Annotated in this window: 60 protein-coding genes (1 of these 60 cut by a window edge); 27 read left to right on the forward strand and 33 right to left on the reverse strand. The window is 71.1% G+C overall.

What is annotated here, in order from left to right:
- Positions 1–176 precede the first annotated feature (176 nt).
- The 4 genes from ABGB01_RS31495 to ABGB01_RS31510 form a co-directional block, all read right to left on the reverse strand.
- A complete protein-coding gene (locus tag ABGB01_RS31495) occupies positions 177–623 on the reverse strand; it encodes a hypothetical protein (RefSeq protein WP_347777134.1) in 447 nt (148 codons plus the stop codon).
- A 90-nt stretch (positions 624–713) separates the two neighbouring features.
- Entirely contained in the window at positions 714–1136 is a 423-nt protein-coding gene (locus ABGB01_RS31500; RefSeq protein ID WP_347777135.1) for an SRPBCC family protein, read from the reverse strand.
- Between the two features lie 142 nt (positions 1137–1278).
- Entirely contained in the window at positions 1279–1878 is a 600-nt protein-coding gene (locus ABGB01_RS31505; protein ID WP_347777136.1) for a TetR/AcrR family transcriptional regulator, read from the reverse strand.
- Complete coding sequence (locus ABGB01_RS31510; RefSeq protein WP_347777137.1) at positions 1871–2419, reverse strand: helix-turn-helix domain-containing protein; 549 nt, start codon at positions 2417–2419, stop codon at positions 1871–1873. The genes ABGB01_RS31505 and ABGB01_RS31510 overlap by 8 nt, the downstream gene beginning before the upstream one ends.
- Before the next feature lie 94 nt (positions 2420–2513).
- Between ABGB01_RS31510 and ABGB01_RS31515 the strand changes: the two genes are divergently transcribed.
- Positions 2514–3410 carry a TIGR03620 family F420-dependent LLM class oxidoreductase gene (locus ABGB01_RS31515; protein WP_347777138.1) on the forward strand — a complete coding sequence of 299 codons (897 nt, stop codon included), beginning with the start codon at positions 2514–2516 and terminating at the stop codon, positions 3408–3410.
- Positions 3411–3435: 25 nt separating this feature from the next.
- Here the strand turns inward: ABGB01_RS31515 and ABGB01_RS31520 are convergent, their stop codons facing one another.
- Both ABGB01_RS31520 and ABGB01_RS31525 read right to left on the reverse strand, forming a co-directional pair.
- Positions 3436–4332: an RNA polymerase sigma-70 factor gene (locus tag ABGB01_RS31520; RefSeq protein ID WP_347777139.1), complete on the reverse strand. Its 897-nt coding sequence runs from the start codon at positions 4330–4332 to the stop codon at positions 3436–3438.
- Positions 4333–4537: 205 nt separating this feature from the next.
- Positions 4538–5869 carry a serine hydrolase domain-containing protein gene (locus ABGB01_RS31525; RefSeq protein ID WP_347777140.1) on the reverse strand — a complete coding sequence of 444 codons (1332 nt, stop codon included), beginning with the start codon at positions 5867–5869 and terminating at the stop codon, positions 4538–4540.
- Positions 5870–6119: 250 nt separating this feature from the next.
- Here ABGB01_RS31525 and ABGB01_RS31530 point away from each other — a divergent pair, with 250 nt between their 5' ends.
- The 6 genes from ABGB01_RS31530 to ABGB01_RS31555 all read left to right on the forward strand — a co-directional run bounded on the left by ABGB01_RS31530 (position 6120) and on the right by ABGB01_RS31555 (position 12131).
- On the forward strand, positions 6120–6902 hold the full coding sequence (locus tag ABGB01_RS31530; protein ID WP_347777141.1) for a BTAD domain-containing putative transcriptional regulator: 783 nt from the start codon (positions 6120–6122) through the stop codon (positions 6900–6902).
- 92 nt (positions 6903–6994) lie between these two features.
- Complete coding sequence (locus ABGB01_RS31535) at positions 6995–7402, forward strand: hypothetical protein (RefSeq protein ID WP_347777142.1); 408 nt, start codon at positions 6995–6997, stop codon at positions 7400–7402.
- Between the two features lie 256 nt (positions 7403–7658).
- Positions 7659–9872, forward strand: coding sequence for an ATP-dependent RecD-like DNA helicase (locus tag ABGB01_RS31540; RefSeq protein WP_347777143.1), 2214 nt, complete (start codon positions 7659–7661; stop codon positions 9870–9872).
- A 129-nt stretch (positions 9873–10001) separates the two neighbouring features.
- Positions 10002–11192 carry an Ig-like domain-containing protein gene (locus tag ABGB01_RS31545; protein WP_347777144.1) on the forward strand — a complete coding sequence of 397 codons (1191 nt, stop codon included), beginning with the start codon at positions 10002–10004 and terminating at the stop codon, positions 11190–11192.
- Between the two features lie 5 nt (positions 11193–11197).
- The gene (locus ABGB01_RS31550) at positions 11198–11698 is read left to right on the forward strand and encodes an N-acetyltransferase (RefSeq protein WP_347777145.1); all 501 of its coding nucleotides are present in this window, start codon (positions 11198–11200) and stop codon (positions 11696–11698) included.
- 28 nt (positions 11699–11726) lie between these two features.
- Entirely contained in the window at positions 11727–12131 is a 405-nt protein-coding gene (locus tag ABGB01_RS31555) for a sugar phosphate nucleotidyltransferase (RefSeq protein WP_347777146.1), read from the forward strand.
- Here ABGB01_RS31555 and ABGB01_RS31560 read toward each other — a convergent pair.
- Positions 12046–12774, reverse strand: a complete 729-nt coding sequence (locus ABGB01_RS31560) for a phytanoyl-CoA dioxygenase (RefSeq protein WP_347777147.1) — start codon at positions 12772–12774, stop codon at positions 12046–12048. The two genes, ABGB01_RS31555 and ABGB01_RS31560, sit on opposite strands and share 86 nt — an antisense overlap.
- A gap of 55 nt (positions 12775–12829) precedes the next feature.
- Positions 12830–13783: a radical SAM protein gene (locus tag ABGB01_RS31565; protein ID WP_347777148.1), complete on the reverse strand. Its 954-nt coding sequence runs from the start codon at positions 13781–13783 to the stop codon at positions 12830–12832.
- Positions 13784–13988: 205 nt separating this feature from the next.
- Here ABGB01_RS31565 and ABGB01_RS31570 point away from each other — a divergent pair, with 205 nt between their 5' ends.
- From ABGB01_RS31570 to ABGB01_RS31585, 4 genes are all read left to right on the forward strand, one after another.
- On the forward strand, positions 13989–14312 hold the full coding sequence (locus tag ABGB01_RS31570) for a multidrug efflux SMR transporter (RefSeq protein WP_347777149.1): 324 nt from the start codon (positions 13989–13991) through the stop codon (positions 14310–14312).
- Positions 14313–14374: 62 nt separating this feature from the next.
- Positions 14375–14929 carry a GNAT family N-acetyltransferase gene (locus ABGB01_RS31575; protein WP_347777150.1) on the forward strand — a complete coding sequence of 185 codons (555 nt, stop codon included), beginning with the start codon at positions 14375–14377 and terminating at the stop codon, positions 14927–14929.
- Positions 14926–15222, forward strand: a complete 297-nt coding sequence (locus tag ABGB01_RS31580; RefSeq protein WP_347777151.1) for a DUF952 domain-containing protein — start codon at positions 14926–14928, stop codon at positions 15220–15222. The genes ABGB01_RS31575 and ABGB01_RS31580 overlap by 4 nt, the downstream gene beginning before the upstream one ends.
- Positions 15223–15333: 111 nt before the next feature.
- A complete protein-coding gene (locus ABGB01_RS31585) occupies positions 15334–17277 on the forward strand; it encodes a S9 family peptidase (protein ID WP_347777152.1) in 1944 nt (647 codons plus the stop codon).
- Positions 17278–17423: 146 nt separating this feature from the next.
- On the opposite strand, the gene ABGB01_RS31590 is transcribed toward ABGB01_RS31585, so the two are convergent.
- From ABGB01_RS31590 to ABGB01_RS31615, 6 genes are all read right to left on the reverse strand, one after another.
- On the reverse strand, positions 17424–17675 hold the full coding sequence (locus ABGB01_RS31590) for a helix-turn-helix transcriptional regulator (protein ID WP_347624403.1): 252 nt from the start codon (positions 17673–17675) through the stop codon (positions 17424–17426).
- Between the two features lie 50 nt (positions 17676–17725).
- On the reverse strand, positions 17726–18778 hold the full coding sequence (locus ABGB01_RS31595; RefSeq protein ID WP_347777153.1) for a tyrosine-type recombinase/integrase: 1053 nt from the start codon (positions 18776–18778) through the stop codon (positions 17726–17728).
- Positions 18779–18848: 70 nt separating this feature from the next.
- Positions 18849–20378, reverse strand: coding sequence for a UDP-N-acetylglucosamine 1-carboxyvinyltransferase (locus ABGB01_RS31600; protein WP_347624399.1), 1530 nt, complete (start codon positions 20376–20378; stop codon positions 18849–18851).
- Between the two features lie 14 nt (positions 20379–20392).
- Positions 20393–22099, reverse strand: a complete 1707-nt coding sequence (locus tag ABGB01_RS31605; RefSeq protein ID WP_347777154.1) for an enoyl-CoA hydratase-related protein — start codon at positions 22097–22099, stop codon at positions 20393–20395.
- 540 nt (positions 22100–22639) lie between these two features.
- A complete protein-coding gene (locus tag ABGB01_RS31610; RefSeq protein WP_347777155.1) occupies positions 22640–22894 on the reverse strand; it encodes a hypothetical protein in 255 nt (84 codons plus the stop codon).
- A 471-nt stretch (positions 22895–23365) separates the two neighbouring features.
- A complete protein-coding gene (locus ABGB01_RS31615) occupies positions 23366–23770 on the reverse strand; it encodes a nuclear transport factor 2 family protein (protein ID WP_347777156.1) in 405 nt (134 codons plus the stop codon).
- Between the two features lie 148 nt (positions 23771–23918).
- On the opposite strand from ABGB01_RS31615, the gene ABGB01_RS31620 reads away from it, so the two are divergent.
- Positions 23919–24386 (forward strand): hypothetical protein, encoded by a 468-nt coding sequence (locus ABGB01_RS31620; protein WP_347777157.1) that lies wholly within the window; start codon positions 23919–23921, stop codon positions 24384–24386.
- A gap of 23 nt (positions 24387–24409) precedes the next feature.
- Here the strand turns inward: ABGB01_RS31620 and ABGB01_RS31625 are convergent, their stop codons facing one another.
- The 5 genes from ABGB01_RS31625 to ABGB01_RS31645 all read right to left on the reverse strand — a co-directional run bounded on the left by ABGB01_RS31625 (position 24410) and on the right by ABGB01_RS31645 (position 29982).
- Complete coding sequence (locus ABGB01_RS31625) at positions 24410–26770, reverse strand: LuxR C-terminal-related transcriptional regulator (RefSeq protein WP_347777158.1); 2361 nt, start codon at positions 26768–26770, stop codon at positions 24410–24412.
- 143 nt (positions 26771–26913) lie between these two features.
- Positions 26914–27888 carry an FkbM family methyltransferase gene (locus ABGB01_RS31630; protein ID WP_347777159.1) on the reverse strand — a complete coding sequence of 325 codons (975 nt, stop codon included), beginning with the start codon at positions 27886–27888 and terminating at the stop codon, positions 26914–26916.
- A 70-nt stretch (positions 27889–27958) separates the two neighbouring features.
- Positions 27959–28378, reverse strand: coding sequence for an ATP-binding protein (locus ABGB01_RS31635; RefSeq protein WP_347777160.1), 420 nt, complete (start codon positions 28376–28378; stop codon positions 27959–27961).
- Positions 28375–28572 carry a DUF5999 family protein gene (locus ABGB01_RS31640; protein ID WP_347777161.1) on the reverse strand — a complete coding sequence of 66 codons (198 nt, stop codon included), beginning with the start codon at positions 28570–28572 and terminating at the stop codon, positions 28375–28377. The genes ABGB01_RS31635 and ABGB01_RS31640 overlap by 4 nt, the downstream gene beginning before the upstream one ends.
- Positions 28573–28785: 213 nt before the next feature.
- Positions 28786–29982, reverse strand: a complete 1197-nt coding sequence (locus ABGB01_RS31645) for an OmpA family protein (protein ID WP_347777162.1) — start codon at positions 29980–29982, stop codon at positions 28786–28788.
- Between the two features lie 99 nt (positions 29983–30081).
- Between ABGB01_RS31645 and ABGB01_RS31650 the strand changes: the two genes are divergently transcribed.
- From ABGB01_RS31650 to ABGB01_RS31660, 3 genes are read left to right on the forward strand one after another with little or no spacing between them, the layout of a single operon-like run.
- Positions 30082–30837: a MerR family transcriptional regulator gene (locus ABGB01_RS31650; RefSeq protein ID WP_347777163.1), complete on the forward strand. Its 756-nt coding sequence runs from the start codon at positions 30082–30084 to the stop codon at positions 30835–30837.
- 50 nt (positions 30838–30887) lie between these two features.
- A complete protein-coding gene (locus ABGB01_RS31655; RefSeq protein ID WP_347624388.1) occupies positions 30888–31193 on the forward strand; it encodes a metalloregulator ArsR/SmtB family transcription factor in 306 nt (101 codons plus the stop codon).
- Positions 31190–31969 carry an SRPBCC domain-containing protein gene (locus ABGB01_RS31660; protein ID WP_347777164.1) on the forward strand — a complete coding sequence of 260 codons (780 nt, stop codon included), beginning with the start codon at positions 31190–31192 and terminating at the stop codon, positions 31967–31969. The genes ABGB01_RS31655 and ABGB01_RS31660 overlap by 4 nt, the downstream gene beginning before the upstream one ends.
- A gap of 22 nt (positions 31970–31991) precedes the next feature.
- Here the strand turns inward: ABGB01_RS31660 and ABGB01_RS31665 are convergent, their stop codons facing one another.
- The 3 genes from ABGB01_RS31665 to ABGB01_RS31675 form a co-directional block, all read right to left on the reverse strand.
- On the reverse strand, positions 31992–33035 hold the full coding sequence (locus tag ABGB01_RS31665; RefSeq protein WP_347777165.1) for a DUF4037 domain-containing protein: 1044 nt from the start codon (positions 33033–33035) through the stop codon (positions 31992–31994).
- 137 nt (positions 33036–33172) lie between these two features.
- Positions 33173–33589, reverse strand: coding sequence for a PPOX class F420-dependent oxidoreductase (locus tag ABGB01_RS31670; protein ID WP_347777166.1), 417 nt, complete (start codon positions 33587–33589; stop codon positions 33173–33175).
- 108 nt (positions 33590–33697) lie between these two features.
- Positions 33698–34597 carry a LysR family transcriptional regulator gene (locus ABGB01_RS31675; protein ID WP_347777167.1) on the reverse strand — a complete coding sequence of 300 codons (900 nt, stop codon included), beginning with the start codon at positions 34595–34597 and terminating at the stop codon, positions 33698–33700.
- Positions 34598–34677: 80 nt separating this feature from the next.
- Between ABGB01_RS31675 and ABGB01_RS31680 the strand changes: the two genes are divergently transcribed.
- The 6 genes from ABGB01_RS31680 to ABGB01_RS31705 all read left to right on the forward strand — a co-directional run bounded on the left by ABGB01_RS31680 (position 34678) and on the right by ABGB01_RS31705 (position 39188).
- Positions 34678–35931 carry an MFS transporter gene (locus ABGB01_RS31680; RefSeq protein ID WP_347777168.1) on the forward strand — a complete coding sequence of 418 codons (1254 nt, stop codon included), beginning with the start codon at positions 34678–34680 and terminating at the stop codon, positions 35929–35931.
- Between the two features lie 2 nt (positions 35932–35933).
- Positions 35934–36827: an SDR family oxidoreductase gene (locus ABGB01_RS31685; protein WP_347777169.1), complete on the forward strand. Its 894-nt coding sequence runs from the start codon at positions 35934–35936 to the stop codon at positions 36825–36827.
- Between the two features lie 77 nt (positions 36828–36904).
- On the forward strand, positions 36905–37504 hold the full coding sequence (locus ABGB01_RS31690) for a TetR/AcrR family transcriptional regulator (RefSeq protein ID WP_347777170.1): 600 nt from the start codon (positions 36905–36907) through the stop codon (positions 37502–37504).
- A 115-nt stretch (positions 37505–37619) separates the two neighbouring features.
- On the forward strand, positions 37620–37988 hold the full coding sequence (locus tag ABGB01_RS31695; RefSeq protein WP_347777171.1) for a metalloregulator ArsR/SmtB family transcription factor: 369 nt from the start codon (positions 37620–37622) through the stop codon (positions 37986–37988).
- Position 37989: 1 nt separating this feature from the next.
- A complete protein-coding gene (locus ABGB01_RS31700; protein WP_347777172.1) occupies positions 37990–38640 on the forward strand; it encodes an SRPBCC family protein in 651 nt (216 codons plus the stop codon).
- Positions 38637–39188, forward strand: a complete 552-nt coding sequence (locus tag ABGB01_RS31705) for an SRPBCC family protein (RefSeq protein ID WP_347777173.1) — start codon at positions 38637–38639, stop codon at positions 39186–39188. The genes ABGB01_RS31700 and ABGB01_RS31705 overlap by 4 nt, the downstream gene beginning before the upstream one ends.
- Positions 39189–39273: 85 nt before the next feature.
- Here ABGB01_RS31705 and ABGB01_RS31710 read toward each other — a convergent pair whose 3' ends face one another.
- From ABGB01_RS31710 to ABGB01_RS31740, 7 genes are all read right to left on the reverse strand, one after another.
- Complete coding sequence (locus ABGB01_RS31710; RefSeq protein ID WP_347777174.1) at positions 39274–39414, reverse strand: hypothetical protein; 141 nt, start codon at positions 39412–39414, stop codon at positions 39274–39276.
- A gap of 107 nt (positions 39415–39521) precedes the next feature.
- Complete coding sequence (locus ABGB01_RS31715) at positions 39522–40271, reverse strand: GNAT family N-acetyltransferase (RefSeq protein ID WP_347777175.1); 750 nt, start codon at positions 40269–40271, stop codon at positions 39522–39524.
- Positions 40268–41698, reverse strand: a complete 1431-nt coding sequence (gene purB, locus ABGB01_RS31720) for an adenylosuccinate lyase (RefSeq protein ID WP_347777176.1) — start codon at positions 41696–41698, stop codon at positions 40268–40270. The genes ABGB01_RS31715 and purB overlap by 4 nt, the downstream gene beginning before the upstream one ends.
- Positions 41699–41791: 93 nt before the next feature.
- Positions 41792–41914, reverse strand: a complete 123-nt coding sequence (locus tag ABGB01_RS31725; RefSeq protein ID WP_347777177.1) for a hypothetical protein — start codon at positions 41912–41914, stop codon at positions 41792–41794.
- A 38-nt stretch (positions 41915–41952) separates the two neighbouring features.
- Entirely contained in the window at positions 41953–43605 is a 1653-nt protein-coding gene (locus ABGB01_RS31730) for a potassium/proton antiporter (protein ID WP_347777178.1), read from the reverse strand.
- A 33-nt stretch (positions 43606–43638) separates the two neighbouring features.
- Complete coding sequence (locus tag ABGB01_RS31735; RefSeq protein ID WP_347777179.1) at positions 43639–44241, reverse strand: SPFH domain-containing protein; 603 nt, start codon at positions 44239–44241, stop codon at positions 43639–43641.
- A 229-nt stretch (positions 44242–44470) separates the two neighbouring features.
- Positions 44471–47734 carry an efflux RND transporter permease subunit gene (locus tag ABGB01_RS31740; RefSeq protein WP_347777180.1) on the reverse strand — a complete coding sequence of 1088 codons (3264 nt, stop codon included), beginning with the start codon at positions 47732–47734 and terminating at the stop codon, positions 44471–44473.
- 105 nt (positions 47735–47839) lie between these two features.
- Between ABGB01_RS31740 and ABGB01_RS31745 the strand changes: the two genes are divergently transcribed.
- Positions 47840–48304 (forward strand): MarR family transcriptional regulator, encoded by a 465-nt coding sequence (locus ABGB01_RS31745; RefSeq protein ID WP_347777181.1) that lies wholly within the window; start codon positions 47840–47842, stop codon positions 48302–48304.
- Positions 48305–48370: 66 nt separating this feature from the next.
- On the opposite strand, the gene ABGB01_RS31750 is transcribed toward ABGB01_RS31745, so the two are convergent.
- Complete coding sequence (locus ABGB01_RS31750; protein ID WP_347777182.1) at positions 48371–50677, reverse strand: ATP-binding domain-containing protein; 2307 nt, start codon at positions 50675–50677, stop codon at positions 48371–48373.
- A gap of 145 nt (positions 50678–50822) precedes the next feature.
- Between ABGB01_RS31750 and ABGB01_RS31755 the strand changes: the two genes are divergently transcribed.
- A complete protein-coding gene (locus ABGB01_RS31755; protein WP_347777183.1) occupies positions 50823–51185 on the forward strand; it encodes a DUF488 family protein in 363 nt (120 codons plus the stop codon).
- Positions 51186–51246: 61 nt separating this feature from the next.
- Here the strand turns inward: ABGB01_RS31755 and ABGB01_RS31760 are convergent, their stop codons facing one another.
- Entirely contained in the window at positions 51247–51900 is a 654-nt protein-coding gene (locus ABGB01_RS31760; protein ID WP_347777184.1) for a methyltransferase domain-containing protein, read from the reverse strand.
- A 38-nt stretch (positions 51901–51938) separates the two neighbouring features.
- On the opposite strand from ABGB01_RS31760, the gene ABGB01_RS31765 reads away from it, so the two are divergent.
- The 4 genes from ABGB01_RS31765 to ABGB01_RS31780 all read left to right on the forward strand — a co-directional run bounded on the left by ABGB01_RS31765 (position 51939) and on the right by ABGB01_RS31780 (position 55036).
- Positions 51939–52472 carry a MerR family transcriptional regulator gene (locus ABGB01_RS31765; protein WP_347777185.1) on the forward strand — a complete coding sequence of 178 codons (534 nt, stop codon included), beginning with the start codon at positions 51939–51941 and terminating at the stop codon, positions 52470–52472.
- Between the two features lie 149 nt (positions 52473–52621).
- Positions 52622–52864, forward strand: a complete 243-nt coding sequence (locus ABGB01_RS31770; RefSeq protein ID WP_347777186.1) for a hypothetical protein — start codon at positions 52622–52624, stop codon at positions 52862–52864.
- Between the two features lie 256 nt (positions 52865–53120).
- Positions 53121–54119, forward strand: coding sequence for a maleylpyruvate isomerase family mycothiol-dependent enzyme (locus ABGB01_RS31775; protein WP_347777187.1), 999 nt, complete (start codon positions 53121–53123; stop codon positions 54117–54119).
- A 155-nt stretch (positions 54120–54274) separates the two neighbouring features.
- Positions 54275–55036 (forward strand): SDR family oxidoreductase, encoded by a 762-nt coding sequence (locus tag ABGB01_RS31780; protein WP_347777188.1) that lies wholly within the window; start codon positions 54275–54277, stop codon positions 55034–55036.
- Positions 55037–55076: 40 nt separating this feature from the next.
- Here ABGB01_RS31780 and ABGB01_RS31785 read toward each other — a convergent pair whose 3' ends face one another.
- Both ABGB01_RS31785 and ABGB01_RS31790 read right to left on the reverse strand, forming a co-directional pair.
- Positions 55077–55268: a hypothetical protein gene (locus ABGB01_RS31785; RefSeq protein WP_347777189.1), complete on the reverse strand. Its 192-nt coding sequence runs from the start codon at positions 55266–55268 to the stop codon at positions 55077–55079.
- Position 55269: 1 nt separating this feature from the next.
- Positions 55270–55499 carry the 3' portion of a hypothetical protein gene (locus ABGB01_RS31790; protein WP_347777190.1) on the reverse strand. It continues 97 nt past the right edge of the window, so the window shows 230 of its 327 coding nt (coding positions 98–327); its start codon lies off the right edge, out of view — the gene reads right to left on this strand; it ends in the stop codon at positions 55270–55272.

The following is a 55499-nucleotide window of genomic DNA, read 5'->3' on the forward strand; positions in this document are numbered from 1 at the left end:
CCCTCGGCTATAGGGAACCTTCCCCGGCCCCATCAAGATGCCCCGCCGGCAAAGCCTGCGGGGCGGTGGTGTTCGAGTTGCCGCGTTGGTGTTCAGCTGGTCGGGTGCTCATTCCGCGGTGACTTCGGTGACGCCGGCCCGTGCGCTGGACTCGTCGACGATGAGGACTTGTCTGATCACAGCGTCGCGGGCAGGCCCAGCCATGGTTTGTCGGTGGCATCGAATCCGGTGAGTTCGGCGATCTTCCCGTCGACGATGTGCAGGACCGCGATGGTGAACAAATGGTATTCCGGGTCGTCGGGGGCGCGGAGGTACAGCACGGCGGCAGGCATGCGGTTGACCGTCGTGGCGATGCAGCACCAGCCGTCGTAGCCGTGTTGGAAGAGCCCGCTGGAGACCCAGCCGTCCACCGCGTCCTTGGCCGTCATGATCAAGGTGCCCGGATCGGGCAGCATCACGAAGCGCAGGTCGTCGCGCAGCAGGGCCATCAGCCCGTCGAGGTCGTTGCGCTCATGGGCGTCGATATACGACTTCACCACGCTGCGCTCGTCATTCGACAGCTCGTGGGTGGCGGGGCTCCGCCAGTCGAGGCGGCGGTCGGGCAGTTGCTCGCGCATCGTCACACGGGCCCGACGGATACCGATCACTCGATCAACGACTCCTGCCAGTCTCAACCACGCGTACGGCGCCGATCTTGCGGGCCGTCGGCGGGATCAGCGGCTCAGCAGCGAGCCCAGCTTGCGCAGGGAGTGGCGGGCGAGGGCGCGGACGAGCGGGCGGGCCAGCGGCCACAGGGCCCGGCCGAGCGGCCCGAACGGCATGCGCAGTTCCTCGGCCCAGACGACCCGGCTGCCGCCGTCGTGCGGCCGTACCCGGATCGCGCCGCGGCCGCGCACCACGCGCCCGGTGTGGTTCATGATCACCAGCGTGGGAGGCTCCCAGCGGGTGATCGTCATCGTGTCGAGGAAGCCGAGCGGCCGCAGACCGGTGTAGGCCTCGACGGCGTGCTCGCCCACCTGGCGGGCGGTGGTCATGAACATCCAGTCCCGGTGCCTGGGCCAGTCGGTGATCAGCGCGAACACGTGTTCCGGCGGCGCGGGCACGTGGACGGCGACGGCCGTGTACACGAGTTTCATCCGGCTCCCTCGACGCGTGACCACGTGGTCTCCTCCCGCTCGGACCCTACCCGCGCCGGCCGGCACGACGCGGCGGCGGGCGGCGGGCGGGCGGCGGCGGGCGGGCGGCGGCGCGGCCTCGGCGACCGGTCGGTCGCGCGGGTCAGTCGCGCAGGTCGGGGAGGGAGTCGAGCCAGTCGGTCAGCCGCCGGCCTTCGCGGGTCATGACGCCGGGCTCGCGCAGCGCGTTGGCCAGCAGCGACATGCCCTGGTAGGCGCTGACCAGCGTCAGGGCGAGCCCGTCGGGGTCGGGCAGTGCGAGCTGGCGGAACTGGCGTCCGGCCCAGTCGAGCAGCAGCCGGATGACCTTGCCGGTTTCGTCGTGGAGGCCGCCTTCTTCGCGTTTGCCCAGCTCGGCGGCGAGGGTGCCGGTGGGGCAGCCGTAGCGGGCGGCGAGCTCGCGCTCGCCGACCCAGGCCTCGACGAGGCCTTTGAGCCGCTGCCTGGGGTCGGGGAGGCGGTCGAGACGGGTGGTGAGGGTCTGCAGCCCGTGGGCGTGCTCGGTGAGTGCGGCCGCGACGAGGTCGTCCTTGGTCTTGAAGTAGTAGTAGACGTTGCCCACGGGAACGTCGGCGGCCCGGGCGATGTCGGCGATGGTGGTGCGCTCGACGCCCTGCTGGTGTACGACCCGGGCGGCGGCGGCCGTCAGCCGCTGCCGTTTGGCGGTCGCCGTCCTGGCCCGCGAACCCTTCGAGTCAGCCATCTGACTCACTATAGGCGGCGGCCGAGGGGATCAGCCCGCCGAGAGCGAGCCCGAGCAGCCGCGCCGCGCGGCCTGCCGGCGCGGCCGTCGAGATGCCGGTGAGGAGTTGGAACAGGTCGTCGACCTCGACACCGGCCGCGGCCTGCCCGGCTCGCTGTGCGCGGGCCAGCAGGTCGGCCGCGGCCGAGCGCATCATGGCGTGGCAGTCGATGCCGAGCTCGGGTTCCGACACCATCGCGGCGGACAGGCCGCCGTCGGTCTGCGCGTGCACGAGCACGGCCTGCAGCCAACGCACCAGCGCCCGCCCGGGGCAGGGGTGTGCGGCCAGGTCCACGGCCTGGGCGCACAGCCTCTCGACCCGGTCCCTGAAGACGGCCTGCAGCAGCGCCTGCCGGGTCGGGAAGTGGCGGTAGAGCGTGCCGGGACCCACTCCTGCCCTGCGGGCGACCTCGTTGAGGGACGCGTCGGGCCCCGACTCGGCGAACACGGCCCTGGCGGTCGCCACGAGATGCTCGCGGTTGCGGCGCGCGTCGGCCCGCATCGCACCCCCTGTTGCTCATCCGGAGAACCTCTCCGTATTCTAGCCACAACCATCCGGAGAACCTCTCCGGTTATTGTTCGTTCTGGAGTACTCCATGCGCAATCTGGGAGAAGTCGGTGTCTGGACGTTCGCTCTCGACAGGCAGCCGACGGCGAAAGTCCGCGAGACGGCGGCGGAGATCGAGGAGCTCGGCTACGGTGCCCTGTGGTTCGGCGAGGCCTTCGGGCGCGACACGGTGAGCCAGGCCTGGATCACCCTGTCGGCCACCACGCGGCTCGTCGTCGCCGCCGGCATCGCCAACATCGCCTTCCGTGACCCGATCTCCATGGCCGCGGCCGAGCGGGCCGTCAACGAGGCCTTCCCCGACCGTTACGTGCTCGGCCTGGGCGGCCACCGGGTGAGCGACGAGCCCATCGTCATGGAGGGGTACGTTGTTCCCAGCCGCGGCAGGGCGGTGCGGACGATGGGCGCCTACCTCGGCGCGATGGACGCGGTGCCGCTGGAGTCGCCGCCACCCGCCGCGCCCCCGCGGCGCGTCCTGGCCGCCCTCGGCCCGAAGATGCTGGCGCTGGCCGCCGAACGCACGATGGGCGCCCATCCGTATTTCGTGCCCGTCGAGCACACGCGCATGGCCCGGCAGGTCATGGGGCCCGAGGCGTTCCTGGCGGTCGAGCAGGCCGTGGTGCTCGACACCGACGTGGCCAGGGCACGCGCGCTGGCCACCGAGCACGTCGGCTTCTACAGTGCGGCCGCGCCCCACCAGATCGCCAGCCTGCGCCGGCTCGGCTTCGACGACGCGGACCTGACGGGCCCGAGCCGGCGCCTCGTGGACGCGATCGTCGCCTACGGCGACGCCGAGGTGATCGGGAAACGGGTACGGGAACACCTCGACGCGGGCGCCGACCACGTCTGCCTGCAGGTGCTCACCGCCGACCCGGCCACGCCGCCCTTGCGGGAGTGGCGCGAGCTGGCCCACCTGGCCCGGCCCTGAACCCCGGAGGGCCGGGCGGCGCGGCTCATGCGGCCATCGCGGCGAGCTTCAACGGGTTCGTCATCCACAACACCCGGTCGATGCCGTCGGAGGTGACGCTCACGGTGACGACCGCGACCACCCGCCCCTCGTGGGACAGCCGGACCAAGGCGTGCCCGTCGGCCTCGACCGGCTCGACCGTCACGCCGTGCCAGTACGTGCCGGCGAACGCGTGCACGTGCCTGGCCACGCGGTGGCGGCCGACGACCGGGAACGTCGACGCGCGCACGGCGCCGCCGCCGTCGGAGCAGGAGACGACGTCCTCGGCGAGGAGCGCCTCGAGCCCGGCGACCTCCCCTGACCGGGCGGCCGCCACGAACGCGGTCAGCAGCCGCCGCTGCGCGGAGGCGGCGACGCTGGCGCGTCGCCCCGCTGCCAGGTGCTTGCGCGCGCGGCTGACCAGCTGGCGCACGCTCGCCGGGGTGTGCCCGATGATCTCGGCGATCCGCTCGTAGGAGTGGTCGAACGCCTCGCGCAGCACGTACGACGCGCGTTCGGTGGGTGTGAGCCGCTCCAGCAACATCAGCACCGCGACTTCCAGGGCCTCGGCGCGTTCGGCGCCCAGCGCCGGGTCGGCGCTGGTGTCGACGGGCTCGGGCAGCCACGGGCCGACGCAGGTCTCGCGGCGCGCCCGCGCCGATCGCAGCACGTTGATCGCCAGCCGGGTGGTCGTGGTGGCGAGGAACGCCTCCGTGTTGCGCACGTTGCGCCGGTCGCTCGTCTGCCATCGGATCCACACCTCCTGGAGCAGGTCGTCGGCCTCGCTGACGCTGCCCAGCAGGCGGTACGCGATCCCGAACAGGCGCCCGCGTACCGCCTGGAACGCCTGCTCGGCCTCCCGCAGGCTGCCGGAGCCTGCCGCCAGGTCTTCGTTCGACTGCATCGTCGCCGGTCCTCGCTTCTCGACGCGCTCTTCCTGCCGGGGAGACCTCGCGCATCACTGCGGCGATCTCCCCGGGAACCGGGGGGATGGTTCCGCTCCACCTGCCCAGGACCGGGCCGAACATGGTTGACCCGCCGCCGCCGTGCCGGGTGACCGCCAGGGGAGGCGGTCACCCGGCCGTCACCCGGCCGTCATCCGGCTGTGGTCAGGCGTGCCAGCCGGTCACGCCGCCCGGCACCGGCGCGCCGGGGTCGTAGGGGTCGCGGGTGAAGATGAAGGTGTTGAGGTCGAGGTGGTCGGGCGCCACCCGCAGCGTCTCCCCGGCGTAGTAGCCGTCCAGGCCCAGCCACGTGCCGTCGTCCTGGGGCACGAACCGGGAGGCCCGCCCGCCGCCGCCGACCGGTTCGAGCGACAGCCCGCGCTCGGGCAGCAGCCGCAGCGCGTACGGTTTCGGCCCCCAGTGCCACAGCCCGGTCAGCTCCAGTAGTTGCGGGTCGGCGGCGGCCGGCTGCCATTCGTCGGGCAGCCGCGGTTCGTACTCCTCCAGGATGTCCAGCAGGTCGGTCGCCAGCCTGCCGCTGAGCCCGGAGGTGGTGTTGGCCATGAACAGCACTCCCGCGCCGGCCGCGGGGTCGGCCCACACGGTGGCCAGGAAGCCGGGCATCGACCCGGTGTGGCCGGCCAGGCGGCGGCCGCCGGGTCTGGCCAGCTGCAGGCCGAGCCCGAACCCGCCGGTCCAGGTGTCGCCGTCGTCGACGCCGGCCGGCTCGCGCATCTCGGCGAGGGTGCCGGGGCACAGCACGCCCGCGGTGTCGCCGCCGAGGAAGGCCGCCCAGCGGGCCAGGTCGTGCGGGGTGGACCACAGTTGTCCCGCGGGGCCCATGGCGTCGGCGTCGTGTTCGGGCTCGGCCAGCACCACGTCGGCCCACGGGTGCACGGCGTAGCCGGTGGCGTGGGGGGCGCGGGGCCTGGCGGTGGTGTCGTGCATGCCGAGCGGGTCGAGCACCTCGGCGCGTACGGCCTTGAGCCACGTGGTGCCGCGCAGGCGGGCGACGAGCTCGCCGAGCAGCGCGAAACCGACGTTGGAGTAGTGGAAACGCCGGCCTGGCCGGTGTTTGAGCTCGTCAGGCCCGAGACGGGCCAGCAGCTCGGCGGCGGGCACGCCGGGGGTGCGCTCCCACCAGTCGGTGGGCGGCTCCGCGGTCAGGCCGGCGGTGTGCGACAGCAGCTGGGCGATCGTCAGGTGCCCCAGTGGCGCGCCGGGCAGGTGTTCCTCCAGCGGGTCGGTCAGCCGTAGCGCTCCTTCGTCGCGCAGCCGCATGACGACGACGGCGACCATGCTCTTGGTGATCGATCCGAGCCGGTACTGGGTGGCGGCGGTCGGTGCGGCGCCGTCGACGCGGCCGCGCCCGCCGAACCACGCCGTCGCGCCGTCGCGCACGATCGCGGCCGTCAGCGACGGCACCCTGCATTCGGCCTGTTCGACGGCGATCCTGCGCAGCAGCGCACGTGCCGTCCTGTGTCCCACCTGCGTCATGGGCGACAAGATTAGCCGCCGCGCGGGGGCCGGGTCGGGCCCTTTCCCCCTGACCGTCCGTCCGGGCCCGCCACGCGGGAGCGCGCCGGGGCCTCCGGGCGCCGGAGGGCGCCGGCGTTGCCGAAATTTCGTGACGGCACCGACGTCTTTCTACCGGTTCGGTGCTATCGCCGCAGGTAGGGTGTGCAGCAGACCGATGGTCTGGTCCCCCACGGATGAGCCTGCTCCCGCACAGTGAAGGGGACCGGAGATGGCGGACAGCGGCCCGCGTGCCGTCTTTCTCATGCTCCTCGGTGGTTTCCGGCTGATGGCCGGTGAGGAGCGGATCGTGCTGTCCAGCGGATCGGAGCGCCTGCTGGCGTACCTGGCGCTCAGCAGGAACACGGTGACCCGATCGGTGATGGCGGCGGCGCTGTGGCCGGGGGCGCCGGAACGGCGGGCGCAGGCCAGCCTGCGTTCCGCGCTGACCCGCCTGGACGGGGCCGGCCGGCGGCTGCTGCGCGTCGACTCGAACGGCCTCGGGTTGTGCCCGGAGGTCGGAGTGGACCTCGACGAGGCCAGGTCGCTGGCGCGGCGCCTGCTGGACCCGCTGGAGCCCCCGCAGGACGGCGACGTGTGCGCCGGCTCGATCGAGGTGCTGTCGGACGGCCTGCTGCCCGGCTGGTACGACGAGTGGGTGCTGGCCGCCTCGGACGAATGGCACCAGTTGCGCCTGCACGCGCTGGAGGCGTTGTCGGGGTGGTTCCTGCAGGCGGGACGCTTCGCCGAGGCGGTGGCGGCCGCGGGCGTGGCCGTCCACGCCGAACCCCTGCGGGAAAGCGCTTGCGCCGCCTTGATGGACGCGCATCTGGCCGAGGGTAACCAGGCGGAGGCGCTCCGTCACTTCCAGGCGTTCGAGCGGAATCTGCGCGACGAACTCGGCATCACGCCGACGCCCCGCTTGCGCGAGCGGGTCGCGGGTCTGCTCGCGGAGCGCCCTCCTGTCATGCGGGCGCCGTCACGGCCCGGTCACGCCCGCATGACGGGCCGGTGACAAGGCATTCGCCAGGCTGTCGGAAGACGCCGGGCCACGGCGACGGCATCGACCGTCACACCGGCCCGGCGACCGCAGAAAAGGGGGGAAGCATGAAGCGCTCCAAAGCAGGCGTGCTGCTGCTCAGTCCAGCGCTCATCGCCGCACTGGCCGTCGATCCGGCCGCTGCCTCGGACACCTCGGCCGTGTCCATCGCCCAGAACCTCACCGCGACGACCTCCACCACGATGCACAGCGCCACCGAAGAACTCGCCCAGCCGCCGCGGCGCAGGGCCAAGAGGCGGCGCTACAACGCGGGCCGCAGGGACGGCTTCGCCGACGGCCGCGCGGACTGCCGCGCCGGCAGGGACCACGACCTGCAGATCTCCGGCAGCGGCGCCTTCCGGCGCGGCTTCCGGGACGGCTACAACGAGGGCTTCACCAGCTGCACCCGGCCGAAGCCCACGCAGAGCCCGACCACTCCCGCCCCCGGCGGCGGTGGCGCTCCCGGCGGTCCGTGACAGGGTGAGCGAGGGGCCGCACCCCGCGCGCGAGGGGTGAGGCGCCCCGGCCATGACCCGGACGTCACCCAGGGCTCCGTCCCGGCAGCGGGACGGAGCCCTTCTTCGTGCCGTGCCCGTGTTCGTCCCCGGTGGCGGACTCCCCGCGACCGGCCGATGATCTTGTTGGCGCGGGCGGCGGCCGCCGCGGGAGCGCTCAAGGACGCCGGCGCGGCCGCTGTAATCTGGCCTGCGACGGTTCGGGAGTGAGGTCTTCGTGGCGCATGGTGCAGACGGTTCGGCGGCCGTGGCGTTGGACGCCGTGCTTGAACGCGTCACCTACGCCGATGAGACCAGCGGCTACACGATCGCCCGGGTGGCGACCGAGCGTTCCGGCTCCGATCTGCTGACCGTCGTCGGCCCGCTGCTGGGCGCGCAGGTGGGCGAGTCGCTGCGGCTGCGGGGCCGCTGGACCTCCCATCCCCGCTACGGCCGCCAGTTCGAGGTGTGGTCCTACACCACGGTGCTGCCGGCCACCGTGCAGGGCATCCGCCGCTATCTCGGCTCCGGGCTGATCAAGGGCATCGGCCCGAAGATGGCCGAGCGGATCGTCGACCATTTCGGCGTCGACACGCTGGAGGTCATCGAGCGGGAGCCGCGGCGCCTGGCCGAGGTGCCGGGGCTCGGCCCCAAACGGACGAAGATGATCGCCGCCGCCTGGGAGGAACAGAAGATCATCAAAGAGGTGATGATCTTCCTGCAGGGTGTCGGCGTGTCCACCTCGATCGCGGTGCGCATCTTCAAGCAGTACGGCGAGTCGTCGATCTCCGTCGTCAGGACCCAGCCGTACAAACTGGCCGACGACGTGTGGGGGATCGGGTTCAAGACGGCCGACACCATCGCCCAGGCGGTCGGCATCCCGCACGACAGCCCCGAGCGGGTCATGGCCGGGCTGCGCTACACGCTGTCGCAGGCCGCCGACGACGGCCACTGCTACCTGCCGGCCCCCAATCTGGTGGGCGACGCGGTCAAGATCCTGGAGGTGCCCGCCGACCTGGTGTCCGCCTGCCTGGAGGAGCTGGTGGCGGCCGAGGGCGTGGTGCGCGAGCCGATCCCCGCGGGCGACAACGTGGTGCCGGCCGTCTACCTGCCGCCCTTCCAGCGGGCCGAGCTGTCGCTGGCCTCCGGCCTGCGGGGGCTGCTGGGCAACGGCCACGACCGGCTCAAGGCGTTCGCCGACGTCGACTGGGAGCGGGCCGAGCAGTGGCTGCGCGGCCAGACGGGCGCCGAGCTGGCGGCCGAGCAGCGCCAGGCGGTGCGCCTGGCGCTGACGGAGAAGGTCGCGGTGCTGACCGGCGGGCCGGGCTGCGGCAAAAGCTTCACCGTGCGCTCGATCGTGCTGCTGGCCAGGGCCAAGCGGGCCCGGGTGATCCTGGCCGCGCCGACGGGCCGGGCGGCCAAGCGCCTGGCGGAGCTGACCGGCCACGAGGCCACCACGGTGCACCGGCTGCTGCAGCTGCGGCCGGGCGGCGAGGCCACCTTCGACCGCGACAACCCGCTGGACGCCGATCTCGTCGTGGTCGACGAGGCGTCGATGCTGGATCTGCTGCTGGCCAACAAGCTCGTCAAGGCGGTCGCCCCGGGCGCGCACCTGCTGTTCGTCGGCGACGTCGACCAGCTGCCCTCGGTCGGCGCCGGAGAGGTGCTCAAGGACCTGCTGGCCGCCGAGGACGTGCCGCGCGTGCGGCTGACGCAGATCTTCCGCCAGGCGCAGGAGTCCGGCGTCGTGGTCAACGCCCACCGGGTCAACACCGGTCACCATCCGGTGCTGGAGGGCATGGGGGACTTCTTCCTGTTCCCGTGCGAGGAGCCGGAGGAGATCGCGGCGCTGACGGTCGACGTGGTCGCCCGCCGCATCCCGCGCCGTTTCCGGCTCGATCCGCGCCGCGACGTGCAGGTGCTGGCGCCGATGCACCGCGGCGCGGCCGGCGCGGGCGCGCTCAACACCGCCTTGCAGGAGGCGCTGACGCCGGCCCGGGAAGGCATGGCGGAGCGCCGCTACGGCGGCCGTGTCTTCCGCGTCGGCGACAAGGTCACCCAGCTGCGCAACAACTACGACAAGGGCGCGGCCGGGGTGTTCAACGGCACGGTCGGCATCGTCACCGACATCCGTCCCGACGAGCACAAGCTGACCGTCCTGACCGACGAGGACGAGGCGGTCGACTACGCCTTCGACGAGCTGGACGAGCTGGCCCACGCCTACGCGGTCTCCATCCACCGCTCGCAGGGCAGCGAATACCCCGCGGTCGTCATCCCGCTGGCCACCAGCGCCTGGATGATGTTGCAGCGCAACCTGCTCTACACCGCCATCACGCGCGCCAAGAAGCTCGTCGTGATCGTCGGCTCGCGCCGGGCTCTGGCCCAGGCCGTGCGCACCAAGGGGGCGGGACGCCGGCACACCGGCCTCACCCACCGCCTCGCAACGCGCTGACCTGCGGCTGATCACCCCCGCAGAAGTGATTGAAATGTGACCGAACTCTCCTAAATCATTCGTCGTCTTACATGCAGGAGCATTATGGTTTTTGGGGTGCCTTTAGTGCCCTTATGGGAGAGGAATGTCTTGAACGCTGCGCCTACTTGGAGGAAGCCCGCCACCGCGTTCGCGCTGCTCACTGCGGCGGCGCTGACGGCCTCATGCTCCGGTGGCGCCCCCTCGGGAACACCCGACGCGCCCGAGGCCACCACCTCGGCCACCCCGCAGGCGCCCACCATCAAGATCACTCCTGCTGAGGGCAGCGCCAAGGTCAGCCCGGAGAAAAGAATCACCGTCATGGCCTCCGGCGGCGCCCTGGAGGACGTGACCGTCGAGGGCGACGAGGAGCCGGTCGAGGGCCGTTTCAACGCCGACAGGACCAGGTGGATCTCCAAGACGCCGCTCAAGCCGTCCACCGACTACACGGTCACCGCCAAGGCCGGCGCCACCTCCTCCACCAGCGGCTTCACCACCGCCAAGCCCGAGCGCGCGCTGCAGGTCGTCGACGTCACCCCCAACGCCAAGGGCGAGACCCTCGGTGTCGGGGCGCCCATCATCGTGACGTTCAACCAGCCCGTCACCAGCAAGGCCGCCATCGAGCGCGCCCTCGAGGTGGAGGCGGAAAAGCCCGTCGACGGCGCCTGGCGCTGGGTCGCCGACAACAAGGTCATCTACCGCACCGCCAAATACTGGCCGGCCCACCAGAGGGTGAAGTTCCACGCCGACATCACCGGCGTCAAGGGCGGCAAAGGCCTCTACGGCGTCAAGGACTACACCGCGAACCTCGAGATCGGCGCCAAGCAGATCAGCAAGGTCGACGTCGCCAAGCACATGATGTACGTCTACAAGGACGGCAAGCGCGTCAAGACCATGCGCATCAGCGCCGGCAAGGCCACCACCCGCGAGTACACCACCACCTCCGGCGTGCACCTGACCATGGAACGTGCGCACCCCGTCCGCATGATCTCCCCGGGCCGCAAGAAGGGCGACCCCGAGTACTACGACGTCATGATCGACCACGCGGTGCGCATCTCCAACTCCGGCGAGTACGTCCACGCCAAGAACAACGTCTGGGCGCAGGGCAGGCAGAACGTCAGCCACGGCTGCATCAACGCCCGCCCCGACCAGGCCAAATGGTTCTTCGACAACGTCCAGCGCGGAGACGTCGTCGATGTCAAAGGCACCGACCGCGACCTCGAATGGAACAACGGCTGGGGCTACTGGCAACTGTCGTTCTCCAAGTGGAAGAAGGGCAGCGCCCTGAAGGAGAAGACCTGACCCCCATGCACATCCGCAAAGGCGACGGCGGCGACGTCCCCGCCGTGCTGACCATGTTCGACAGCGCCGTGGCCTGGCTGGTCTCGCAGGGCCGCACCGGCCAGTGGGGCAGCCGCCCGTTCACCGGCGACGACAAACGCACCCGGCAGATCGCCGGCTGGGCCGAAGGCGGCGGCATGCACATCGCCGAGGTCGCCGGCCGGCCCGCCGGCTGCCTGGTCGTCGGCGCCCCCCACGACTACGTCACCCCCGCCGCCGAGAGCGAGCTGTACGTCCAGTGCCTGGTCATCGACCAGGCCTTCGCCGGGCAAGGCGTCGGCCGGGCCCTGCTCGACCACGCCTACGAGCGGGCCCGCGAGCTCGGCGTGAGCCTGCTGCGCGTCGACTGCTACGCCGGCGACGACGGCCGCCTGGTCGCCTACTACGAAAGCTGCGGCTTCACCCGTACGGCCCCCTTCACCGTGGGGGAGTGGCCGGGCATGCTCCTGCAGCGCCGCGTGACCTGAACCCGCCGGCCCTCCTCTATTGGCCAGCATGACCATCGACGATCTCATCCCGCCCGCCGGTGCGTCGCCGCCCGCCTCGCGGCCGGTGACGCAGGCCGTGATCCTCGCCGGCGGGCAGGGCTCGCGCCGGCGCCCCTACACCGACACCCCGCCCAAGCCGATGGTCGAGATTCCCGGCACCGGCCTGCCCATCATCGGCCACCAGCCGGAACGGCCGGCGGCCGAGGGAGTGAGCGACGTCGTCATCTCCTGCGGCCACCCGGCCGAGGTGGTGCTCGGCTGGCTCGGCACGGTGTCCCTGCCCCTCACGGTCATCCCGGTGGGCGCGCACCCCCGCGGGCAGGCCGTCACGACCAGCCCGCGGCCCTGCCCAGCGGGGAGTCGTCGCCCGGGGCCAGCGGCCCGGCCAGGAACACCGGCGCCTGCGCCATGAACCGCGGCCGCTCACCCTCATGCGCCTGCGCCGCGTGCACCGTGAACGGGTGCACGATGTACACGTCTCCCGGCAGGCCCGTGGCCAGTTCCACCGGCCGTTGCCGCCCGGCCGCGTCCAGCAGCGGCCCCAGCTCTATCGGGTCGTGCACCCGCTCGTCCAGCAGGGCGGCCACGTCCCGCTGGCTGCCGGCCCGGACCCTGGTCGGCGCGTCGCCCGGCCCCACCTCCGACAACAGCACCAGCAGCAGCAGCGTCTGCGGACGCCCGCTCACCCCGTAGCCTCCGTCCGGCAGAACGGTGCTGGCGTCGATGTGCCAGCCGCGATCATCGGCCGGCGCCACCCCCGGGAACCGCACCGGGATGTTGCCCACGCTGCCGCGCGGCACCCACCGGCCATGCCCGGCCACCGCGTCCAGCGCGGCGCGCAGCCGCTCACTGCCCATGATCTGCCCGAACGGCCCCTCACCGGTCAGGTCGGCGGTCCACACCACCGGCTTGGTCCACCCCGAAGGGTTGTCGGGAGACAGGCCGATGCGCTGCCACAGCAGCGCCCTGGCGGCGTCACCCACCTCGCGCGGCACCACCGCATCGACCTTGGCGAACCCGCGCTCGACAAACATCTCCACATCGATGACTTCCATGGCCGGCACGCTAGCAGCGCCGTCAAACGTTTTCCCGAAGGCTTCGCCCCTGAGCTCACACGAGGGCGAGCTGCGCCGCCCGAGGCTCGAGCGGCCGCGGCGGCGGCGCCCCGCACGCCATCCCGTACACCTGGCACAGCCCGGCGATCTGCCCCGTGATGCGCTCCTCGTAGCCGGGGGAGGGCAGGCCCGCACGATCGTAGAGCTCCTCATAGCGCTCCACCAGGTGCGGATGCGCCCGCGCCAGCCACTGCGTGTACCACGCCCGGGTGCCGGGCGGCAGCCGCAGCACCACCGGCTCCACGGCCCGCGCGCCCGCCCCCGCGATGCGCCGCACCGTGGCCGTCAGCTGGTCGGCCGCGTCGCTCAGCAGCGGCAGCACCGGAGCCATCAGCACCCGGCAGTCCACGCCCGCCTCCACCAGCGCCGACACCAGCTCCAGCCGCGCCTGCGCCCCGGGCGCGCCGGGCTCGACCGCCCGCCGGATCCTCTCGTCGACGAACGCGATCGACACCGCCACCCTCGCCCCCGCCCGCGCCAGCAGCCCGGCGTCGCGCAGCACCAGCGCGCTCTTGGTGTAGACGGTGAACGGCACCCCCGCCCCGGCCAGCGCCGCGATCACACCGGGCATCAGCCGGTAGGTCTCCTCGGCCGCCTGGTAGCAGTCGCCGCTGATCCCGACGGCCAGCTCCTGGCCGTCCCAGCGCGCCAGCTCCGCCCGCAACCGCGCCACCGCGTTGGGCTTGACCACGATGCGCGTGTCGAAATCGCCGCCCGCGTCCAGCCCCAGCCGCCGGTGCCCGCCACGGGCGCCGCACCCGAGACAGGCATGAGCACAACCACGGTAAGGGGACAGCGCCCACCTCTGGGCGATGCCCGCGACCTGCGGCACCCGCTCGATCATCGTGCGGGCCTGCAACTCGTAGAAGCCGCCGCGCACCACCGCGCGCCGCTCGATCAGCGGGCGATCGTCGGCGGCCTCAACCAGCGAAAGCGCGTCCCAAGCCACACCCCCCAGTGGAACACGCATTCGACTGCGTTTTCAAGCGATTCCCGCACACCCGCCCGCTCCCCGCCGACCGGACGCACCGCCGCATCGCCACGACATCGCCACGACCCGGCCCGGCTCTCGCGGGCCCGCGCCCTGAGCCGCGCCACGAGCCCGGCCTACAGTGGTACGCCCGCACCGCTCACCATCTGGGGGACAACCGCCCATGGCCTGGCTCCTGCTCACCCTCGCCATCGCCTCCGAGGTCCTGGCCACCTCCGCGCTCAAACTCAGCAACGGCTTCACCCACCTCGGCTGGAGCGTCGTCGTCGCCGCCGGCTACATCGTCTCCTTCGTCCTGCTCGCCCAGGCGCTCAAACTTCACCTCGAGGTCGGCACCGCCTACGCCGTCTGGTCCGGCGCCGGCACCGCCGCCATCGCCCTGATCGGCGCCGTGTTCCTGGGGGAGACCCTCACCCCTCTCAAGATCGGCGGCATCCTGCTCATCATCGGCGGCGTCGTCGTCCTCAACCTCGCGGGCGCCCGCTGACCCGGCCACCAGCGACGGAAAACCCTTTGCCGCCCCCGCGACCGATCCCTACACTGCCCCCCGTGCTCAAACCCCACTACCCCCTCACCACCGACCGCCTCACCCTGCGGCCCTTCACCCCCGGCGACCTCGACGCCGTCCACGCCTACGAAAGCCTCTCCGAGGTCACCCGCCACCTCTACTGGGGGCCCCGCGACCGCGACGCCAGCCGTGCCTTCCTCGACAAGAGGATCGCCCGCGTCGCCCTCCTCGACGAGGGCGACGCGCTCGACCTGGCCATCACCCTGAGCGACAGCGGCGAGCTCATCGGCAACTGCCTGCTCATCTGGACCAGCAAGCCCAACCGCCAGGGCGAGATCGGCTACGTCCTGCACCCCGACCACCACGGCCACGGCTACGCCCCCGAAGCCGGCCGTGCCCTGCTCCGCCTCGCCTTCGACGGCCTCGGCCTGCACCGCGTCATCGGCCGCCTCGACGCCGCCAACACCGCCTCCGCCCGCGTCCTGGAAAAACTCGGCATGCGCCACGAGGCCACCTTCATCGACAGCGAGATCGTCAAGGGCGCGTGGGTCAGCGAAGCGGTCTACGCCATCCTCGACCGCGAATGGACCCCATGACGATCCACCACCTCGCCCTGCGCGCCGACTGGCACAGCGCCCGCCAGGCGGGGGAGTACCGCGTCTCAACCCTGGGCCGCTCGCTCGACGACGTCGGCTTCATCCACTGCAGCCGCGACCTGGCCCAGCTGCGCGGCGTCCACTCCGCCTTCTACACCGACGTCACCGAGCCGCTGCTCGTCCTCGACATCGACCCGGCGGGCCTGGACGTGCGCCTCGAAAACGGCTTCCCCCACCTGTACGGCCCCCTGCCGGTCAGCGCGGTCACCGCCGTCCTCCCCTTCACCCCCTGACCTCTCCCGGACTTCGAGGAAGCCAAGCGCAGAAGACGGCGGTAGCGACCTCGAGAATGCAGGAATGATCGTTGTTGCGCCGATCGCCACCTTTGACGCTGGAGGACGAGTTTGCTGGGTAAGCTCACGCCGCACCTGGTCGTGGACGGTGCCAGACCGTTGCATCCGGTGATCTCCCCGGACGGTCGCTGGGTCGCCTACACGCTCGCCCCGGTGGGGCGATCAGAGGACCATCCCAGCAGTGCGATCTGGGTTGCCGCGACTGACGAAAGCTCTCCACCCAGGAAGCTGACCGCGGGAACGGCGCGCGACTTCATCCCGCGCTGGGCGCCGGATTCAACCTCGCTCTTCTTCGGATCGGATCGGGCGCGGCGAGGCACCATCCAGTTGCACCGGATATCCCTCGAGGGCGGCGAGGCGGAGACGTTGACCGCCTGGCAGGCAGGGATCTCCGACCACCTTCCGCTCGCCGACGGCCGGCAGATCGCGGTAGTGGCCGCGGAGCCGCCGACCCATGAGGACGAGCGCAGGACAGCCGAACGCGACGACGCCAAGGTGTGGGGAGAGCGGGTGCCCTATGGCCGACTGTGGTTGCTCGAGCTGAACTCCGGGCGGGCGCGCATGGTGAACGGACTCGGTGACAGGCATGTCGTCGAACTGGCGCAGCGGCCGGATGGCGGCCCCCTCGCACTACTCAGCTGGGCGACCCCGGAGCCCGACCCCGGCTGCTTGTCCTGCGAGTTGCATGCGGTCGACCTGGACACCGGCAAGGTCCAGGCGCTCGGCAGTGCCGCTGCGCAGGCATCCTCGCCCACCTGGTGGAGCGCAGACGGCACCTGGCACCTGTGCTACCTGGCGACGACCCTCCCCGGGCCGGTCGGGGGGCGGGCCGTCTTCGACCTCGCCATGCCCGAGTTCGGCTCGCCAGGAGAACACCGCAACCTGACCAGCGGCATGACCGTCTGCCCGTCCGGCCTGACGCAGGTCGCGGCCGGACCGCCACTGGCACTGTTCGCCGACGGGCTCGACACCGCGATCTACCGGCTCGATCCCGGAACGCGGCGGTTTCAGCCGGTACGTTCCGCAGAGGGCTTGGTCGCCTGGCTCACCGCGAGCAAGGCGGGCGAGGTGGTCGCCGCGGCGGCGAGCACGGCGTACCAGCCGCTGAACGTCCACGCCGGGCGGCCTGCCGATCGACTCGCGCAGCTCAGCGACACCAGGCCGGAGCTGCGCGAGATCGAGTGGGGAAGGCAGGAACGCCTCTCCTACAAGGCGTCCGACGGGCTGGACCTTGACGGGCTGCTGATCCTGCCGGCCGGAAGGAGCCGTCGCGACGGCCCGTTCCCGCTCATCACGCTGGTGCACGGCGGCCCGTACGACAGGTACGCCGACCGCTTCCTGCTCGACGTGCTCCCGTCGGGGCAATGGCTTGCGACCGCAGGGTATGCGGTCTTCCTGCCCAACCCGCGGGGCGGCGAGGGCCATGGCCACGATTTCGCGGCGGCCGTCGCCGGCGCGGTCGGCATGGACGAATGGACGGACATCCTCAGCGGCATCGACCTGCTGATCGCCGACGGCATCGCCGATCCGGACCGGCTCGGGATCGGCGGATGGAGCCACGGAGGGTTCATGACCGCGTGGGCCATCGGGCAGACAAACCGGTTCAACGCCGCGGTCATGGGTGCCGGCATCAGCGACTGGGGCATGCTCGTCGCAACCGGCGACTGGGGAGTCCTGGAGGCAGGCCTCAGCGGGAGCTGCGGCTGGGAAGGAGCCGGCCCACACGTCCACGACCGGCTCAGCCCCATCTCCCACGCCTCGGAAATCCGCACGCCGGTGCTGATCCTGCATGGTGAGGACGACACGAACGTGCCGGTCGGCCAGGCCACGTACTTCCACCGCGCCCTGCGACGCTTCGGTATCGAGCACGAGTTCGTCGTCTATCCGCGGGAGGGCCACTCCATCCAGGAACGCAGCCACCAGATCGACGTGCTGCGGCGCACCCGCGCGTGGTTCGACCGATGGCTCGCCGGCCCCACGTCACATCCCGGCTGACGCCTGGAGCGGCTCTGCGTGGACGCCACCGGGACGAGCATGCTGGGGCCCGACGCCCTGGCTTGCGGCCGATCATGCCGCCCGAGGACGCGATGGCCGAGCCGGAGTCCACGCTCCGGCCGGTAGGGCCCGCCGGCCGGGGGGGATCAGGTGGGGGCGGGCGTGGAGCGGACGGCCAGGTGGTCGAGGGAGATGCCGAGCACGTCGGCCAGGGCGGCGATGGTGAAGAAGGCGGGGGTGGCGATGCGGCCGGTCTCGATCTTGCGGAGCGTTTCGGCGGACATGCCCGCGGCCGCCGCGACCTCGACGATGCTGCGCTCGCCGCGGGCCTGCCGAAGGGTCGAGCCGAGTTGCTCACCACGGAGCCGCTCTTCAGGGGTCAGCGGAGGTCGCACCATGGCCACCACTCTATACCCGGATACTAATACCGGTATAGTTATCGAAGGGCTCAGCCGGACTCGCGCGGGCCGCCCGGCTCGCCCCGCAGCAGCGGATGCGCCCGCATCGCCACCTCCAGCTCACCCGGCAGCTCATCGCGGTAACGCCCCAACGTCGACAGGTCACTGTGCCCCAGCACCCGCCGCACCGCGTCCATGTCGACCGCGTCGGCCAGCAGATGCGTCGCCGTCGTGTGCCGCAGCCCATGCGGCGTCACCGACCGCCGCTGATCCGGGTCGACCCGCGCCTGCACCCGGTCGATGACCGCCTGCACATCCCCCCGCGCCAGCCGCCGCCCCCGCCACGACAACAACAACGCCTTGTCCTGTACCGCCGGCCGCCCCCGCGACAGATACTCCTGCAGCACCCGCGCCACATCCTCCGGCAACGGCACATCCCGCGTCCGCCCGCCCTTGCCGAAGATCCGCCAGTAGCGCACCCCGTCGTTGGTGAAGAAATCCTCCACATTGGCGCGCACCAGCTCCGACACCCGCGGCCCCACCGTCGCCAGCAACAACACGATCACCGCATCCCGCAACTCCGTACGCTGATCACGCCGCTTGCCCGCCGGCGCCACGTCCGGCACCGCCCGCGCCGCCCCGATCAGCCCCTGCGCCTGCTCCCGCGTCAACGCCCGCCGCTGCGGCCGCAACCCGCCCCGCTCCTTGGCCGTCACCGCCGACCCCGTCATCGGATTGAGCTGCACCCACCCGGCCAGCGCCGCATGCTTGAACAGCGCCGAGATCGACCGCCGAAACCGCGCCTGCGACGCCGCCGACTGCCCGCCGCCCCGCGCACCCGAGCCCGAGCCCGTCCGGCCCGCCGCGCGCCTGCCGTCCGGGCGGCGCGCGAACGCCAGCAGGATCGCATCGACGTCCGCGCCCGTCAGATCATCCAGCACCGTGGCCTCGCCCGCCAGCTCCACCAGCGTCGCCACGTCCCGCGCGTAAACCTCCGCCGTCGACGGCGACAACGCCCCCGTCACCGTCCTGGCCCGCACCAACTCCACATAACGGTCAGCCGCCTCCGCCACCGTCACCCGGTCGAGCTCCGCAGGCCGCACCGGCCACCACCCTCTCGCTGGACACGACAAGATCCGAGCAAGACCGTAGCGGCCGGCACCGACACAAACGCTAGATGTCGCGGAACGTCTCGATGCGCGCCCCCAGCGCGTTCAGCCGCTCCGCCAGATCCTCATAACCCCGATTGATCACATACACGTTCCGCAGCACCGACGTGCCCTCCGCCGCCATCATCGCCAGCAGCACCACCACCGCGGGACGCAACGCCGGCGGGCACATCATCTCCGCGCTACGCCACCGCGTCGGCCCCTCCACCAGCACCCGATGCGGATCCAGCAACTTCACCGACGCCCCCAGCCGCGTCAGCTCCGTCAGATAGATCGCCCGGTTGTCATAGACCCAGTCATGGATCAGCGTCGACCCCTGCGCCGAAGCCGCGATCGCCGCAAAAAACGGCACATTGTCGATGTTCAGCCCCGGGAACGGCATCGGATGGATCTTGTCGATGGGGGAGACCAGCTTCGACGGCCGCACCGTCAGATCCACCAGCCGTGTCCGCCCGTTGGCCGCGGCGTACTCGCGCCCCCGGTCGCAGTCGAGCCCCATCTCCTCCAGCACCGCCAGCTCGATCTCCAGGAACTCCACCGGCACCCGGCAGATCGTCAGCTCCGACGACGTCACCACCGCCGCCGCCAGCAGGCTCATCGCCTCCACCGGATCCTCGGAGGGGGAGTAGTCGACGTCCCGCTCGATCGAGGCCAGCCCGTGCACCGTCAGCGTCGTCGTCCCCACCCCCTCCACCCGCACCCCGAGCTGCTCCAGGAAGAAGCACAGATCCTGCACCATGTAGTTCGACGAGGCATTGCGGATCACCGTCACCCCGTCATGCCGCGCCGCCGCCAGCAGCGCGTTCTCCGTCACCGTGTCACCCCGCTCGGTCAGCACGATCGGCCGCGACGGCGACACCCCCCGATCCACCCGCGCGTGATAGAACCCGCCCGTCGCCGTGATGTCCAGCCCGAACGGCCGCAACGCCGACATATGCGGCTGCACCGTGCGCGTCCCCAGATCACACCCACCCGCATACGGAATCTGGAACTGCTCCGTCCGATGCATCAACGGCCCCAGGAACATGATCACACTCCTGGTGCGCCGGGCGGCCTCCGTATCCATCGCCTCCAGCTCCAACCGGGCCGGAGGAACGATCTCCAGATCACTGCCCTCATTGATCCACCGCGCCCGCACCCCGATCGACGCGAGCACCTCCAGAATCCGGTAAACCTCCTCGATCCGCGCCACCTTACGCAGAATCGTCCGCCCCGAGTTCAGCAACGACGCGCACAACAACGCCACACACGCGTTCTTCGACGTCTTCACATCGATCGAACCCGACAGCCGCCGCCCGCCCACCACCCGCAGATGCATCGGCCCGGCATAACCCAGCGACACGATCTCACTGTCGAGCGCCTCGCCGATCCGGGCGATCATCTCAAGACTGATGTTCTGGTTGCCGCGCTCGATCCGGTTGACCGCACTCTGACTCGTCGCCAGCGCATCCGCCAACTGCAGCTGCGTCCAACCACGATGCTGACGCGCATCCCGGATCAACCGGCCGATCCGCACAAGATAATCATCTGTCACACCGGAACCATATCTCACATATGAGATGCCTCCGCGTCCGACACCGACGACGCGCCGGACAACCCCCGATGAACCGCCAGATGCTCCGGCGTCGCCTCAGCCTTCACCTTGTGCACAAACGCCCGCCGAGCCGCCCGGAACCCATTCTGATCATCGAACATGTCCCGGCTCATCTCCGCCAGCTCCTCAGCCCGGAACGCATCCAACGGCTTACGCCGCTCATCCGCCTCCCGCGCCGCCCGACGCCCCGCCAGCAACCGATCGTAACCCGGATCCACCGCCAGCCGCTCCGCGTACTCCAGCACCCGGCGCTCGAAATCCAACCGCGACCCCGCCAGCATCCTGTCCGCCAGCCCCAGCTCCACCGCCTCGGCCGCCCCGATCGGCAACGCCTCCTGCGTCAACCGCAACGCCTGCTCCGCACCCACCCGACGCGGCAACACATACGTCCAGAACTCACTACCGAACAACCCCATCGTCCGGTAATGCGGATTCAACACCACCCCCTCACGCACGATCACCCGATCCGCACCCAACCCCATCATCACCCCGCCAGCACCGGCATTGCCGCCCACCGACGTCACCACCAGCTGCCCCGTACACCCCACGATCTCCCGGCACACCGCATTGATGGCATTGATGTTCATCCACGCCTCCAACTCCGGATGCCGCGCCGCCTCGATCACATTCAGATGAATGCCATTGGAGAACACCTCCCCACCCCGCACCACCAGCACCCGCGTATCCTGCGCCGCCGCATACCGCAACGCCGCCGCCAGCCGCCGGCACTGCTCCGTCGACATCGCCCCGTTGTAGAAGTCGAAACTCACCACCCCCACACCATCACTACGGTCATACGTGATCTCGCTGTACCCCGACCGCTCCGGCGCCGACGCCACCAGCTCACCCAACGCCATCGCCGCCGGCAACTTCACCGCCCCCTCACGCTCCAACCGCACATGCCCCACCCACACCGAACCGTCCCCCGTACGCACCAGCACGGCCCCCTCACGCCGCGCCACCACCTCACCCGGCACCCCACCCGGCAACTCCGGACCCCGATACACGTCGAACACCCGCACCGGCAGATCACACAACACCGTCCGCCCACCCGGCGACCCATCCGCCGCCCGCACCCGGCGCACGATCTCCTCACCTGGCTCCGACCAGGAGAACTCCCGATCCGCATGCCGCATCGCCCGCCGCAACCGCCCCCGCACCTCAGGCGAACGATAATCCAGCGGCACCGGCACGAACGACGCGTCCGCCGCCTTCCCCGCCACCTCCACCACCAGCTCCACCGCCGCATCGGCCACCGGCCCGTTGTACAACGCCGACTTACGCGGCGGCTCCGCCGGCATCGCGAACATCCGATACCCCCAGATCGGACCCGCGTCCATCTCCTCCACCGCCTGCAACGCCGTCACCCCCCACTCAGACTCGGCGTCCACGATCGCCCAATCCAGCGACGACGGCCCACGATCCCCAGGAGGACCAGGATGAATGATCACCGTACGGTGCCCCTGCCACAACGCCGCCGGCACCCGCTCCTTCAAGAACGGGCAGATCACCAGATCCGGCTTCGCCAGCTCGGCCGCCTCCACCATGGCCTGCTCAGAGACGGCCAGCTCGACACTCACCTCATGACCCTCGCGCCGCAAAGCCAGCCAGGAACGCTGGGTCAGGCCATTGAACGCGGAGCAGAGCAGCAAGATACGCAACGCGGTACTTCTTTCAGGACAAGGGGAGACGACACGACACACGGGCACGGGGGACCGGACTCAGCCGGACGGGTGAACCCACCGGTCTCGGACGATAAAGTCCATCCCATATGACCCATACATGCCATCGATGCTGACACGAAACTCACACCACCGCTGACACTTCACCGCAAATAACCCGCCTGACCAGCGCCGATAAGTCCTATTTGCCCACAAACATCACGCTCTGCGACGTGAACACACCCCTCGGCGATCACTCCGGGGGAGCGGGCCCGCGTCCCGCCGCAAGCAGGGGAGCGGGGCGGCGTCCCCTCGCGGCGGGACGCGGCGGCGCGGACACGATCACGCGCCGCAGGAGCCTCCCGGACGCGGACGGCCGGGGCAACGGGCGAACCCCGGCGCGCACGGCCGGGCCCTGTTTGCCTGCCGACCAGGGAACAATCAGCACAAAACCAGGACACAACACCCGATACCAGACAGAATCCCTGTTCTGTCGGGTATCAGATACGGATCCGCACGGCGCCCGGAAGGGCACCGGACCTACAGCCGGTTGACGAAACGCGAGGCGGCCCGCTGGCTCATGCCGGTTTCACCGCGCACGAGAAAGACGGCCTCACGGATCTGGCCGAGCGCCTTGAGCTCCCGCGCCTGATCCACAAGATCCGTGCTGGGATTGGGCCGGTTGCGCGGGCGTTTGGTGAGCCGGACGGTCCAGATGATCAACCAGATGGCCGCGGCGGCGAGGACGGCCGACAGCGCGATGAGGCTCGGGGTGGTGACCTCCAGGGGTGACATGGAAAGGCGTCTTCCCGGGACGAAACGGTTTAGTCGGCCCGCTCTCGTAGTTGCTCGATAATGAACATTATGTCAAGTAGAACGGGATGCATGTGGCTGGAGGGACTTCCCCGCGGGCTTGACATGCTGCCTTGACGGCCTGTCGATTCGCTTCCTCGGTGAGGTCGGCGCGCTTAATGTGGGGATTCTGCTATTCGCGCCGCGAGAGGAGCAGCACGTGGGGAGCCAGTCGGTGTTATGCCAGGTGTGTCAGGGGGTTCTGCCCGCTTCGGGTAAGGAGGCGTACACCGCGTTGCGGGGGCGGCTGATCGTGTCGAACGGCTACTGCGCGGGTGGGTGCGCCGAGCGGCGTGCCGAGGAGGCGGCTGCTCAGCGGGTGGCGCGTCCTGAGCCGCAGCAGGCTCCGGCGCCGGCGCGGCCGGTCGCCGCGGGTGCGGGGCCGGTTCGGGTGACGCGTTAGCTCGCTGGGCTTCAGGGGCCGTTTTCTGGGCCGTTTTCTGGGCCGTGGTGCCGGTCGGTGGCGTGCCAGTAGTCGCGGGTGCGCACGACGAGTCCGTCGGGGTCGAAGTGGACGAGGACGCAGCCCGCGAGGGTGGTGGCCTGACCGTCGACGAGGGCGTCGACGTGGAATTCGATGGCGGCCTGGTCGCCGTCGACGAGGGGTGTGGCGAAGGTGACGTGGGGGTCGGTTTCGCTGCTGAATGACCAGGTGATGTAGTCGGCGATGGCTGGTTTGCCCTGGTGGGGTGGGCGGAAGGGCATGCTGGTGTGGACGGCGTCGTCGCGGTAGAGGGCGATGATGGCGTCGGTGTCGTGGTGGGTCCAGCCGTGTTGCCAGGTGTCGGCGAAGCGTTGGGCTGCGGCGCGGGTGTTCATGGTGTTCATTGTGGTGGGGGTTGCGGCCTACGTAGCGCCCAATAGGTACCCATATAGGTATTTCTCCCGTCTTGTGGTTGGGGGTGCGGCGGCAAGCTACGTGAGGACCGCTCACCAGCCCTCGAGGGAGAGAACCGACGTGCGTGCCATGGACCGGCGAGGAAGCGACCCGAGGACGCCCGTCGTACGGCTCCCCTCCCGTAACGCGCTTCTGGCCATGGCCGACGCACTGGCTGTGCGCACCGGATGGGCGGGGCGGGATCGCGAGGTGTCGTGGTTGTTGTCGGCGCGGCCGTCGGCGGTGCCCGCCGCCCGCCGCCTGGCCACGGCCCGGCTGTCGGCGTGGGGTCTGCACCGGCAGGCGGAGGCGGCCGAGTTGCTCGTGGGTGAGCTCGTCGCCGACGCGTTGCGCCGCTGCGGCGGCCGGATCAGGCTGGCGCTGCGGGTGGACGACGGGTTGCTGCGCTGCGAGGTGACGGGTGTCTTCGCCGGTCCTGGGGCGCGGCCGGGTCCTGCGCCGCACCAGTCGCTGCTGGCCCGGCTGGCCTGTTGCTGGGGCGTTTCCGGGCAGGTGGCGTGGTTCGAGTTGCCTTCCGGCGGCGGTCACGTGCATTGACGGGTCGGGCGCGGCTCGCGGTGTCACTCCCCCCGTGTGGTGGTGTCGCCGGCTCTGGTGCGTTCTCCCACCCATACGGCGATCTGGGAGCGGGAGCTGAAGCCCAGTTTGGTCAGGATGTGCTCGATGTGGCCTTCGGCGGTGCGCTGTGAGATGACGAGCGAGGCGGCTATCTCCTTGTTGGTCAGGCCGCGGGCGACGAGCTGGGCGATCTCGCTTTCGCGGCGGGTCAGCCGGGTCCGCCGCTCGCCGCCGTCGCCGCGGCCGCTGGGCGGCTCCTCTTGCAGGACGTAGGCCAGCGCCTCGTCGAGCGGCATGCGGGCGCCGCGCCGTACGGCCGTGTCGAACGCCGCCTCCCCCAGCGTGTTGCGGGTCTCTTCCTCGCAGGCGTCGTGGTAGCCGGCCAGGTGCCCGTATCCGGACAGGGGCGCCCCGACGGTGGCCCACACCGTCTGCAGGATGCCCAGCAGGCGTGCGGCGCGCTGGTGGCGGCGTTGTGAGGCGGCGATCCAGGCCAGCGCTTCGAGGGTGATGCCGATGCCCAGGGAGTCGCCCAGGCTGCGGGTGATCGCCAGTGCCTGTTGTTCGAGGTCGGTGGCGCGCCGCAGGTCTCCTTGCCGCCACACCTCGACGCCCAGCGCCATCATGGCGTACGCGCGGTGCCAGCTTTCGTGGTGGTTCTCGCACAGGGCCAGGCACTCCTCCCCCGCGGCCATGGCGGAGGCGGTGTCGCCGGTGTAGGAGCGGGCCAGTGTCAGCCGGATGAGTGACAGTGCCGTGCCGGCGGGGTCGCCGCAGGCGCGGTGCTTGGCCAGGGCCTGCTCGTACAGGGTGACGGCGTCGGCGGTGCGGTTCTCCCACATGGCGATCATGCCGGAGAACAGGGCGACGTAGCCGAGGACGTGCTGGTTGTGCAGCCGCTCCCCCGCGCGGCGGCTGGCGTGCAGCATGGTGGTGGCGGCGGGTTTGTCGGCCTGGATGATGGCCAGCCAGCCGCCGGCCCACAGGGCGCAGGCGCGTACGTCGTCGGGGACGTCGTCGGCGGTGAGTCCGTGTTCCAGCCAGCGCCGGCCTTCAGCCAGGTAATAACTGGTGGTCCAGTGGTAGAGCAGGTCGGTGGCCATGGTCAGGCCGGTGGACGCGCCGTCCGGTCCGTTGCAGGACTCTTCCAGGGCGGTGCGCAGGTTGGCGTGTTCGAGGTGCAGGCGGGTGAGCCAGTGCACCTGCCGGGGGCCGAACAGGTCCGCTCGGGCCCGTGCGGCCAGGTCGCGGTAATAACGTGCGTGCCGTTCGCGCAGCCAGTCGTCGTGGCCGGAGGCGGTCAGGCGTTCGCGGCCGTAGGCGCGCAGGGTTTCCAGCATCCGGTAGCGGACGCCGCATGGGTGGTCTTCGCGTATCAGCACGGACTTGTCGACCAGGCCGATCACCAGGTCGACGACGTCGTGGCGGCTGATTCCGCGGCCGGAGCAGATCGTCTCGGCCGCTTCCAGGTCCAGGCTGCCGGCGAAGGCCGAGGCCCGTTCCCACAGCAGTCGTTCTTTGTCCGAGCACAGTGCGTAGCTCCAATCGATGAGGGCTCGTAGTGTCTGGTGTCGGGGTAGTTCTGCCGGTGATCCGGCGTTGAGCAGGCGGAATCGGTCGTCGAGCCGGTCGAGCAGTTGTTGTGCCGACAGGGCGCGCAGCCGGACGGCGGCGAGTTCGATGCCCAGGGGCAGGCCGTCGAGGCGGCGGACGATGCGGGTGATGACGTCGCGGTTGTCCTCGGTGACGGCGAAGGTGGGCAGGACGGCTCGGGCGCGTTCGGCGAACAGGCGGACGGCGTCGCCTTGGTTGAGGGTGTCGAGGGTGGGGCGGGGGGTGTGGCCGTCGGGCAGTGACAGGGGCGGCACGGGCACGGCCTGTTCGCTGGCGATGCCGAGCGCTTGCCGGCTGGTGGCGAGGATGCGCAGGTCGCCGGCGGCGCGCAGCAGGGTTTCTGCGAGGACGGCGCATTCGTGCACGAGGTGTTCGCAGTTGTCGAGGATGAGCAGGGCCTGCTTGTCGTGCAGGTGGTCGGTGAGGACCTGCATGGGGGGTGCGGCGGTGTGGCCGCGGATCTCGAGGGCTTCGACGACGCTTTCGGCGAGGATGGCGGGCTGGTGCAGGGAGGCGAGTTCGACGAGCCATACGCCGTCGCGGAAGGAGCGGCGCAGGTCCTGGCCGACGCGCAGGGCCAGGCGGGTCTTGCCGACGCCGCCGACGCCGGTGAGGGTGACGGCTCTGGATGCGGCCAGGAGTCGCTTGACGTCGGCCACTTCGTGCCGGCGTCCGATGAAGCTGGTCACCTCTGCCGGGAGCCTGTTCGTTCGCTGCTCCCTGGAGGTGGTGGTCGTCACCGCTGTCATGGTGTGTGGGGCGACCGGCCGGCGGGTTCGCGTGGCGCCGGAGCCGTGTCGTCGTAACCCACCGTATGTGCCGGCCGCTGGTGCCGGGTGCGTGGTCGGGACCCCGTGGCCGGTTTTTGACCCTTTCATGGCGGTGGCGTGGTTCATGGGGTGGCGTGCCAGGGGCGCAGGGCGTCGAGGTGGTGTTGCCGGCCGATCGCCACGAGGTTGGAGCGGTAGAGGCCGATCGCGCCTGGGGTGTCGAGGCTGTCGCGGGTGGCGGGCCGCAGGACGTTGTCGAGTTCGTCGACGAGGAAGACCCGGGGGTAGTGGGCGAAGATGAGGTCGAGCAGTTCGCCGGCGGAGTAGCCGCAGTTGGCCTGGAGTTGGGGGTGGAGTTCGAACAGCAGGGTGGGCTGGGCGGTGAGGGTTTCGGCGGCGCCGTGCAGGACGAAGCCTTCGTAGCCTTCGACGTCGATTTTGATGATGTCGGGTGGGGGGAGGTCGTGGCGGGCGAGGTAGGTGTCGACGGAGGTCATGGGGATGGTGACGGTGCCGGCGGGGGTGCCGACGTTGGCGGCGGCGGCGGAGTGTTTGCCGGACTGCTCGCCTGACAGGTGCACGGTCAGGTCGCCGGGTGCGGCGCCCACGGCGATCGGTTCGATGGTGACGCGGGTGGTGAGGTGGTTGCGGTCGACGTTGCGGCGCAGGTAGCCGAGGTTCTCGGGGACGGGTTCGAAGGCGATCAGGGTGCCGTCGGGTGGCAGGTGGGTGGCGCCGGTGCAGGCGTAGACGCCGATGTTGGCGCCGATGTCGAGGATGGTGCGGCTTGCGGCGGCCAGTCGTTCGTACAGGGTGACTTCGAATTCTTCGTAGTAGCCGGCCGAGACCGAGGGCATGATGGTGGCGTCCCAGGCGGGGCCGGTGAGCACGACGCCGCGGTAGTGGGCTTCGGCGTCGTGGTCGGAGGTGGTGACGCCGAGCCGGAACACGGTGTGGTAGAGGCGGTTGACCAGGGGGAGGCGGCGGACGCTTCGGCCGCGGAGCAGGGTGCGGGTGATGGTGCTGCGGTTGGCGGCTCTGGCCGCTCGCATGACCGTGATGGCGACTTTCTTGCGGAGGTGTTTGCTGGAGGTCATGGTGTGAGTCTGGTGCAGTCGGCGGTCCGATGAGCGCCGATGCCCGGGATTGGTGCGGCCGGGTGGGCGGTCAGCAGGCCTGCGCCTCGAGTGTCAGGGTGTCGTCGTCGGCCTGTTGCGGGAGTGGCAGGTCGAACCAGACGCGCTTGCCGCGCCGGGTGCGGGTGCTGCCCCAGCCGGAGGCGATGGCCTCCACCAGGTGCAGGCCGCGTGAGGTCTCGTCGTCGTGGCCGGCCGTGCGCAGGTGGGGCAGGTCGGGGCTGGTGTCTTCGACCTCGCAGCGCAGCAGGTCGCCGGTGAGTGACAGGCGCAGCCGGATGGGGCCGCGGGCGTGGCGTACGGCGTTGGTGACGAGTTCGCTGACCAGGAGTTCGGCGGCGTCGCTGCCGTGGGGCAGGCCCCAGGCGAGCAGTTGCGCGCGTACGGCGTGGCGGGCGCGCGGCACGGACGCGTGTCGTGGCGGCAGGGTCCAGGTCGCCGTCGCGTTCATGATGCCTGTCCGGCGCAGGTGGCGGCGGAGGGGATGACGCTGCGGCCGTCGGGCAGCAGCTCGCCGGTGTCGTCGAAGAAGACGACCCCGTTGCACAGCAGACCCCATCCCTGCTCGGGGTGGTATGCCACAAGGCGCGCGGCCTCGCGGCCGGCGGAGTCCGCGGGGGGACATGGTGGCTGGTGCTGGCACATGACTTCGTTCCTCGCTTCCCGCTTCTCAGCGGATTGAGCTCATGGGACCAGCGTGCTTCCTCCACCCACCCAAGGAAGAGGTGAAAAATCCCCATATGAGTACCTATTTCCGCGTAGGTAGGTACCCGAATCCCCAGCTCAGCCTCACCATGGCATCCCCCGGCACCGCCCCGCAACACCGCCCCGCAACACCGTCCCGGCCCCGGCAGGTGCTCATCTCCGCACCGAGATCACCACCCGGCGGTTCTTGGCCCGGCCGGCCGGGTTGTCCGAGCCGCCCGCCGTCGTGTTCGGTGCGACGGGTTTCGACTCCCCGAAGCCCCGCGCCACGAGCCGCGCCTGCGGCAGCCCTCCTTCGGAGGCCAGCCAGTCCGCCACCGCCCTGGCCCGCCGCTGCGACAGCGGCTGGTTGTGCGCGGCGTCTCCCTTGGCGTCGGTATGCCCGTCGACGTGAATGGTCACCCCGTCGCCGGCCTCCTCCGCCACCCGCCGCGCGATCTTTCTCAGCTCGGCGGCCGCGGACGGCTTGATGTCGGCGCTGTCGAAGTCGAACAGCACGTCGGCTTTGAGAGCGAACGCGATCGAGTCCTTCCCCTCGAACACCTGGCTCTTCCCGACCTCGTACCCCTTCAGTTCCGCCCCCGGGATCTCCACCCCCGGCACCTCGACCCCGGGAACCTCCACGGCGGGCACCTCGACCGCGGGGATGCACTCCCGCTGCGCGTTGCAGCCCTCCGGCCGGATGATGGAGGGGCGGATCACGAACGGGCGGATGATGAAAGGCCGGATGATGAAGGGGCGGATCACGAACGGCACCACGCCGCCGTCCTTGGGCACGGCCTGGCACGCCTCGGGGGTCGACACGCTCTCCGCGCTTTCGGCCGGCGCCGAGACGCCCTCCGCGCGCACCGGGTCGAGCTTGATCCCGCCCGCGTCCACGCCGGGGATCTCGACCGGCGGGATCCGTACGGCGGGGATCGACACCGGCGGGATGGACGCGGCCCCGAGGCAGCCGCCGGGCGCCGGCGCCACCTCGGTGCACTGAGCGGGGATGTGCACGGCGGGGATGTCCACGCCCGGGATGGTGACGGCGGGGACGACCTCTCCCCCGACCTTCGCCTCCGGCACGACCACCGGGTCGGCGTGCACGGCCGGCACGTCCACGGCCGGGATCAGCTCGCCGTTCGGGCAGCTCGTCGGTTCGGGGCCCGTGGGGGACGGCGTGGCCGGCGTGGCTGCCGGCGTCGTGGCGGCCGAGGCGGTGCTCTGCGACACCGACGCCGGCGCCGACGCCGGCGGCTGGCGCTCCTCGCCGCTGCCGCCGGTGTGAGAGAGACTGCAGGACGCCAGCGCGAGCGCGACCACCGGGAGGAGGAGCCGGCTGCTCGTACGGATCAACCGATCGGTCATAGCCCCCGACGGTAAAGGATCCACCTTCAGGATGTGCATAGCGTCGCGCGTCCCCGGCGGGCTTGACCCTCACCCGGCGTCACCGTGCAAGGTGGGACCATGAGCTTCTCCGTGGGGCAGGTCGCCAGACTCGCCGGCATCACCGTGCGCACCCTGCACCACTACGACGAGATCGGCCTGCTCACCCCCGGCGAGCGCACCCACGCCGGCTACCGCCGCTACACCGACGCCGACCTGGTCCGCCTGCAGCAGATCCTGCTCTACCGCGAGCTCGGCTTCGGCCTGGACGAGATCGCCGTCATCCTTGACGCGCCCCACACCGACGAGCTCACCCACCTGCGCCGCCAGCACGAGCTCCTCACCCGTAAGGTCGAACGCCTGCGCGAGGTCATCGCCGCCGTCGAACGCTCCATGCAGGCCCACACCCTCGACCTCGCCCTCACTCCCGAGGAACGCTTCGAGGTGTTCGGCGACTTCCGGCCCGAAGACCACGAACCGGAGGTCGTACGCCGCTGGGGCGACACCGAGGAGTACGCGGAAAGCCGCCGCCGCGTGGCCTCCTACACCAAAGCCGACTGGCTCGAGCTCAGGGCCGAGGCGGCCGCCATCACCGACGACCTCGTCGCCGCCTTCAAGGCCGGTCTGCCCGCCGACGGGGAACACGCCATGGACCTCGCCGAACGCCACCGCGGTCACCTCAGCCGCTGGTTCTACACCTGCACGACCGAGCTCCACCAGTGCCTCGGTGACCTGTACGTCGACGACCCTCGCTTCCGCGCCGCCTTCGACGACCTGGTCCCCGGCCTGGCGGGCTATTTCAGCCAGGCCGTGCACGCCAACGTCCGCCGCGCCTGACCTCGTACATGCCCTTGCAGGTATATAGCCGTACGGGTATATTCGCCGCCATGCGCTTCGACGTGCTGGCCGACCCCGCACGACGCCAGATCCTCGACCTGCTCCTCCAACGCCCCCACCTCGTCGGCGAACTCACCCACCACCTCGGCCTCACCCAGCCCGGCACCAGCAAACACCTGCGGGCCCTGCGCGAGGCCGGCCTCGTCGCCGTCCGCAAGGACGCCCAACGCCGCTGGTACGAACTCCGCCCCCAGCCCCTCGCCGAGATCGACGCCTGGCTCACCCCCTACCGCAGGCTCTGGAACCACTCCCTCGACCGCCTCGAAGACCACCTCGACACCATGGACGACTCATGAACGAAACCCTCACCCTGCACCCCGACGGCCGCACCACCCTGCGCCTGCAGCGCCGCCTGCCCCACCCGCCCGGCAAGGTCTGGCGCGCCATCACCCGGCCCGAACACCTGGCCGCCTGGTTCCCCGCCGAGGTCACCATCGACGGCGACCGCATCGCCTACGGCTTCGGCCCCGACGGCCGCATCACCGAGAACGACCCGCCCCACGTCTTCGCCCACACCTGGGGCGAGGACGAACTGCGCTGGGAGCTCCACCCCGACGGCGACGCCACCCTGCTCACCTTCACCCACACCTTCACCGACCACCACGGCGCCGCCAGCTTCGCCACCGGATGGCACACCTGCATCATGGCCATGCTCGCCCACCTCGACGAGCGCCCCTTCACCCCGCCCGGCGACAGCGCCCCCCTGCACGAGCACTACGTCGCCATCCTCGGCCTGACCTGCGCCGCCACCGACGGCGAGACCGTACGCGTCGAACGCCAGCTCACCCGCCCCGCCGACCACCTGTGGCAGCGGCTCGACGGCGACCAGGCCAGCCCGGGCGGCCCGCCCCCGGCCCCGTTCGCCCCGCCCGCCCTCGCCGCCGGCGCCGTCACGCGCGTCGAGAGCGGCAAGCTCCTCGAATACGACACCCCCGGCGGCCACGTGCGGTGGGAACTGGCGGCGGGCACCGGCCACGGCGCCCGCCTCATCATCACCCACACCGGCGACCCGTCCGCGCGCGACGCCTGGCGCGTCCACGTCGAAAGGCTCGCTGCGGCCCTGGTCGGCTGAGCGGCCCCGGTCCCTCAGATCGTCACGGGGCGAGTCGCAGGGCCGCGGCCGCCGCGGCCCGCGCCCTGCCCGGCGCCACCAGCAGGTCCGTCGAATCCGACAGCTGATCCACGCACCCGACCACCGGCAAACCCTTGATCACCGGGTCCGTCACCGACGCCATCAACGCATCGGCGAACCGGTCCCCGTCGATCACCTGGAACGGCCGGTCGTAGAACCCGCGCACCCCCTCATCCAGCCATCCGGCCAGCCGCGTGCGGTTCTGCAGCGCCGCCACCCGCGCGTACGCCGCCGCCAGCGCCGTCTCGCGCTCACGCCATGACCGGGCCGCCAGCGCCGCCCCCAGCGACTCCCCCAGCTCGGTCGAGCCCGGCATGCGCGCCAGCGCGCTGCCGAGCCACTTGGCGTACGGCGGGTAGCGCCGCCGCAGCAGCAGCGCCAGCCGCATCACCTCCCGCGCCAGCCGCGCTCCCACCACCGCCGACCCCAGTTCGTCGCCCACCTCGCCGCACCGGCCGGGAAACGGCTCCTCCTGCGCGATCCGCCGCCACTGGCACGCCAGGACGTAGCGCCACACATCATCGGGGTACCAGCTCAGCGCCGCCCTGGCCGTCTCCAGCCCTCCCAGCCCTCCTAGCCCGTCGTGGAAGACCTCGCCGCACGTCACCTCCGCCAGGCTCTGCCACGGCGCCGACAGCCAGTCCAGCAGCGACACCCCCTGCCTCGGGTCGAACCCCAGCCGCCCGGCCAGCCACTCCCCCGGCCCTGTCACCGTCACCCCGGAGCGCACCTGCCCGTGATAGGCGAACACCGTCGGGAACCCGCCGAACCGGTCCGGCAGGCCCGCCTCCACCGCCGCCCGCACCTCGGCCACCTGCTCGCCCGGCACGAACAGCAGCACCCGCGGCCCCCAGTCATGGTCGGTGGAGCGGGCGGTGTCGAACGCCAGCACCTCCGAGCCCGGCCCGATCAACGCGGCGCTGTGCGCGACCCCGGGGATCAGCGGCGCCACCACATCGCGATAGAAGGCCCGCGACAACTCCATACCAGGTACAAAATCGGACATCACGCCGTCCACTGTGCACCAGCGCCGCCGGAACCTCACCCCAATTTCCCGGGAGGGCCGCGCCGCCGCCCTCGGCACGGGTCACCGGCAACGAGAAGTGCACGGCATCGCGGCCGAGCGGCCGGCTGCTCGATCGGTCACCCGGCGACGTCGGTGTGACCGATGAGGCGTTCGATGCGCAGACGGCACACCAGTTCGGCGGGGCCGAGGTTGCGCCGGCCGTAATCAGGAGCGCGGCCGGGCGGGACGTAACGTTCGGCGAGTCTGGTGGTCCAGGCCAGAAGGTCGTCGGGAGCCTGCTCGAACCGGACGGGGCCACGGACGGTGACGTAGGCGTAGGGGTGTTCCTCCAGGTCGACGGCGAGCGCGGCTCGGGGGTTGGCGCGCAGGTGGCGGCCCTTGACGGTGTCGCGGCCGGTGGTGAAGACCAGGTCGTCGCCGTCGACGACGAACCAGATGGGGGCGACGTGGGGCGCGCCGTCTGGTGAGGCGGTGGCGAGTTTGCCCGTTCGGGTGCCGACGGCGAGGAACTCGATCGCCTGCTGTCGTGTCATGACCTCCATAAAGTCATCTTTGCCCAGCTCGGAGGGGGCGTGGCGGACGCCGGCCGGCGTGTCGGGCCGGCGGGCGGGGTGGGTTCCGCTGCTCCTGGTCACTGCCGCTCACGCGCCGGAGCCCGTCTCGGCCGGCTGCGGCGAGACGCCCAGAGCGGACAGGAACGCCGCGGCGGCGGGAGAGGGCTGGTGCCGGCTCCAGATGAGGTGCTCCACGCGGGCCGGCGCGTCGCTGAGCCGGACGACGGGCAGGTCGGGGAGCTGGGAAACGAAGGCCGCCGGCAACATCCCGATCCCCAGGCCCTGCCGGACCAGGCGCGCCATGAAGTCGGGGGTCGACACTTCGAAGGCGACCTCCCGCGGCACCCCCGCCGCCGCGAAGGCCTCATCCGACTGGATCCGCCCGGCGGTGCCCGCGGGGAAGTCGACGAACTGCTCGTCCGCCAGCCTGCGCAGCTCCACCCGCTCCTCGCCGGCCAGCGGGTGGCCGGGCGTGACCACGGCGACGAGGTCGCCGCGTGCCAGCTCGCGGCCGCGGACGTCCTTGGGCCGGACGCCCGGGGGAAGCCCCAGGAAAGCGACGTCCAGCGTGCCCTGCCGCACCCGTTCGACGAACTCCTCGCTGGCGCCGGAGCGGAGGCTGATCTGCACCCCCCGGTGACGCAGGTGGAATCGCCGCAGCGCCACCGGCAGGTCGACCGCCGTGACGGTGGGGATGGCGCCGACGGCGAGCCGGCCGCGGATCTCGCCTGCGGCGGCCGCCACCTCGGCCCGGGCCCGCTCGGCGGCGTCGAGAGCCTGGCGGGCGGCGGGGAGGAACGCCTCGCCCGCCGCGGTCAACCGGACGCGGCGGCTGGTGCGGTCGAACAGCCTGGCGCCCAGCTCACGCTCCAACCGCGCGATCTGATGGCTCAGCGCGGACTGGACGACCAGGCACTGCTCGGCCGCGCGGGTGAAGTTGCTCGTCTCCGCGACCGCGACGACGTAGCGCATCTGCTGCAGCTCCATCCATCAATCGTGAACCACGATTGAGCTGATGACAAACATGCATTGGACTCATCGATCGTGTATCCCCGAGGCTGGGGTGCATGACGACGACACCCCATCGTGATGGCGGCCTGTCGCACGGGCTGCTCCTGCTCATGTCGGTGGCGACCGGGCTGGCCGTCGCGGGCAACTACTTCGCGCAGCCGCTGCTCGACCTGATCAGGCAGGATCTGCGCCTCGGACCATCGCTGGCGGCGCTGACGGTCACGGCCGCGCAGGCCGGGTACGCGCTCGGGCTGATCCTGCTGGTGCCGCTCGGCGACCTGATGGAGCGGCGGCGGCTCGCCGTGGCGCTCTACGCGGCGACCGCGGTGTTCCTGCTGGTGTCGGCCACCGCGGCCGATGGCACGGTGCTCCTGGTGAGCACGGCCCTGACCGGGCTGGCCTCGGTCGGAGCGCAGGTCGTGGTGCCGTTCGCGGCGACGCTCGCGGCCCCGGCCGAGCGTGGCCGGGTGGTCGGCACCGTGATGACCGGGTTGATGCTCGGCCTGTTGCTGGCGCGCACCGCGTCAGGAACGCTGTCGGAGCTGGGCGGCTGGCGGACGGTCTACTGGGTGAACGCGGTCCTGATGGCGCTGACGGCGGTGTTGCTGCGGACCTTCCTGCCCCGGCTCGGCGGCGACGGCGGGCGCCTGACCTACCCGCAACTGCTGCGCTCGACGCTGGCCATGTTCCGGTACGAGCCGCTGCTGCGGTGGCGGGCGGGCATCGGCGCCCTCAGCCTGGCGTCGTTCAGCGTGCTGTGGACGGCGCTGACGTTCCTGCTGGTGGGATCGCCGTACGAGTGGACGGAGTCCGCCATCGGCCTCTTCGGCCTGGTCGGCGTCGCGGGTGCGCTGACCGCCACGGTGGCCGGGCGGCTGGCCGACCGCGGGCTCGTCCAGATCGTGACCGGCGCGGGAGCGGTTCTGCTGGCGGTGTCCTGGCTGGCCATCGCCGCCGGGGCGCGCTCCCTGGTGTGGCTGCTCGCCGGCGTGATCGTGCTGGATCTGGCGCACCAGGCGGTGCTCAACAGCAGCCAGAACGTCATCTACGCGCTCCGTCCGCAGGCCCGCAACCGGATCAACTCCGCGTTCATGACCTCCTTCTTCGTCGGCGGCGCGACGGGCTCCGCGCTGACCTCGGTGGTCTGGGTGCACGGCGGCTGGACCGGCGTGTGCGTCCTGGGCGCGGCCCTGTCGGCAGGCACCGTCGTGCTCTGGGCCCTGGAGCGCATCACCATCAGCCGGGCCGCCGGGAAACCCCCGCGGCCCGCGGCTCACCCGGCACCAGCCGGCTCTACCACGGGAGAATGAACGTGTCACGCACCGTGTTGATCACCGGAGCGACCGGAACCGTGTCCACCGCACTGATGAACGCGCTGGAAGGAGCCGAGGTCGGCCTTCGCGCCCTCGTCCGCGACGAGTCCAGGGCACACGGCCTGCGGGAGCGGGGAGCCGAGGTCGTCGTCGGCGACCTCGATGACGCCCGGTCGCTGCCGCCCGCCTTCGAGGGCGTGCACGATCTGTGGCTGCTCACTCCGAACGGCCCGCGCGCTCCGGAGAACAGCATGAACGCCGTGTGGGCCGCACGCCAGGCCGGGGTGGAGCGCGTCGTACGGCTGTCCGTGGTCGGCGCGGCGCCCGACGCGCCCAACCGCAGCGGCAGGCTGCACGCGCTGTCCGACCAGGAGATCGAACGGTGCGGCCTGCGCTGGACGATCCTGCGCCCGCACTGGTTCATGCAGAACCTGCTGAACGAGGCGGGCTCCATCGCCGCCACCGGCGCGTTCTCGCTGAACATGGCCTCGGCCCGGGTCGGCATGATCGACATACGCGACATCGCCGAGTGCGCCGCCCGCGTGCTCCTCGACGGCCCCGACCGCCACCACGGCCAGACGTACACCCTCACCGGCCCGCGCTCGCTGACGTTCGACGAGGTGGCGGAGGCGTTGAGTCGCGCCCTGGGCAGGCCGATCGCCTACCAGCCGGTCAGCGACGACGCCAAGCGCGAGACGCTGCTCGGCTACGGCGTTCCGCGATGGATCGTCGACATGTTGCAGGAGTACGCGCAGGCGTATGTCTCCGGCTGGGGAGATGTCACCACCGATGCGGTGGCCACCATTACCGGCCGCCCCCCGCGCGACATCGCCGACTTCGCCCGCGACCACGCCGCAGCGTTCGCCCAGACCGGATCCGCCGCCGCGTACTGACCTGTCGTGTAGTGGTGGCCGTGCCGCGCAGCCGTCCGGCGAACTCGCCGAATCGAACCCCCCGGTACCATCTGGGTATGCCGGTCCCCAAAGGCTCGACGCTCGACCCGGAGCGCACGCGCGCCACCATCATCCAAGCGGCGACCGCGGTGCTGTACGAGCGCGGACTCGACGGCATCGGCGTCGCCGAGCTGTGCGCCCGCATCGGCGTGTCCAAGGAGACCCTGTACCGGCACTTCGGCACCAAGGACGGACTGGTGCAGGCCGTGCTCAAGGCACGCAGCGAGCGGGTGACGCACTGGCTCGTCAAAGCTGTCTCGGACGCCGGGGACGACCCCCGCGACCAGCTCGCCGCAGTGTTCGACGCCCTGCAGCAGTGGTACGACGGCCCGCTCTTCCGCGGCTGCGCGATGCTGAACGCGGCCGCCCAGCACCACGTCGAGGCCGTACGCGCCATCACCACACGCCATCTCGACCGCTACCTGGACCTCCTGACCGGCATCGCCGACCGCGCCGGAGCAGCCCAACCACACCTGCTGGGGCGTCAGCTGCTCATGCTGGTCGAGGGCGCCACCGTCGTCGCCGCGCATCACGACGCGACCGGCGCGGGCGAGCACGCCCGCCAAGCCGCGCTCACCTTGCTGTCCACCGCCGCCCAGGCCAACCCCTGCGGCTAGGGCTGACACCAGCATCGATGGTGCGTATCGGATGTCGATGGACGTCGACAACCGCGGGTGACGCCGAAGTGCCAGTGCTAGCTTATATAAGTGATGCCTGGTACGATTCTGAGTCGTGCACGCGTTCGACATCCTCGGAGACCCGGTGCGCCGGCGCATTCTGGAGCTGCTCGCCGACGGTGAGCAGACCTCTGGCGCGATCACAGACGTGATCCGGGCCGAGTTCGCACTGTCTCAGCCGGCTGTCTCGCAACATCTGCGCGTTCTGCGTGAGAACGGGTTCGCGTCGGTCCGGGCTGAGGGGGCTCGCCGGTTCTACGCCGTCGACCCCACGCCGTTGAGCGAGGTTGACGTGTGGTTGGACCGGTTTCGCGGGTTCTGGGATCAGCGGCTCGATGCCCTGGGAACTGAGCTGGCCCGCGGCAGGCGTGCATCCCGGACCCCAGGTGTTGGCAAGGCCGATCCGCCAGCGAAAGGAACATGACATGAAGGACGTACTGGACGAACTGGCCGCTGCGCGCCGGACGATGGGCACCGCGACCCTGCCCGCTGGCGACGCGTACACGATGGAGCTGCGGCGTTGCTACGACGCACCGGTCGACGAGGTGTGGAACGCCATCACCGACCCCGAGCGGCTGGGCCGCTGGTTGAAGCCAGTCACCGGCAACCTTCGGCTCGGGGGGTCGTTCGAGGTGGACGGCGGTGAGCACGGCGAGATCCTCCGTTGCGACCCGCCGCGGCGGCTGCGGGTGTCCTGGCTCTTCGGGCCGGAGGGCGACGAGTGGCCGGGTACGAGCGAGGTCGAGGTGCTCCTGTCCCCGAGCCCTGACGGAGGCACCGAGTTCGAACTGGTCCATGCGGCGGCAGTCGGGGAGCCCATGTTCCCGACCTACGGCCCCGGTGCCGGTGGTGTGGGCTGGGACCTGCGTCTCCTCACCCTGGCCCGGTTCCTAGCCGACGGCGAGGCCCCCGATCACGAAGAGTTCCAGACCTCGCCCGCGGGCCGCGAGTTCGCCAGGCGTAGCGCTGTGGAATGGGGCGAAGCGCACCTGGCCGCCGGCGGCGATCCGAATCACGTGGCGGCCGCGGTCGAGGCCACCACCGCGTTCTACGTCCCCGGAGGCAACGAGCGATGAAGTACACCACCTCGATCGAGATAGACCTGCCCCGCGAGAAGGTGGTCCAGCTGATCTCCGACCCGGCGCAGATGCCGAAGTGGCTGCGGGGCCTGGTGCTGCACGAGCCGGTGAACGGGGTGCACGGCCAGCTTGGGACCACCTCGCGAGTCGTGTTCCAGATGGGGAAGCAGAGGATGGAGGTCACCGAGACCATCACACGCGTGGATCCTGCAGACCTGCACGCCATCCCGAGCTCGGTCGTCGTGCACTACGACCGCGAGATCGTCGGCGAGGGCATGTGGCAGGCCCAACGCGACCGGATCATCGAAGCCGGTCCGAACACGACACTGTGGCAGAGCGAGAGCGAGTTCCGGTTCGACGGACGCCTGATGCGGCTGGTGGCGCTGCTCATGCCTGGCTCGTTCCGCAAGCAGTCGCGGCAACACATGCAGGACTTCAAAACGTTCGCCGAACAGGGGACGGACGTCCGCCAAGGGCCGTCTGCCCCGCCGCGCTGGACCCGGTCGTCTGGGGCACCGAGACCTCCACCACCGCCGAGACCGTGACGTTGCGCACCCCCATCACCCGCAGCGAGCACGGCGATGAGGTGATCTTCTGCTGGGCCACCGACGAACCCCCGATGAGCGCCCGCTACCGGCTGGAGCAGCGCTTCCGCGCCCGCGACAACGACGACCAGCCCTCGGTCGCGTTGCGCACCGCCAGCGACCGGATGCGCGCGGCCGGCATCGTGCAGCGCGGCGCCGCGATCCTGGCCGCGCCGCAGATCGGCATCGACCGGAGCGGTGCTCGCCCGCGGCGGTGGCGCGGACCCGAGCGGGGCCCCTCAAACTCGTGCCAGGCACAGAGCGTGCGAGGGCTCGGGCAGGCGGCCACGGCGGTCAGCCCACCGCCCGGCAGGCCGCCACCCGCCGCCTGCGGTAGCCGAGCCGCTCGTACACCCGGATGGCCGGCGGATTGTCGTCGTCGACCATGAGCGCCGCCCGCCCGTAGGCCGCCACCAGCTCCCGCGACACCCACCGGCACACCCGCCCGGCCAGTCCTCTGCCGCGATGACGGGCCCGCGTCGCCACCCCCGCCAGCAACCCCACCGTGGGCGCCGACCAGGCGTCGGCCGCCACAGCCGCCAGTTCCCCGCCGGCCCGCACGCCCGCCCAGCGCCGCACCCCCGCCAGGCCGGGCACCGCGTACGACGAGGGCGCCTCGGCGGCCAGCAGCGCCGCCACCTGCGCGATGTCGTCGTCCTCCAGCCACCCCACCCCGCCGTCATCGCCGTCCGTGCCGTCCGTGCCCGCAACGTCCGTGTCCAGGCTCATCCACGAGAACCGCCCGGCCACCTCCAGCCCGTCCAGCCTGCCCGTCACCTCCCGCATCAGCGCCGCCTCACCCAGCGGCCGGTACGACGGACCCAGCTCCGCCAGCGCATGGCGTACCAGCCCGGCGGCGTGCACGGCACCACCCCGCACCGCGAGCCGGTCCCGCCGCGACACCCGCGGGCAGGCCGCCGCCACCGCCTCGCCCAGCGCCCACGCCCGCGCGCCGCCGCGCAACCCCTGCGCCGCCCACACCACCAGATCGTCGTCCCCGCAGGCCGCCCGCACCTCGGCCGCGGAGCGGAGCTCGCGGATCACAGAATGGCGCCGGGCCGGTACGCGGCCGCCTCCGGACGCTCCGCCACGACCTCGTCCACCTGCCGCACGACCGCCGTCACCTGGTCGCCGGCCGCGCCCGTGAACGACACCCGGTCGGCCAGCAGCTCCTCCAGCGCCGGCCGGCCGAGCGGGAACCGTTCGTCGCCGGCCAGCCGGTCGAGCAGGTCGTTGGCGGCTCCGCGCGAGCGCATCGCCAGCGCCGCCGCCACGGCATGCTCCTTGATCAGCTCGTGTGCCTGCTCACGCCCCACCCCGGCGCGCACCGCCGCCATCAACATCTTCGTCGTCGCCAGGAACGGCAGGTAACGGTCAAGCTCGGACGCGATCACCGCGGGGAACGCGCCGAACTCGTCCAGCACCGTCAGCATCGTCTCCACCAGCCCGTCGAAGGCGAAGAACGCGTCCGGCAGCGCCACCCGGCGCACCACCGAGCACGACACGTCGCCCTCGTTCCACTGATCACCCGCCAGCTCCCCCACCATGGACGCGTAGCCGCGCAGCACGACCGCCAGGCCGTTGACGCGCTCGCAGGAGCGGGTGTTCATCTTGTGCGGCATCGCCGACGAGCCGACCTGCCCCTCCTTGAACCCCTCGGTGACCAGCTCGTGCCCGGCCATCAGCCGGATCGTCCTGGCCAGCGAGGACGGCGACGCCGCCAGCTGCACCAGCGCGGTGACCACCTCGTAGTCGAGCGAACGCGGATAGACCTGCCCCACGCTGGTGAACCCGTGCGCGAACCCCAGATGGGCGGCGACCCGCTCCTCCAGCCCGGCCAGCTTCCCGCGGTCGCCGCCCAGCAGGTCGAGCATGTCCTGGGCGGTGCCCACCGGACCCTTGACCCCGCGCAGCGGATAGCGGCCGATCAGCTCCTCCAGCCGCCGGTAGGCCACCAGCAACTCATCGGCCGCCGTCGCGAAACGCTTGCCCAACGTAGTGGCCTGCGCGGCCACGTTGTGCGAACGGCCGGCGACCACCGTGGCCTGATGCTCCGCGGCCAGACGGGCCAGACGGGCCAGCAGCGCCACCGTCCGGTCGCGCACCAGCACAAGGCTGTCACGCACCTGCAGCTGCTCGACGTTCTCCGTCAGGTCGCGCGAGGTCATGCCCTTGTGCACCTGCTCGTGCCCAGCCAGCGCGTTGAACTCCTCGATGCGCGCCTTGACGTCGTGCCGGGTCACCCGCTCGCGCGCCGCGATCGAGCCCAGATCGACCTGCTCGACCACCTTGTCATAATCGGCGATGGCCTCCTCGGGCACTGTCACGCCCAGCTCGGCCTGGGCGCGCAGCACCGCCAGCCACAACCGCCGCTCAGCGACGATCTTGTACTCGGCGGACCACAGGCGAGCCAGCTCGGGCGAGGCATAACGAGCGGCCAGGACATCGGGGATACGCGGCTTGGCAGTCACGTTCGACAAGTCTATTCACACGCCCGCCCCCGCCGGGCGCGCAGGGGCCCCGCTCCCGCGCGCCCGCCACGAACACCCGAACCGCGCCCGGCATCACAAGCGCTTGCCGGTCAGCTCGGCCAGCCGCCGCTCCACGGCCGCCAGCCGATCAGCCAGCGAACGGCTGTGCACCAACTCCGCGACCCAGTCGCCCTCGTCGTCGTCCAGCTCCACCACATGCGACGCCGTGTCGGCACCGGCCCGGTCCTAGAACATCAGGCCGCGCCGCCCGTCGTCGAAGACCATAACGCCGATGTGATCTCCTCGCCTCGTGTCGTAGTGGTGGACGATGCCGCTGCCGGGGACGGTCGCGTGAGTGATGTCCACTGAACGGACTCTCCTTTCGTGATGGCCGCTCGGCCGGGATCGGTGTCGACGTCGCCGCGCTCGCCGTACCAATGGGCCAACCGGCCCCGCCGCGCGACCGCGCGCAGCCGCCGCTCGACCTGCACACGGGCGGCGCTGGTGGTGACGATGAGCACGTCGTCGCCCTCCCGCAACAACGTGACGGGCTCGGGGACGATGGTGTCGCCGTCGCGAATGATCAGTACGACGTTCGAAGGCGCAGGCAGACGCAGTTCGAAGATCTCCACCCCGTGCAGGCGGGAGCCGGGCGGGATCGTCAGCGTGAGCAGGTCGGCGCCCAGCACGTCCAGCGGCGCGGCCTCGATGCTCACCTCCCTGGCCTGGCCGGGCTGAGTGATGCCCAGCACCCTGGCCATCACCGGCAGCACCGGCCCCTGCATCAGCACGAACAGCACCACCAGCACGAACACGATGTTCAGCAGCTGCCCACTGCCGGGCACCGCCGCGACGATGGGAAAGGTGGCCAGCACGATCGGCACCGCACCCCGCAACCCCGCCCAGGAGATGAACACCTGCTCCCGCCAGCCCGAACGGAACGGAAGCAGGCAGGCCATCACCGACACAGGCCTGGCCACCAGCAGCAGCACCAGCCCCACGACGACGGCCGGCAACACCGCGCCACCCAGCTCGCTCGGGTCGACCAGCAGACCGAGCATGACGAACAAGCCGATCTGAGCCAGCCACCCCACACCCTCGGCGAAGGACCGCGTGGCGGCGCGATGCGGCAGGACCGCGTTGCCCAGCACGATGCCCGCCAGATAAGCGGCCATGAAACCGGACGCGCCCGCACCACCGGCCGCGGCGAACGCGATCACACCGAGCCCCAGAGTCGCCAGCGGATGCAGGCCCGTTGCGGGCAACGCCACATAACGCAGCGCCGCCGTCCCCGCCCAGCCGATCAGCAACCCGATCAACGCACCCGCCACCAGCTGGTAGGCCATCTGCCCCGCCACGGCCACCGGGCCGGGAAGGTCAACGGCAGCGGTGCTGAACACCAGCACCAAGATGACCGTGGGAGCGTCGTTGAACCCGGACTCGGCCTCCACCAGACTCGCCACCCTGCGCGGCAACGGCAGCGACCGCAACACCGAGAACACCGCGGCCGCGTCCGTGGACGACACGATGGCGCCCAGCAACAACGCCAGCTGCCAATCCATGCCCAGCAGAAAATGAGCGCCCGCCGCGGTGACCACGACGCTCACCGCCACACCCGCCGTGGCCAGCAACGCCGACGGCAACACCAACCGGCGCAGATCGCTCCACCTCGTGCTCAGGCCACCCTCGATCAGAATGATCGCCAGAGCCGACGTGCCGAGCGTCTGCGCCAGCCCGGCATCGTCGAAATCGATCCCGAGGACGTCCTCGCCGAGCAGCACGCCGAGCGCAAGGAACAACAGCAGGCCAGGCAGTCCCAGCCTGCTCGCCGTACGCGCCGCGGCGATACCCGCCAGCAGGACGATCCCGCCGGCCAGCAGCGCCGCGTACAGCTGCTGCAGGCTCATCGCGGCACCTCGAAGGCTCGGTCAGCACATCCCCTACCCACCCGGCCGTGTCTCCCGCAGCCGGTCCACCCACGCGATGAGCTCACCCCGCAGCGGCACCTGCATATCGTCGACGTCCACGAGCGTGACACGCACACCCCACCGGCCGGTCGCCCGGCTGATCCGCTCCGCCACCTCCACGCCGCTCCGGCTGATCATCGCCGGCAGGTCCGCCAGATCGGCCCCGGCGATCCGGCGGCGCAACTCCCTCTCCGCGACGACCGTCGCAGCCGCCAGCGGCCCGTCCATCACCATCACGAACCGGACCGGATCGCTCACCTCCGCCACGGCACCGGCCTTGACACGCACCGCCACACCATCGCGAGTCACCGCCTCGGCGCAGAACACATCCAGGCACACCAGCCGCAACGACACCCGCACCGCGCGCTCCACCCCAGGCCACACCACCACCAGCCCAGGCCCGCGCACACCCACCACCCGCCCCAGCCGGTGCACCACCAACCGCTCGTCCGCGTCGACGACGCGCACCGTCCACAGGACGGCCACCACGATGGGCAGCAATCCCAGCAACGCCCACCCCACCGGCTCCATCACGACGAACCCCCTGACCATGGGGACGGTGTGACCTGCGAGCATGCCAGTCTCCCGGTCGTCGTCCGCCCGGCCGGCACGCAGGTCATCCCGAACGACCAGGTCCGGGACCAGGCTCCCGTCCGCCCAGTCTCGCCCGCCGGCCAGGTCGGCGCCATCGGGCGCAGCACCCATTCCCGAGGGGAGCCACCCTGTAGACGCGAACGTGCCCGGCCGGACAACACACCCGGCCGGGCACCTCAACCCCGGCGACCTTCCGCCGCCGGAACGACGCTCACGCCGGATGACCGGCCAGATCCTGCGCCCCCGCGCCGTCGGCGTCCTCCCGCACCCGGGAACCCGCCGGCCCCCGCCCCTGGCCGCCCTCGCGCGTCACCACGACGTACAACGTCGGCACCAGAACCAGCGTCAGCAACGTCGAAGAGATCAGACCACCGATCACCACGATCGCCAGCGGCTGCGAGATGAAACCACCCGAACCCGTCACCCCCAGCGCCATCGGCGTCAGCGCGCAGATCGTGGCCACCGCCGTCATCAGAATCGGCCGCAACCTGCGCCGGCCACCCTCGATCACCGCCTCCACCACACCCATGCCCTGATCCCGGTACTGGTTGATCAGATCGATCAGCACGATCGCGTTCGTCACCACGATGCCGATCAGCATCAACATCCCGATCAGCGCCGGCACCCCCAGCGCCGTGTCCGTGGCCACCAGCAACCCGACCGCGCCCGTCGCCGCGAACGGGATCGACACCAGCAGGATCACCGGCTGGACGAAGCTGCGGAACGTCGCCACCATGATCAGGAAAACAATCGCGATCGCCGCCAGCATCGCCATGCCCAGATCAGCGAACGCATCGGCCTGATCAGCGGACACACCACCGATCTCGTACGACACCCCCGCGGCCAGCGACAACCCGTCCAGCTTCGACGTCAACGCCTGCGTCACACTGCCCAGATCCGCCGCGTCCGCCTTGGCCGACACCGTCGCCGACCGCTCACCGTCGATCCTGGTCACCTGCGTCGGCCCGGCCACCTGCCGCACATCGGCCACCGACGACAACGTCACCATCCCGGCAGGCGTCGGCAGCTTCAAACCCTCGATCGCCTCGACGTCGTCCGGCGCGTCAGCCCCCCGCAGCACCAGGTCGCTCGCCCGCCCGTCCAGCATGATCTGCCCCAGCGGCGCGCCACGGAACGCCTGCGCCACCGCCTGCCCCACCTGCGCCTCCGACAGGCCCCGCTCGGCGGCCTCCTCACGGTCCACCACCACCTCGACCCGCGGCGCACTCGACTCCAGGTCCGACGACACGTCCTTCAACCCGGAAACCTCGCCCATCGCCGCCGCGACCGTGTCGGTCGCCCCACGCAACGCCTCAGCGTCCGAAGCCTGCACGATCACGTCGATCGTGTCGGAAGAGAACCCGGCCGCCTGCGCCCCCACCGTGACCTCGCCGACCCCCGACAGGCCCGCCACCTCATCGCGCAGCGCCTGCTCGACCTTCACGGTGTCGGCACCCTCCTCAAGGGTCACCGAGTACGAGGCCCGATCCGCGCCACCGCCGACGGCCCCGCCCGACATCGCGTTCCCGCCGCCCACGTTCACCTGGTAGGTCTCCACACCGTCCAGGCCCGCCAGCACCTCCTCGACCTTCTGCGCCGCCTCGTCGGTGGTCTTCAGGTCGGTGCCCACCGGCATCCGCTGCGACAGGGAGATCGTGTTCTGCCCCGAGGCGTCCAGGAAGTTCGTCTGCAGCCCGCCCGCCAGCCCCATCGTGCCGACGAACACCGCCACCCCGATCAGCACCGTCACCAGCTTGAACCGGGTCGCGAACCGCAGCACGGGAAGGTAGGACCGCTGCAACGGCGAGCGCAACTCCTTCGCCTCGGCCTCCTCACGCTGCCTGCGCGCCTGCTCCGGCGTCAACGCGGGCGCCCTCAGGAACCAGTACGCCAGCACCGGCACCACCGTCAGCGACACCACCAGTGAAGCCAGCAACGCCACCGCCACCGTGATCGCGAACGGGCTGAACAACTCGCCCACCATCCCGCCCACGACCGCGATCGGCGCGAACACCGCCACCGTGGTCAGCGTCGAAGCCGTCACCGCCCCCGACACCTCGCGCACCGCCGTCAAGATCGCCTGAAGCTTCGCCTCGCCGTAACCCAGATGCCGCTTGATGTTCTCCAGCACCACGATCGAGTCGTCGACCACGCGGCCCACCGCGATCGTCAACGCGCCCAGCGTCAGCATGTTCAGCGAATAGTCGCCCGCCCACAACGCCAGCAGCGCGATCACCACCGACAGCGGGATCGACACCGCCGTCACCAGCGTCGACCGCACCGACAACAGGAACACCAGGATCACCAGGACCGCGAACACCAGACCCAGCAGGCCCTCAGTGGTCAGGCTCTCGATCGACTCCTCCACGTACGGTGCCTGGTCGAACACCACCGACACCGCCGTGTCCGACGAGTCGCCCAGCGCCCTGGTCAGCTCCGGCAGCTTCTCCCGGATCTCGTGCGAGATCGCCACCGCGTTGCCGTCGGGCGTCATCGTCACCGCCACGCCCAGGCTCGACCTGCCGTCCGTACGGGTGAGCGTCGTCGCCTCCGCCAGCCCACGCTCGATCTCGGCGACATCACCCAGCTTCACCGGCTTGAGCGGCTTCGGCCTGACCGGCTGCTGCGCGACCGCCCCCTGACCCGGCCGGCCCTGCGCCTGCCCCTGCTGCGGACTCTGCTGCTGAGACTGCTGCTGAGACTGCTGCGGCTGAGCCTGCTGAGGGGTCGCCGCCGGCTGCGCGGGCGCCAGATACAGGCTCTCCAACTTCGACACCGAGTCGACCCGCGAACCCACCTGAACCGTCAGCGCCTTACCGTCATCGACCAGCGTCCCCGCCGGAATCGGCGTGCCGTTCGCCTTCAGCACCTCGGGAATCTGCGCCGCCGACACCCCCGCCAGCGCCATCTTCCTGGCATCCGGCTCGATCGTCACGACCTCCTCGCGGGTGCCCGTGACCGACACCTCGCGCACGCCCTCAACACCCTGCAACTCCGGCACCAGGATCCGGCGCAGCTTGTCGGCCATCGACCGCTCGTCACCGCCGTCGCCCACCGCCAGCACCAGCACCGGAATGTCATCGGTGTTGCCCGCCACCACCTGAGGCTCGACGCCCTCCGGCAACGTCACCCGGCTGATGGCCTGCTGCATCTTGTTCACCGACGACTCGACGTCGGTGCCGTACTCGAAGGCCACCTGGATCTGCGCCAGCCCCTCCTTCGAGGTCGAGGTCATCTGCTCCATCCCGGTGAGCCCCTGGAAGGAGTCCTCGATCGGCTTGGTGACCTGATCCTCGACGATCTCCGGCGAGGCGCCGGCGAACGGCGCCACCACGAACGCGCCCGGGAACGACAAGGACGGCAGCAACTGCTGTTTCAACTGAGGGATGGCGAACATACCGAACGCGCTGAGCACCACCGCGATCAGGATCACAAGGCTGCGGTTGACCAGGCTCAACCGGGCGAAAGCGGTCATGGGGTCCCCTCCAAGAGTTCGCCACAGACTAACACTTCGCCTGATACGAATATTTAGACAGGCCGAGCCTTCCTGATAACCTTCTCAGGAAGGCGAGAGGTGAGTGTGAGCAGCGAACGCGAAGACCTGATCCACCGGATCTCCGAAACCCAGCGTGGCCTCGGGCGACTGTTCGCCCAGCACCACTCCCCCCTGTTCACCTCCAACCTCACCATGCGACAGCTCAAAGTCGTCATGCTCCTGGCGATCAACGGCTCCTCCTCCGGCCAGGAGCTCGCCCACGCGCTCGGCGTCGGCCTCGGCACCGTCACCGGCATCGTCGACCGCCTCGTCGCCCAGGGCCTGGCCGACCGGCACGAAGACCCCCACGACCGGCGCGTACGCCGCGTCCAGCTCACCCCCGAGGGCACCGCCCTCATCGAAGAGATCAACAACGCCGGCCACGAACACTACCGCCGCATCATGGACCACCTCGACCTGGAGACGCTGCGCGCCCTCGACCACGTCACCCGCACCATCCGCGACGTCGCCACCGACCTCGCCCCGGACAACGACACCTGCCGGCGGTAGCGCCTCCGGGCATCGTCGATGGGTGTGGGGGGTGGCCCATGATCGTTTCGCTCCAAGTCGCCGCCTTTACAAAGTAGATTTCTGGGTCAGCCGGGACAACACGTCCGGCAGATCACCCTCGTGCACCACCGTCAGCCGCCGCGTCGCCCGCGTCACCGCGACGTACAGGTCCTGCCCGCCCATCGGCGACTGGTCCAGGATGCCCTGCGGATCCACCACCACGACCGCGTCGAACTCCAGCCCCTTGGCCTGCCCCACTGTCAGCACCACCACCGGCGCCTCCAGATCCCCCTCCGGGAACAACCGCGCCACCTCAGCGTGCCGCGCGTCCGCCGTCACCACGCCCACGCGGCCTGCGCCGGCCTCGGCGCCGACCTCCGCCAGCTCCGCCGCCACGAGCACCGGCAGATCCACCCGCAGATCCGCCGCTGCGAGGCGCACCGCCCGCGGCTGCGCCCCGCCCGACCGCACCGACTCGGGCGGCTCCTGCTCCGGCGCGAACGCCCGCAAGACGTCAGCCGCCACCCGCATGATCTCCACCGGTGTGCGGTAGTTCACCAGCAGCCGCTCCACCCGCCAGCGGCCCTCCAGATAGGGGTCGAGCACCTCACCCCACGAACGCGCCCCCGCCGCCGACCCCGTCTGCGCCAGATCGCCCACCACGGTCAGCGACTTCGCCGGCACCCGCCGCATGAGCATCCGCCAGGCCATCGGCGACAACTCCTGCGCCTCGTCCACGATCACGTGCCCGTAGGCCCACGAACGGTCGGCCGCCGCCCGGTCGGCCGTGGTCAGGCCCGAACCGTCGTCGGCGTGCCGCTCGGCCAGCACGTCGGCCCGCTCGAAGATGCCCTGCTCGGCCACGCCCGTCGACTCCAGCACCTCCCGGGCGTAGCGCTCCTGCTCGGCCCACTCCTGGCCGGCCTCCCTGGCCGCCACCCTCCGGGCCGAGTCGTCCTCGCCCAGCAGCTCGGCCGCCTCGTCGAGCAGCGGCACGTCGCCCGGCGTCCAGGGGGAGCCGGGCGGGCGTACCAGCTCCTGCCAGGCCAGGCCCGCCGGAGCCACCGACCGCAACGTCTCCGACGACGACAGCAGATCGTCGATCAGACGCTGCGCCGTCAGCTCCGGCCACAGGCCGTCCACCGCGCGCCGGATCTCCGGTTCGCCCCACAACCGCCGCGAGGCCAGCTCCAGGTCGATCTCGTCGAGATCGGCCTCCAGATCGAGCGGCTCGACCAGCTCCGGATCGTCCACCTCCAGCTCCTCGATGTGCAGCGACTCCTCCAGCGCCCGCGCCTCCGCCCTGGCCAGCTCCTTCAGCAGCTCGCTCACGTACAGCTTGCGCGCCATGTTGTGCGGCAGCCGCACCGCCCGCGCCCGCTCGCGCAACCGCGCGCACACCTCGTACGGCACCCGCAGCCGCAGCCCGTCCAGCTCCACGACCAGCTCGCCGTCCGGCACCGCCTGGCGCAGCTCCAGCGCCCTGGCCACCACCTCGGTCATGCGCGGATCGCCCTTGGCCACCGCCGCCGCCGGGGAGTCGGCCGCGCGCGCCCGCACCCCCGGGAACATCTCCCCCACCGTGGCCATCACCACCTGCGTCTCCCCCAGCGCCGGCAGCACCTGGCTGATGTAGCGCAGGAACATCGGGTTGGGGCCCACCACCAGCACCCCGCGCCGCTCCAGCGTGTCGCGGTGGGTGTAGAGCAGGTACGCCGCCCGGTGCAGCGCCGCCACCGTCTTGCCGGTGCCGGGACCGCCCTGCACCACCAGCGCCCCCTGCAGCGAGGAACGGATCACCCGGTCCTGCTCGGTCTGGATGGTGGCCACCACGTCGCCCATCCGGCCCGTCCGCCCACGGCGCAGCGCCGCCAGCAGCGCCGCCTCACCCACCAGCGAGCGCCGGTCGCCGTCGCTCATGCCGTCCAGGTCGAACACCTCGTCGTCGATGCCGACCACCGTGCGGTCCTTCAGGTGCAGGTGCCGGCGGCGCACCAGCCCGCCGGGATCGGTGGCCGTGGCCACGTAGAACGGCCGCGCCGCCGGCGCCCGCCAGTCGATCAGCACCGACTCGTGCTCCTGGTCACGCAGGCCGATCCTGCCGATGTACGTGCTCCGCCCGGAGCCGTCGTCGATGCGGCCGAAGCACAGGCCCCGCTCGACCGCGTTCAGCTGGGCCAGCCGCCGCGCCTGCTCCGACGCCATCGCCTCGCGTTCGACCATCGCCTGGCGGGTGCCCGTCGCCCTGCCGTACGCCGTGCGCAGCGCCTCCTCCGCCCGTTGCCGGGCGGCGTCGAGCCGGCCGTACAGCCACGACACGGCACGCTGTTCGCTGTCAAGGGCTTGCGCGAAACCATCTTGACGATTAGCCATTCGGTGGTACACTCCTATCGGGAGGTCTGTGAACGCTCATGCCAGGTAAGGCAGCATTCGAGCTTAACCCTCCGCCCTCTCGCGCGCAAACCCCTCGCGACCCGTCTCCCCGTCGCCGCGTATCGTCGTGAGCGAGGAGGCGACAATGGCTGAGACGACCACGATCCACGTGCGCCGCGTCTACGACGAGCCCACCGGCGATGACGGCACCCGGGTGCTGGTCGACCGGGTCTGGCCGCGCGGAATGGCCAAAGACCGGGCCCACCTCGACGAATGGTGCAAACAAGTCGCGCCCTCGGCGGAGCTGCGCACCTGGTACGCACACGACCCCGAGCGCTTCGAGGAGTTCGCCCGCCGCTACCGCAGCGAACTCGAAGACCCCGAACGCGCCCAGGCCCTCGCCCACCTGCGCGAACTCGCCACCAACCGGCCACTCACCCTGCTCACCTCGACCAGACGACCCGAGATCAGCCAGGCGGCCGTGCTCGCGGACGTGCTCAGCACGTAGGCCCGGCGGCGGGCCGGCCCCGCCACCCTTCCCGAGATCCTGCGCCCTGCGCGCACGGGCCTCATGACGGCGTGCCACCCGGACTGCGCGCGAGCACGCAAGCCACGGGCGGGTCGAGCCCGAGCGTCTCGACCCGCAAAGAGACGAAACCGGCCTCGGTGAGCAGCTCCCGCAGCTCGCGGGCGGCCCGGACCGTGGTGTCCCGGGTAGCACCAGGGCAGCGAGGCTGGCTGACGAGCGCAATACGTCCCGCGGGCCGGAGCAGACGGCGCAGCTCGCGGAGCCGCTCCACCGGGTCGGGCCACATCCCCACGGAGTTGACGGCCAGAACGGCATCGAGCGGATCGCCGAAGCCCGGCATCCGCTCCACGGAGGCGTGCGCGAGGTGCACACGGCGGGCGCGGACGGCGGCGGCGTTGCGACGGGCGGCCTGCCGCACCATGACCTGTGAGTGGTCGACGCCGAAGACGTGGCCCCGGGTGGCGCGCGCGGCGAGCGCGGCGATGGCGACCCCTGGACCGAAGCCGATCTCCAGCACCCGGTCGGTGGGCCGCACGTCCAGCAACGACACCGCCCAGACGTTGCGCCGCCGGTTGGAGGGGCGATGAGCGAACATCCAGCCGACCGCCCGCCCGGCGATGCCCCGGGGCCGGTGCGCCTGGCCTGCCAATGTCCTGATCGCGCGCTGCTTGAGTGATGCGCCTGCTGTCTGCATGATGGCAAGTCAACGACTTCAAGTACGCTTGAAGTCAAATGGACGAGCAGGCGTTGACGATCGGCGAGCTGGCGAGCCGCACCGGCCTCGCCACCTCCGCTCTGCGCTACTGGGAGGAGCTCGGCCTGCTGCCGGCGCCGCCCCGGGTCTCAGGCCAACGGCGTTATCCGCCATCGGCGGTCCGGCTGGTCGGCCTGGTGCTGCTGCTGCGAGAAGTCGGTTTCACCCTGCAGGAGGCCAAGACGTTCATCACGGCCCGTTCGCTGGCCGGCGACGGCTGGCGAGAGCTCTACCGGCGCAAGCTCACCGAGCTGGACCAACGGATCGCCCAGGCTCAGGTGGCCCGTACTGCCATCGCCCATGGCCTGGCCTGCCCGCACGAGAACATCACCGAGTGCTCCAACTTCGCCGGCGGGATCGCGGCGCTCCTCGCCGGAGCTTCGCTCGAAGAAGCCCACACCAGTGCCCACACCAGGGCCCACGCGCCTGACCAGGCCGTCGAGACGGGCGACCTCGCCGCCGGCGTGCGAGAACATCACGGAAGAGGCCGCAGCGCCAGCTCGCCCACGTGACCTGTCCGGCTCTGACGGACACCTCGCGAGGTTCCCCCGCCGGGGAGGACGCACGTTCGGCCAGGGCGGGGGGAGGTTCCACCGCAGGCCGGGCACCCCGGCCGAAAGCGACGGCGTGATCAGTGCGGCTCGATGGCTACACTGATCCGGTGATCGTGAGGCGCTCCCTCGAACGGTCGCGGCTGACTCGCCTGGTGGCCGAGGCGAAGGACAGCCGGAGCCGCTCGCTCGCGATGCGGGGCGAGGCCGGGGTCGGCAAGACGGCGTTGTTCGACCACGCGGCCGCCATCGCCGACGGCATGCGCGTGCTCCGCGTGGCCGGAATCGAGTCCGATGGCTGCGACGTAACCGCCGCCGGCGTGTTCGAGTCACCTCGCCCGAAAACCGGCTGATGTTCGGGCACCGACAGCTCGGACGCCGGGCTGGAGCAGCTCATCCTGGCCGACGCGATGGTCCTCGGCCGCAAGACCCGCGAAGGCCTGGCGGCCGTCTGGCCCCACCTGACGGAGGACCCCGTGCTCGGGCGCTTCGCCGCCCGGACCGCCGGCGTGGATCGCACGATAAGCCCCGACCCCGAAGCCATCGGCGCACAGTCGGTCGCAGCCGGCCCGCCCACTCCCGAGGGTCCCGACGAGGCCGTCCGCCACCGTGCCCTTTCTCGCCACCGGCACAGCCCGCAACATCACCGGCGCCGGCCACATCATCGACTGCGGCAAGCAAGACGACCCGACCCACCCAGCACAACAACCCACCCCCCGAGGCGGGGGATACCACAGGAAGTTTCTGGCCACCGGCAGCGACCGGCGGCCGGCATCGAGTGACCTGGCCCGCGAACTCCGGGAAGAGAACGCAGCACTTGGAGGTGCAGCGATGGACACACCCTCGTACATGAAGGCCGTTGTCGAGCAGACGAGCACGCTTGCCGATTGGGTGCACGGCAGGGACGCGGCGACCCCGGTGCCGACATGTCCCGACTGGACGCTGGCCGATCTTGTCGACCATGTCGGCGGGACACAGCGCATGGTGACCATGCTCGTGGGCGAGCAGATGACCGAGCCGAGCAGGGCGTTCGCCGGCTACGTTCCGGGTCCGGCCGATCCGGGCCAGTGGCGCGCCTGGCTGAGCGACGGCGCGGCCGAGGCACGACAGGCGTTCGCATCCGTCACCGATGACACGCCGGTGTGGGATCCATCGGGCGGCGGCGCAGGCGTGCCGTTCTGGTCACGTCGGCTGTTGGGCGAGGCCTGCGTGCACCGCGCGGACGCGGCCGCGGCCCTCGGCACGCCGTACGAGTTGGCGCCGGAGCTTGCCGTCGCGGCCATCGAGGACTGGCTGGACACGATGACCTCCCGCGGCTACTGGGAGAACAGGCCAGGCTTCGCCGACGCGATGCGCGGAAGCGGTCAGACGCTCCATTTCCACGCAACCGACGCGCCTGGGGAGTGGGTGGCCCGCCGGGAACCGGACATGGTCGCACTGGAACGCACGCACAGCAAGGCGGACGTCGCGGTACGCGGCCCAGCCGTCGACCTCCTGCTCGTGATCAGCAGGCGTCGCCCACTGGATGCGGCTCCCACGCTGGAGTTGCTGGGGAATCAGGCGCTGCTCGACCACTGGATCGAACACATGGACTGGGTCACCGGCTGACCCACGCTCGACTGCACCGGCCGGTACCGGAAGGCCTCCTCGCACTGCACCCGACCCCGCCATCCACGAAGGGCGTCCTCCGTCGTCGGAGCGGCCTGCGATCATGGTCGACCCCTGCACCGGTCCGCCGAGGCGGGATGCTAGTTTGACGCTCCATGTCGGACTATCTGCGCGACCTGTTCTCCCTGCACGGCCGGCGCGCCCTGGTCACCGGCGGCAGTTCCGGGATCGGGTACGTCATCGCCGAGGCCATCGGCCGTGCCGGAGCCGAGGTCGTGGTGGTGGCCCGCAGGAAGGGCGCCTTGGACGAGGCCGTCACCCGGCTGCGCGAGCACGGCGTCACCGCCTCCTCGATCAGCGCCGACCTCGGCGACCGTGGCGACGTCGAGCGGGTCCGCGCCACCGCGGGCACCATCGACATCCTGGTCAACGACGCCGGCAACAACATCCGCAAACCCATGGCCGACCTCACGGTCGACGACTACGAACGCACCCTGGCCGTGCACCTCACCGCGCCGTACCTGCTCGGCCAGCACTTCGGCCCCCAGATGGCGGGCCGCGGCTGGGGACGCATCATCAACATCGGCTCCCAGCAGTCGATCAGCGCCTTCGGCGACAGCGGGGTCTACGGCGCGGCCAAAGCCGCCCTTGCCGGGCTGACCCGCTCCCAGGCTGAGGCGTGGTCGGCCCACGGCGTGTGCGTCAACACGATCATCCCCGGATTCGTGCTGACGCCGCTGACCGAGCCCGCCCAGGCCGTGCCGGGCCGGGTCGAGGCACTCGCCGCTCGCCACATGACGGCCCGCAACGGCGTGCCCGGGGACTTCGCCGGGGCCGCGGTGTTTCTGGCCGGTGACGCCTCCGCATTTGTCACCGGCCAGATGCTCTTCGTCGACGGCGGATTTTCGGTGCACTGAGACAGTATGATGCCCGAGGCCCGCGCCTTTACTTTGTAGATTACTTACGACGGATCCGGCGCACCCCCGACCCCTCATGCCAGGCGTCCATGACCAGCTCCTCGCCCTCGACCCTCGTCCACACCACTTCCGTCAGCTCGATCCGGAACAGGTGGGAATCAGCCGCCGGAATCTCGAACGCCTCCAGCACCTGCGCGTCGGTGACCTCCACCGCGCGCCCGGCGAGCTTCACGTCACCCTCCGTGCAGGTACCACCCTCCGTATTCGCCGACCTCGGCGAGCCACGCCTCTCCCTTGGCCGTGACCGCCATGTCCTTGCTGTCGAGGTCGCCGTAGGAAGATGACCGGGGACGTCTCACCCACTCACCCCGCGCCCACTGCCACACGCTGCCGGCCACCAGCCAGAGATCATCACCCGCCGGCGATGTCTCGAACCCGAAGCCGTACCCCGTCGTGCTGAAAT

Source organism: Nonomuraea sp. B5E05, assembly GCF_039880665.1.
Lineage (GTDB): Bacteria > Actinomycetota > Actinomycetes > Streptosporangiales > Streptosporangiaceae > Nonomuraea.

Bases quoted from the DNA above. Each gene is read 5' to 3' on its own strand.
- ABGB01_RS31740 (WP_347777180.1), bottom strand. From the start codon at position 47,734: ATGACCGCTTTCGCCCGGTTGAGCCTGGTCAACCGCAGCCTTGTGATC.
- ABGB01_RS31750 (WP_347777182.1), bottom strand. From the start codon at position 50,677: ATGGCTAATCGTCAAGATGGTTTCGCGCAAGCCCTTGACAGCGAACAG.
- ABGB01_RS31760 (WP_347777184.1), bottom strand. From the start codon at position 51,900: ATGCAGACAGCAGGCGCATCACTCAAGCAGCGCGCGATCAGGACATTG.
- ABGB01_RS31765 (WP_347777185.1), top strand. From the start codon at position 51,939: ATGGACGAGCAGGCGTTGACGATCGGCGAGCTGGCGAGCCGCACCGGC.
- ABGB01_RS31670 (WP_347777166.1), bottom strand. From the start codon at position 33,589: ATGACACGACAGCAGGCGATCGAGTTCCTCGCCGTCGGCACCCGAACG.
- ABGB01_RS31555 (WP_347777146.1), top strand. From the start codon at position 11,727: ATGACCATCGACGATCTCATCCCGCCCGCCGGTGCGTCGCCGCCCGCC.
- ABGB01_RS31665 (WP_347777165.1), bottom strand. From the start codon at position 33,035: ATGTCCGATTTTGTACCTGGTATGGAGTTGTCGCGGGCCTTCTATCGC.
- ABGB01_RS31650 (WP_347777163.1), top strand. From the start codon at position 30,082: ATGAGCTTCTCCGTGGGGCAGGTCGCCAGACTCGCCGGCATCACCGTG.
- ABGB01_RS31690 (WP_347777170.1), top strand. From the start codon at position 36,905: ATGCCGGTCCCCAAAGGCTCGACGCTCGACCCGGAGCGCACGCGCGCC.
- ABGB01_RS31530 (WP_347777141.1), top strand. From the start codon at position 6,120: ATGGCGGACAGCGGCCCGCGTGCCGTCTTTCTCATGCTCCTCGGTGGT.
- ABGB01_RS31535 (WP_347777142.1), top strand. From the start codon at position 6,995: ATGAAGCGCTCCAAAGCAGGCGTGCTGCTGCTCAGTCCAGCGCTCATC.
- ABGB01_RS31630 (WP_347777159.1), bottom strand. From the start codon at position 27,888: ATGACCTCCAGCAAACACCTCCGCAAGAAAGTCGCCATCACGGTCATG.
- ABGB01_RS31610 (WP_347777155.1), bottom strand. From the start codon at position 22,894: ATGTCACCCCTGGAGGTCACCACCCCGAGCCTCATCGCGCTGTCGGCC.
- ABGB01_RS31570 (WP_347777149.1), top strand. From the start codon at position 13,989: ATGGCCTGGCTCCTGCTCACCCTCGCCATCGCCTCCGAGGTCCTGGCC.
- ABGB01_RS31755 (WP_347777183.1), top strand. From the start codon at position 50,823: ATGGCTGAGACGACCACGATCCACGTGCGCCGCGTCTACGACGAGCCC.
- ABGB01_RS31680 (WP_347777168.1), top strand. From the start codon at position 34,678: ATGACGACGACACCCCATCGTGATGGCGGCCTGTCGCACGGGCTGCTC.
- ABGB01_RS31640 (WP_347777161.1), bottom strand. From the start codon at position 28,572: ATGTGCCAGCACCAGCCACCATGTCCCCCCGCGGACTCCGCCGGCCGC.
- ABGB01_RS31560 (WP_347777147.1), bottom strand. From the start codon at position 12,774: ATGGAAGTCATCGATGTGGAGATGTTTGTCGAGCGCGGGTTCGCCAAG.
- ABGB01_RS31730 (WP_347777178.1), bottom strand. From the start codon at position 43,605: ATGAGCCTGCAGCAGCTGTACGCGGCGCTGCTGGCCGGCGGGATCGTC.
- ABGB01_RS31660 (WP_347777164.1), top strand. From the start codon at position 31,190: ATGAACGAAACCCTCACCCTGCACCCCGACGGCCGCACCACCCTGCGC.
- ABGB01_RS31615 (WP_347777156.1), bottom strand. From the start codon at position 23,770: ATGAACACCCGCGCCGCAGCCCAACGCTTCGCCGACACCTGGCAACAC.
- ABGB01_RS31580 (WP_347777151.1), top strand. From the start codon at position 14,926: ATGACGATCCACCACCTCGCCCTGCGCGCCGACTGGCACAGCGCCCGC.
- ABGB01_RS31645 (WP_347777162.1), bottom strand. From the start codon at position 29,982: ATGACCGATCGGTTGATCCGTACGAGCAGCCGGCTCCTCCTCCCGGTG.
- ABGB01_RS31625 (WP_347777158.1), bottom strand. From the start codon at position 26,770: ATGACAGCGGTGACGACCACCACCTCCAGGGAGCAGCGAACGAACAGG.
- ABGB01_RS31515 (WP_347777138.1), top strand. From the start codon at position 2,514: ATGCGCAATCTGGGAGAAGTCGGTGTCTGGACGTTCGCTCTCGACAGG.
- ABGB01_RS31710 (WP_347777174.1), bottom strand. From the start codon at position 39,414: ATGCCGATCTGCGGCGCGGCCAGGATCGCGGCGCCGCGCTGCACGATG.
- ABGB01_RS31705 (WP_347777173.1), top strand. From the start codon at position 38,637: ATGAAGTACACCACCTCGATCGAGATAGACCTGCCCCGCGAGAAGGTG.
- ABGB01_RS31675 (WP_347777167.1), bottom strand. From the start codon at position 34,597: ATGGAGCTGCAGCAGATGCGCTACGTCGTCGCGGTCGCGGAGACGAGC.
- ABGB01_RS31520 (WP_347777139.1), bottom strand. From the start codon at position 4,332: ATGCAGTCGAACGAAGACCTGGCGGCAGGCTCCGGCAGCCTGCGGGAG.
- ABGB01_RS31780 (WP_347777188.1), top strand. From the start codon at position 54,275: ATGTCGGACTATCTGCGCGACCTGTTCTCCCTGCACGGCCGGCGCGCC.
- ABGB01_RS31655 (WP_347624388.1), top strand. From the start codon at position 30,888: ATGCGCTTCGACGTGCTGGCCGACCCCGCACGACGCCAGATCCTCGAC.
- ABGB01_RS31510 (WP_347777137.1), bottom strand. From the start codon at position 2,419: ATGCGGGCCGACGCGCGCCGCAACCGCGAGCATCTCGTGGCGACCGCC.
- ABGB01_RS31525 (WP_347777140.1), bottom strand. From the start codon at position 5,869: ATGACGCAGGTGGGACACAGGACGGCACGTGCGCTGCTGCGCAGGATC.
- ABGB01_RS31505 (WP_347777136.1), bottom strand. From the start codon at position 1,878: ATGGCTGACTCGAAGGGTTCGCGGGCCAGGACGGCGACCGCCAAACGG.
- ABGB01_RS31590 (WP_347624403.1), bottom strand. From the start codon at position 17,675: ATGGTGCGACCTCCGCTGACCCCTGAAGAGCGGCTCCGTGGTGAGCAA.
- ABGB01_RS31620 (WP_347777157.1), top strand. From the start codon at position 23,919: ATGGACCGGCGAGGAAGCGACCCGAGGACGCCCGTCGTACGGCTCCCC.
- ABGB01_RS31735 (WP_347777179.1), bottom strand. From the start codon at position 44,241: ATGCTCGCAGGTCACACCGTCCCCATGGTCAGGGGGTTCGTCGTGATG.
- ABGB01_RS31550 (WP_347777145.1), top strand. From the start codon at position 11,198: ATGCACATCCGCAAAGGCGACGGCGGCGACGTCCCCGCCGTGCTGACC.
- ABGB01_RS31500 (WP_347777135.1), bottom strand. From the start codon at position 1,136: ATGAAACTCGTGTACACGGCCGTCGCCGTCCACGTGCCCGCGCCGCCG.
- ABGB01_RS31635 (WP_347777160.1), bottom strand. From the start codon at position 28,378: ATGAACGCGACGGCGACCTGGACCCTGCCGCCACGACACGCGTCCGTG.
- ABGB01_RS31700 (WP_347777172.1), top strand. From the start codon at position 37,990: ATGAAGGACGTACTGGACGAACTGGCCGCTGCGCGCCGGACGATGGGC.